56 protein-coding genes (1 of these 56 running past the window's edge) are annotated in these 55,698 nt (G+C 64.5%); 30 read left to right on the top strand and 26 right to left on the bottom strand.

Annotation, left to right across the window (positions count from 1 at the left end; genetic code table 11):
* Positions 1-143: 143 nt before the first annotated feature.
* Positions 144-911 carry an SDR family NAD(P)-dependent oxidoreductase gene (locus AC04SF_RS31265; protein ID WP_488480925.1) on the top strand — a complete coding sequence of 256 codons (768 nt, stop codon included), beginning with the start codon at positions 144-146 and terminating at the stop codon, positions 909-911.
* A gap of 230 nt (positions 912-1,141) precedes the next feature.
* Here AC04SF_RS31265 and AC04SF_RS31260 read toward each other — a convergent pair whose 3' ends face one another.
* The 7 genes from AC04SF_RS31260 to AC04SF_RS31230 all read right to left on the bottom strand — a co-directional run bounded on the left by AC04SF_RS31260 (position 1,142) and on the right by AC04SF_RS31230 (position 8,892).
* Positions 1,142-2,086: an ABC transporter permease gene (locus tag AC04SF_RS31260; protein ID WP_488480924.1), complete on the bottom strand. Its 945-nt coding sequence runs from the start codon at positions 2,084-2,086 to the stop codon at positions 1,142-1,144.
* Positions 2,083-3,138: an ABC transporter permease gene (locus tag AC04SF_RS31255; RefSeq protein ID WP_096451514.1), complete on the bottom strand. Its 1,056-nt coding sequence runs from the start codon at positions 3,136-3,138 to the stop codon at positions 2,083-2,085. The genes AC04SF_RS31260 and AC04SF_RS31255 overlap by 4 nt, the downstream gene beginning before the upstream one ends.
* On the bottom strand, positions 3,138-4,628 hold the full coding sequence (locus AC04SF_RS31250) for an ABC transporter ATP-binding protein (protein ID WP_488480960.1): 1,491 nt from the start codon (positions 4,626-4,628) through the stop codon (positions 3,138-3,140). Before AC04SF_RS31250 ends, AC04SF_RS31255 begins: the two co-directional genes overlap by 1 nt.
* Positions 4,629-4,838: 210 nt before the next feature.
* Positions 4,839-5,870, bottom strand: a complete 1,032-nt coding sequence (locus tag AC04SF_RS31245) for a BMP family protein (protein WP_096451516.1) — start codon at positions 5,868-5,870, stop codon at positions 4,839-4,841.
* 154 nt (positions 5,871-6,024) lie between these two features.
* Positions 6,025-7,230 carry a 3-oxoadipyl-CoA thiolase gene (gene pcaF / locus AC04SF_RS31240; protein ID WP_488480959.1) on the bottom strand — a complete coding sequence of 402 codons (1,206 nt, stop codon included), beginning with the start codon at positions 7,228-7,230 and terminating at the stop codon, positions 6,025-6,027.
* 1 nt (position 7,231) lies between these two features.
* Positions 7,232-8,038 (bottom strand): CoA-transferase subunit beta, encoded by an 807-nt coding sequence (locus AC04SF_RS31235; RefSeq protein ID WP_488480923.1) that lies wholly within the window; start codon positions 8,036-8,038, stop codon positions 7,232-7,234.
* A complete protein-coding gene (locus AC04SF_RS31230) occupies positions 8,035-8,892 on the bottom strand; it encodes a CoA transferase subunit A (RefSeq protein ID WP_488480922.1) in 858 nt (285 codons plus the stop codon). The genes AC04SF_RS31235 and AC04SF_RS31230 overlap by 4 nt, the downstream gene beginning before the upstream one ends.
* Positions 8,893-9,012: 120 nt before the next feature.
* On the opposite strand from AC04SF_RS31230, the gene AC04SF_RS31225 reads away from it, so the two are divergent.
* Entirely contained in the window at positions 9,013-9,783 is a 771-nt protein-coding gene (locus AC04SF_RS31225; protein WP_488480921.1) for an IclR family transcriptional regulator, read from the top strand.
* 16 nt (positions 9,784-9,799) lie between these two features.
* On the opposite strand, the gene AC04SF_RS31220 is transcribed toward AC04SF_RS31225, so the two are convergent.
* From AC04SF_RS31220 to AC04SF_RS31205, 4 genes are read right to left on the bottom strand one after another with little or no spacing between them, the layout of a single operon-like run.
* Complete coding sequence (locus AC04SF_RS31220; RefSeq protein WP_488480920.1) at positions 9,800-11,098, bottom strand: NAD(P)/FAD-dependent oxidoreductase; 1,299 nt, start codon at positions 11,096-11,098, stop codon at positions 9,800-9,802.
* Between the two features lie 2 nt (positions 11,099-11,100).
* Positions 11,101-12,471: a glutamine synthetase family protein gene (locus AC04SF_RS31215; protein ID WP_488480919.1), complete on the bottom strand. Its 1,371-nt coding sequence runs from the start codon at positions 12,469-12,471 to the stop codon at positions 11,101-11,103.
* A 5-nt stretch (positions 12,472-12,476) separates the two neighbouring features.
* Positions 12,477-13,760 carry a glycosyltransferase gene (locus tag AC04SF_RS31210; protein WP_488480918.1) on the bottom strand — a complete coding sequence of 428 codons (1,284 nt, stop codon included), beginning with the start codon at positions 13,758-13,760 and terminating at the stop codon, positions 12,477-12,479.
* Positions 13,761-13,770: 10 nt separating this feature from the next.
* Positions 13,771-14,709 carry a GntR family transcriptional regulator gene (locus tag AC04SF_RS31205; RefSeq protein ID WP_488480917.1) on the bottom strand — a complete coding sequence of 313 codons (939 nt, stop codon included), beginning with the start codon at positions 14,707-14,709 and terminating at the stop codon, positions 13,771-13,773.
* A 234-nt stretch (positions 14,710-14,943) separates the two neighbouring features.
* Between AC04SF_RS31205 and AC04SF_RS31200 the strand changes: the two genes are divergently transcribed.
* The 9 genes from AC04SF_RS31200 (at position 14,944) to AC04SF_RS31160 (ending at position 23,178) form a co-directional block, all read left to right on the top strand.
* The gene (locus AC04SF_RS31200) at positions 14,944-16,008 is read left to right on the top strand and encodes a polyamine ABC transporter substrate-binding protein (RefSeq protein WP_488480916.1); all 1,065 of its coding nucleotides are present in this window, start codon (positions 14,944-14,946) and stop codon (positions 16,006-16,008) included.
* Between the two features lie 336 nt (positions 16,009-16,344).
* Complete coding sequence (locus AC04SF_RS31195) at positions 16,345-17,187, top strand: ABC transporter permease (protein WP_488480958.1); 843 nt, start codon at positions 16,345-16,347, stop codon at positions 17,185-17,187.
* Positions 17,180-17,974 (top strand): ABC transporter permease, encoded by a 795-nt coding sequence (locus tag AC04SF_RS31190; RefSeq protein ID WP_488480915.1) that lies wholly within the window; start codon positions 17,180-17,182, stop codon positions 17,972-17,974. The genes AC04SF_RS31195 and AC04SF_RS31190 overlap by 8 nt, the downstream gene beginning before the upstream one ends.
* Complete coding sequence (locus AC04SF_RS31185) at positions 17,971-19,044, top strand: ABC transporter ATP-binding protein (RefSeq protein WP_488480914.1); 1,074 nt, start codon at positions 17,971-17,973, stop codon at positions 19,042-19,044. The genes AC04SF_RS31190 and AC04SF_RS31185 overlap by 4 nt, the downstream gene beginning before the upstream one ends.
* 13 nt (positions 19,045-19,057) lie before the next feature.
* Positions 19,058-20,332 carry a glycosyltransferase gene (locus AC04SF_RS31180; protein ID WP_488480913.1) on the top strand — a complete coding sequence of 425 codons (1,275 nt, stop codon included), beginning with the start codon at positions 19,058-19,060 and terminating at the stop codon, positions 20,330-20,332.
* A gap of 238 nt (positions 20,333-20,570) precedes the next feature.
* Complete coding sequence (locus AC04SF_RS31175; RefSeq protein ID WP_096451542.1) at positions 20,571-20,921, top strand: cupin domain-containing protein; 351 nt, start codon at positions 20,571-20,573, stop codon at positions 20,919-20,921.
* Positions 20,922-20,940: 19 nt separating this feature from the next.
* Positions 20,941-21,282, top strand: coding sequence for a cupin domain-containing protein (locus tag AC04SF_RS31170; RefSeq protein WP_488480912.1), 342 nt, complete (start codon positions 20,941-20,943; stop codon positions 21,280-21,282).
* A gap of 22 nt (positions 21,283-21,304) precedes the next feature.
* Entirely contained in the window at positions 21,305-21,649 is a 345-nt protein-coding gene (locus AC04SF_RS31165) for a cupin domain-containing protein (RefSeq protein ID WP_488480911.1), read from the top strand.
* A 20-nt stretch (positions 21,650-21,669) separates the two neighbouring features.
* Positions 21,670-23,178, top strand: a complete 1,509-nt coding sequence (locus AC04SF_RS31160) for an aldehyde dehydrogenase family protein (protein ID WP_488480910.1) — start codon at positions 21,670-21,672, stop codon at positions 23,176-23,178.
* 91 nt (positions 23,179-23,269) lie between these two features.
* Here the strand turns inward: AC04SF_RS31160 and AC04SF_RS31155 are convergent, their stop codons facing one another.
* From AC04SF_RS31155 to AC04SF_RS31135, 5 genes are all read right to left on the bottom strand, one after another.
* Positions 23,270-25,342, bottom strand: coding sequence for a 3-hydroxyacyl-CoA dehydrogenase NAD-binding domain-containing protein (locus AC04SF_RS31155; protein ID WP_488480909.1), 2,073 nt, complete (start codon positions 25,340-25,342; stop codon positions 23,270-23,272).
* 125 nt (positions 25,343-25,467) lie between these two features.
* Positions 25,468-26,415 (bottom strand): ABC transporter permease, encoded by a 948-nt coding sequence (locus tag AC04SF_RS31150; RefSeq protein ID WP_488480908.1) that lies wholly within the window; start codon positions 26,413-26,415, stop codon positions 25,468-25,470.
* A gap of 3 nt (positions 26,416-26,418) precedes the next feature.
* Entirely contained in the window at positions 26,419-27,399 is a 981-nt protein-coding gene (locus tag AC04SF_RS31145) for an ABC transporter permease (protein ID WP_096451554.1), read from the bottom strand.
* A gap of 1 nt (position 27,400) precedes the next feature.
* The gene (locus tag AC04SF_RS31140) at positions 27,401-28,921 is read right to left on the bottom strand and encodes a sugar ABC transporter ATP-binding protein (protein ID WP_488480907.1); all 1,521 of its coding nucleotides are present in this window, start codon (positions 28,919-28,921) and stop codon (positions 27,401-27,403) included.
* A gap of 50 nt (positions 28,922-28,971) precedes the next feature.
* On the bottom strand, positions 28,972-29,985 hold the full coding sequence (locus AC04SF_RS31135; protein ID WP_488480906.1) for a substrate-binding domain-containing protein: 1,014 nt from the start codon (positions 29,983-29,985) through the stop codon (positions 28,972-28,974).
* A gap of 196 nt (positions 29,986-30,181) precedes the next feature.
* Between AC04SF_RS31135 and AC04SF_RS31130 the strand changes: the two genes are divergently transcribed.
* The 9 genes from AC04SF_RS31130 (at position 30,182) to AC04SF_RS31090 (ending at position 39,931) form a co-directional block, all read left to right on the top strand.
* Positions 30,182-32,590 carry a glucan 1,4-alpha-glucosidase gene (locus AC04SF_RS31130; RefSeq protein WP_488480905.1) on the top strand — a complete coding sequence of 803 codons (2,409 nt, stop codon included), beginning with the start codon at positions 30,182-30,184 and terminating at the stop codon, positions 32,588-32,590.
* Between the two features lie 51 nt (positions 32,591-32,641).
* Positions 32,642-33,658: a phosphogluconate dehydrogenase (NAD(+)-dependent, decarboxylating) gene (gnd, locus tag AC04SF_RS31125; RefSeq protein ID WP_488480904.1), complete on the top strand. Its 1,017-nt coding sequence runs from the start codon at positions 32,642-32,644 to the stop codon at positions 33,656-33,658.
* A 22-nt stretch (positions 33,659-33,680) separates the two neighbouring features.
* Positions 33,681-35,057, top strand: coding sequence for a glucose-6-phosphate dehydrogenase (gene zwf / locus AC04SF_RS31120; RefSeq protein WP_488480903.1), 1,377 nt, complete (start codon positions 33,681-33,683; stop codon positions 35,055-35,057).
* 13 nt (positions 35,058-35,070) lie between these two features.
* A complete protein-coding gene (locus AC04SF_RS31115) occupies positions 35,071-35,769 on the top strand; it encodes an ROK family protein (protein WP_202352258.1) in 699 nt (232 codons plus the stop codon).
* 213 nt (positions 35,770-35,982) lie between these two features.
* Positions 35,983-36,441, top strand: a complete 459-nt coding sequence (locus AC04SF_RS31110; protein WP_202352257.1) for a Ros/MucR family transcriptional regulator — start codon at positions 35,983-35,985, stop codon at positions 36,439-36,441.
* Between the two features lie 77 nt (positions 36,442-36,518).
* On the top strand, positions 36,519-37,013 hold the full coding sequence (locus AC04SF_RS31105) for a hypothetical protein (RefSeq protein WP_488480902.1): 495 nt from the start codon (positions 36,519-36,521) through the stop codon (positions 37,011-37,013).
* Positions 37,014-37,083: 70 nt separating this feature from the next.
* Positions 37,084-38,184 (top strand): aminotransferase class I/II-fold pyridoxal phosphate-dependent enzyme, encoded by a 1,101-nt coding sequence (locus AC04SF_RS31100; protein WP_488480901.1) that lies wholly within the window; start codon positions 37,084-37,086, stop codon positions 38,182-38,184.
* A gap of 161 nt (positions 38,185-38,345) precedes the next feature.
* Positions 38,346-39,584, top strand: coding sequence for an MFS transporter (locus tag AC04SF_RS31095; protein WP_488480900.1), 1,239 nt, complete (start codon positions 38,346-38,348; stop codon positions 39,582-39,584).
* Positions 39,585-39,622: 38 nt separating this feature from the next.
* Positions 39,623-39,931, top strand: a complete 309-nt coding sequence (locus tag AC04SF_RS31090; protein ID WP_096451576.1) for an NIPSNAP family protein — start codon at positions 39,623-39,625, stop codon at positions 39,929-39,931.
* Between the two features lie 19 nt (positions 39,932-39,950).
* Here AC04SF_RS31090 and AC04SF_RS31085 read toward each other — a convergent pair whose 3' ends face one another.
* From AC04SF_RS31085 to hemC, 6 genes are all read right to left on the bottom strand, one after another.
* Positions 39,951-40,664, bottom strand: a complete 714-nt coding sequence (locus AC04SF_RS31085; RefSeq protein ID WP_488480899.1) for a glutamine amidotransferase — start codon at positions 40,662-40,664, stop codon at positions 39,951-39,953.
* An 18-nt stretch (positions 40,665-40,682) separates the two neighbouring features.
* A complete protein-coding gene (locus tag AC04SF_RS31080) occupies positions 40,683-41,162 on the bottom strand; it encodes a tellurite resistance TerB family protein (RefSeq protein ID WP_096451580.1) in 480 nt (159 codons plus the stop codon).
* Positions 41,163-41,199: 37 nt separating this feature from the next.
* Entirely contained in the window at positions 41,200-42,801 is a 1,602-nt protein-coding gene (locus AC04SF_RS31075; RefSeq protein WP_488480898.1) for a heme biosynthesis HemY N-terminal domain-containing protein, read from the bottom strand.
* Positions 42,802-42,811: 10 nt separating this feature from the next.
* Positions 42,812-44,287: a COG4223 family protein gene (locus AC04SF_RS31070; protein ID WP_488480897.1), complete on the bottom strand. Its 1,476-nt coding sequence runs from the start codon at positions 44,285-44,287 to the stop codon at positions 42,812-42,814.
* Positions 44,288-44,397: 110 nt separating this feature from the next.
* On the bottom strand, positions 44,398-45,114 hold the full coding sequence (locus AC04SF_RS31065) for a uroporphyrinogen-III synthase (RefSeq protein WP_488480896.1): 717 nt from the start codon (positions 45,112-45,114) through the stop codon (positions 44,398-44,400).
* A gap of 2 nt (positions 45,115-45,116) precedes the next feature.
* Entirely contained in the window at positions 45,117-46,043 is a 927-nt protein-coding gene (gene hemC, locus AC04SF_RS31060) for a hydroxymethylbilane synthase (protein WP_488480895.1), read from the bottom strand.
* Between the two features lie 158 nt (positions 46,044-46,201).
* Here hemC and tsaD point away from each other — a divergent pair, with 158 nt between their 5' ends.
* From tsaD to AC04SF_RS31025, 7 genes are all read left to right on the top strand, one after another.
* The gene (gene tsaD / locus AC04SF_RS31055; RefSeq protein WP_488480957.1) at positions 46,202-47,287 is read left to right on the top strand and encodes a tRNA (adenosine(37)-N6)-threonylcarbamoyltransferase complex transferase subunit TsaD; all 1,086 of its coding nucleotides are present in this window, start codon (positions 46,202-46,204) and stop codon (positions 47,285-47,287) included.
* On the top strand, positions 47,284-48,315 hold the full coding sequence (locus tag AC04SF_RS31050; RefSeq protein WP_488480894.1) for an NAD(P)H-dependent glycerol-3-phosphate dehydrogenase: 1,032 nt from the start codon (positions 47,284-47,286) through the stop codon (positions 48,313-48,315). Before tsaD ends, AC04SF_RS31050 begins: the two co-directional genes overlap by 4 nt.
* A 37-nt stretch (positions 48,316-48,352) precedes the next feature.
* Entirely contained in the window at positions 48,353-48,649 is a 297-nt protein-coding gene (locus AC04SF_RS31045; protein ID WP_202352247.1) for a YciI-like protein, read from the top strand.
* Between the two features lie 37 nt (positions 48,650-48,686).
* Complete coding sequence (locus AC04SF_RS31040) at positions 48,687-49,112, top strand: EVE domain-containing protein (protein ID WP_019861976.1); 426 nt, start codon at positions 48,687-48,689, stop codon at positions 49,110-49,112.
* Positions 49,067-49,765 carry a class I SAM-dependent methyltransferase gene (locus tag AC04SF_RS31035; RefSeq protein WP_488480893.1) on the top strand — a complete coding sequence of 233 codons (699 nt, stop codon included), beginning with the start codon at positions 49,067-49,069 and terminating at the stop codon, positions 49,763-49,765. The genes AC04SF_RS31040 and AC04SF_RS31035 overlap by 46 nt, the downstream gene beginning before the upstream one ends.
* A gap of 128 nt (positions 49,766-49,893) precedes the next feature.
* Positions 49,894-50,310: a DUF1761 domain-containing protein gene (locus AC04SF_RS31030; protein ID WP_488480892.1), complete on the top strand. Its 417-nt coding sequence runs from the start codon at positions 49,894-49,896 to the stop codon at positions 50,308-50,310.
* Positions 50,311-50,326: 16 nt separating this feature from the next.
* A complete protein-coding gene (locus AC04SF_RS31025; RefSeq protein ID WP_488480891.1) occupies positions 50,327-51,070 on the top strand; it encodes a glycosyltransferase family 25 protein in 744 nt (247 codons plus the stop codon).
* A gap of 28 nt (positions 51,071-51,098) precedes the next feature.
* Here the strand turns inward: AC04SF_RS31025 and gcvA are convergent, their stop codons facing one another.
* Positions 51,099-52,028 (bottom strand): transcriptional regulator GcvA, encoded by a 930-nt coding sequence (gene gcvA / locus AC04SF_RS31020; protein WP_488480890.1) that lies wholly within the window; start codon positions 52,026-52,028, stop codon positions 51,099-51,101.
* Positions 52,029-52,158: 130 nt separating this feature from the next.
* Here gcvA and AC04SF_RS31015 point away from each other — a divergent pair, with 130 nt between their 5' ends.
* Positions 52,159-52,410 (top strand): hypothetical protein, encoded by a 252-nt coding sequence (locus tag AC04SF_RS31015; RefSeq protein ID WP_488480889.1) that lies wholly within the window; start codon positions 52,159-52,161, stop codon positions 52,408-52,410.
* Positions 52,411-52,481: 71 nt separating this feature from the next.
* Here the strand turns inward: AC04SF_RS31015 and AC04SF_RS31010 are convergent, their stop codons facing one another.
* Positions 52,482-53,018 (bottom strand): L,D-transpeptidase family protein, encoded by a 537-nt coding sequence (locus AC04SF_RS31010; protein WP_488480956.1) that lies wholly within the window; start codon positions 53,016-53,018, stop codon positions 52,482-52,484.
* 144 nt (positions 53,019-53,162) lie between these two features.
* On the opposite strand from AC04SF_RS31010, the gene AC04SF_RS31005 reads away from it, so the two are divergent.
* On the top strand, positions 53,163-53,846 hold the full coding sequence (locus tag AC04SF_RS31005; RefSeq protein ID WP_010912284.1) for a response regulator transcription factor: 684 nt from the start codon (positions 53,163-53,165) through the stop codon (positions 53,844-53,846).
* Positions 53,847-53,968: 122 nt separating this feature from the next.
* Positions 53,969-54,424, top strand: a complete 456-nt coding sequence (locus AC04SF_RS31000; protein WP_488480888.1) for a cyclic nucleotide-binding domain-containing protein — start codon at positions 53,969-53,971, stop codon at positions 54,422-54,424.
* Positions 54,425-54,426: 2 nt separating this feature from the next.
* Here the strand turns inward: AC04SF_RS31000 and AC04SF_RS30995 are convergent, their stop codons facing one another.
* Both AC04SF_RS30995 and AC04SF_RS30990 read right to left on the bottom strand, forming a co-directional pair.
* A complete protein-coding gene (locus AC04SF_RS30995; RefSeq protein WP_488480887.1) occupies positions 54,427-55,044 on the bottom strand; it encodes a GNAT family N-acetyltransferase in 618 nt (205 codons plus the stop codon).
* 24 nt (positions 55,045-55,068) lie between these two features.
* On the bottom strand, positions 55,069-55,698 hold the 3' portion of the coding sequence (locus tag AC04SF_RS30990; RefSeq protein WP_488480886.1) for an exodeoxyribonuclease III. Its footprint extends 177 nt past the window's final position; the window shows 630 of its 807 coding nt (coding positions 178-807); its start codon lies beyond the right edge, outside the window — the gene reads right to left on this strand; the stop codon is at positions 55,069-55,071.

Raw genomic sequence — 55,698 nt, 5'->3', positions numbered from 1 at the left:
GCCGTTGGCATTACTCCCCGGCGCGCCCGAATGGACCTATGTCCTTGTTTCCGCTGCACCCAATTCGCCCATTGGCTGCCTGGTACGGGCGCGATAGCATCACCCAACAAGCAAAAGCGAAATGGGTCGAACAGGGGAACAAAATGGGCGAAAGACTGGCCGGCAAGGTCGCCATCATCTCGGGCGGCGCGACGGGAATGGGCGGGGCAGCCTCGGAACTGTTCGCGGCGGAAGGCGCCAAGGTAGCGATCATCGACCGCAACGGCGATGCCGCCACCGCCACCGCAGCGGCGATCCGCGCGCGCGGACACACAGCCGAGCATTTCGTCGCCGACGTATCCGACGAAGCGCAGGTTCAGGCGGCGGTGAAGGGCGCGGAGGAAAAACTCGGGCCGGTCACGGTGCTGTTCAACCATGCCGGCACCATCGTGATCAAACCGTTCCTGGAGACGACGGTGCAGGAATGGGACTGGCTGCATGCCGTCAATGTCCGCTCGATGTTCCTGATGACGCGTGCCGTGCTGCCCGGCATGATCGCGGCCGGCGGCGGCTCGATCGTCTGCACCTCGTCGATCTCGGCGGTGGCGGCGACACCGAACGAGGTGCTCTACGACACCACCAAGGGCGCCTGCCACATGTTCGCCCGCGCCATCGCGGTGGAGTTCCGCGACCGCAACATCCGCTGCAACGCCGTCTGCCCCGGCTTCATCAGGACGCCGCACGGTCTGCGCGAGGTCGCCGATTTGAGCAAGCTCGGCGTCGACGTTTCCGACGCGGCGCTGGCGGCGCAGCAGGGGCGGATCGGCGAGCCGGAAGAGGTGGCGAAGGCGGCGCTGTATTTGGCGAGCGACGAGTCCAGCTTCGTCAACGGGGCGCATCTGTTCGTGGACAATGGCTTTACGGCGATGTGAGGCGTCCAGGACAGCTCGGCGCCCTTCCTCTCCCCCGTCGATCGGGGGAGAGGTGTCGAGCGCAGCTCGACGGAGTGAGGGTCGACGCTTGGGCGGTGCAGGAAGATTCTTCGCTTTGGTCCAGGTTCGATATCTGTCGGCGGCAGTTGCCAGGTGGTTCCCCCACTCCGTCGCTGCTTCGCAGCGCCACCTCTCCCCCCTCCGGAGGGAGAGGAAAGGACACCAGTCGACTACCGCTCTTCCCTACGAAACGGCTTCAACAACGCCGACGGCGCCACCGCGTTGCGCGACATCACCGCCATCGCGACGATGGTAAAGATGAAGGGCAGCATCAGGAACGCTTCGTAAGGGATATGCCCGAGCCCGCTCGCCTGCATGCGCAGTTGCAGCGCATCGACGAAGGCGAACAGCAGCGCCGCGCCCGCCGAGCGCCATGGATCCCAGCGGCCGAACACGACCAGTGCGATCGCCACCCAGCCGCGACCGGAGACGACGCCGAAGGTGAAGGCGTTGAACTGCGCCATCGACAGGAAGGCGCCGGCCAGTCCCATCAGGGCACCGCCGAGGATGACAGCCTGGAAGCGGGTGGCAATGACGCTGACGCCGGCGGAATCCGCTGCGCGCGGGTTCTCGCCGACCATGCGCACCGACAGGCCCCAGGGCGTGCGGTAAAGCACGAAGGCGGCGAGCGGTATCGCCAGGATCGCCATGTAGACCAGCGCGAACTGGTTGAACACCGCCGGCCCGAGCACCGGAATGTCCGACAGAACCGGGATCGGCAATGTCTGAAAACCCTTGATGCTTGGCGGCACCGATTGCTGGCCGAAGATCAACCGGTAGAGGAAATAGGCAAGGCCCGACGAAAACAGCGTGACGCCGATGCCGCAGACATGCTGGCTCAACCCCAGCGCCACCGTGAACAGCGCATGCAGTGCGCCCATCAGCATGCCGGTCAGCACCGCCGCCAAGACGCCGAGCCACAGGCTGCCGCTGAGGCTGGTGGCGGTGAAGCCGGTCATGGCGCAGAGCAGCATGATGCCTTCGATGCCGAGATTGAGCACGCCGGCCCGCTCGGAAAACATCTCGCCAAGCGTGGCGAAAGCCAAAGGCGTGGCAATGCGGATGATGGCGGCCAAAAAGCCGACCTGGAAGATCTGTTCCAGCACCACGCTCATGATGCTGCTCCGACGCGGCGGATGCGATAGGCGGTGAACAGCAGCGCGACCAGCATGGCGAGCAGTGCGGTGCCCTGGATGACGTCGCTGAGGAAAGCCGGCACGCCGGTCGCCCGCGACATCGCCTCGGCGCCGGTCATCACGGCGGCAAGGAAGATAGCCGCCGGCACGACACCGAGCGGATTGAGTCGCGCCAGCATGGCGACGACGATGCCGGAATAGCCGTAGCCCGGCGAAATGTCGCTCATCACCTGGAAATGCACGCCGCCGACTTCGCCGACGCCGGCAAGCCCCGCCAGCGCGCCGGACAGCAGCGCGGTCGAGAGCAGCACACGCTCGACATGGATGCCGCCATAGCGGGCGGCTTCCGGATTTTCGCCGGTGACCCTGATCCTGAAGCCGAGCGTCGTGCGTGCGATCAGGAACCATATCAGAGGTGCGGCGATCAGCGCCACGATGACGCCGAGATGCAGCCGCGTGCCTTCGATCAGCACGGGAAAATTCGCCGAATCCTCGATCGGCGGCGAGATCGGGTAGCCGCTGAAGGAGTCTTTCCACGGTCCTTCGATCAGCGCCATCAACGCGTAGTAGATGACCGAGTTGAGCAGCAGCGAACTGACGACATCGTCGACCTTGAATTTGACCCGCAGCGTCGCCGGCACCAGCGCAACCACGGCTCCGGCGGCGGCGCCCGCCACGGCCATCAGCAGCATGGCGAGCGGCCCCGGCATCGGGATGGCGCCGACAAAGCAGCTGGCCACCGCGCCCGCCAGCAACTGCCCCTCGGCGCCGATGTTCCAGAATTTTGCGCGGAAGGCGACGGCGACCGCCAGCCCGGTGAAGATCATCGGTGCGGCGCGCACCAGCGTTTCAGTGATTGCGTAGCTGTCGCCGAGCGAAGCCGTGAACATCACGCCGTAGGATTCGAGCACGCCCGCACCCGCCAGCGCGATCAGGCCGCTGCACAGCACAAGCGTCGCCGCGATCGCCACCAACGGCAAAGCGAGATTGAACCAGGTCGGCGTCGAGGTGCGGACTTCCAGGCGAAACATCAACCGTGCCCCTCCGCCCCGGTCATCAGCAGGCCGAGCCGCGCGATCGTCGCGTCAGTGCTGTCCAGCGTGCCGACGATGCGGCCCTCATACATCACCGCGATACGGTCGCAGAGCACCAGCAGCTCTTCCAGATCCTCGCCGATGACGATGATGCCGCAGCCCTTGGCCCGCATGTCGAGGAACTTTTCATGGATGAAACGGGCGGCACCGATGTCGAGGCCGCGCGTCGGCTGCGAAACGATCAGCACCTTCGGATCGAAGGCGAGCTCGCGCGCCAAAAGCGCCTTTTGCAGGTTGCCGCCCGACAGCGCCCCGGCACGCGTCATCGGCCCGGGACATCTGATATCATAGGCCTTGATCTGTTCTTCGGCAAAGGCGCGGATCGCATCGGGCTTGAGCAGGCCTTTGCTACTGAAGGCGGCGGTGCCAATGCGCGGCAGCACCATGGAATCGGCGAGCGGCAAATTGGTCACCAGACCCGTCGTCATGCGGTCTTCCGGGATACGGCCGAGACCAAGCGCCTGCACCTCGCGCGGCGAGAACCGCGTGACCTTCTGGCCGGCGATCGTCATCCGGCCGGCATCGGGCGCACGCACGCCGGAGATAACCTCCGCCAGCGCCCGCTGGCCATTGCCCGACACGCCGGCAATGCCGAGGATTTCGCCGGCACGGACGGCAAGCGAGACGTCGCGCAGCACCATGCCCGCATGCTTTGACGTGGAAATGCCGTCGAGCGTCAGCACCGCCGCCCCTGGTGTCGATGGCCCCCTTGCCGGCGGTGCGATCTCGTGGCCGCACATCAGCTCAGCCATGGCGGCCGACGTCGTGTTGGCCGGATCGTCGACACGGCCGGCGACGCGGCCATGCCGCAGCACCGTGCAGCGATGGGTGAGCGCCCGTACCTCGTTAAGCTTGTGCGAGATGAAGATGATGCCCAGGCCCTGCGCCGCCATCGATCGCAGCGCCGAAAACAGCCCATCGACCTCGCTCGGTGCCAACACCGCCGTCGGCTCGTCGAGGATCAGGAGCTTGGCGCCGCGAAACAACGCCTTGACGATTTCAAGCCGCTGCTGCTCGCCGACCGACAGCGCCGAGACCGGAAGATCAGGGTCGAGCGTCAGCCCATGCTGGCGGCCGATTTCAGCCAGCCGCGCCAGCCCGCCGGCGCGGTCGATCCGCCCCGATTTGCCCGGGATGCCGATCAGCAGGTTTTCCAGCACGGTGAGCCGTGGCGCCAGGTGAAAATGCTGGTGCACCATGCCGATGCCGGCGGCCAGCGCATCGGCCGAACTGGTGATCCGCACCTTCTTGCCCTGGATGAGTATCTCACCGGCATCCGGCGCATAGGCGCCGAACAACACGTTCATCAGCGTCGTCTTGCCGGCGCCGTTCTCGCCCAGCAGGCCGAGGATTTCACCGGGCGCGACGCTGAGGTCAACAGCCTCGTTCGCCTTGACGGCGCCAAAGCTCTTGGTGATGCCACGCATTTCGATGAGTGGGGCGGGCGTCGGCAAGGGGGCATTTCCCGTTGAGAGGTGGCGTTGAAGCAGCTCCTCACCCTCCCCCTTGTGGGGAGGGTCGGCTCGCACTCGCAGCGAAGCGGAGATTGCGAGACGGGGTGGGGGTGCGGCGCCGAAGACCCCCACCCCGATCCGCTTCGCGGATCGACCCTCCCCACAAGGGGAAGGGTAAAGAACTCAATCCGAAACCGGCGTGTTCTCATCCACGTCGACGCGGAAATTGCCTTCCAGAATCTCGGCCTTCTTCTTCTCGACCAGATCCTTGACCTCCGCCGGCAGCGTCTTGTCGAACTTGTGGTAGGGGGCGAGATAGGAGCCACCCTTGGCCATGCGCGAGAAATCGCCGTAGTCCTGCGCGGTGTAGACGCCGGCTTTGACCAGTTTGATCGCCTGTTCGACCGTTGGGTACATGTCCCACACCGGGCCGGTGATGACCGTGTCGGGGCCGAGGCTCGACTGGTCGGACATGTTGGAGATGGCGAGGATCTTCTTCTCGACCGCCGCCTCGATAACGCCGAAGCGCTCGGCATAGATCACGTCGACGCCGGCGTCGATCTGCGCGACCGCGGCTTCCTTGGCCTTCGGCGGATCGAAGAAGGAACCGATGAAGGCGACCTTCTTCTTGACGTTCGGATTGACCTCCTTGGCGCCGGCGAAGAAGGCGTTGACCAGACGGTTCACTTCCGGAATGCCCATCGCCGCGACCGCACCAACCGTGCCCGACTTCGACATCTTGCCGGCGATCATGCCGGAGAGGTAGGCGGGCTCATGGATCCAGTTGTCGAAGACGCCGAAATTGGGTTCCGCCGGCCCAGCGCCGGAGCCGAATAGGAAGGCGGTCTTCGGGAACTGCTTGGCCGTGCGGCGCGATTCACGCTCGGCGGCGAAGGCATCGCCCAGCACCAGCTGATAGCCGCCTTGCGCATATTCGCGCATGACGCGGCTGAAGTCGGCGGTCTGCACCTTCTCGGACCATTTGTAGTCGATGCCGAGTTCCTTCTGCGCCTTCTGCAAGGCGACATGGATCTGGTTGTCCCATGGCTCCTCGATCGGCGTGGCGAAGATCGCCGCCACTTTCAGCTTCTTGTCCTTGGCGAAAGCCGCGCCCGGCAGCATCGCGGCAGCCAGGCCAAGCGCGCCGAGCTCCAGCACGTTGCGCCGCGAAATCCCTTCGCGTGTCGACGAAAATTTGTTCTTCCGGTTTTCCATTGCATTCCCCTCTGTTCGACAGCCGTGTCGAGCCGGCTGTTCCTAGAAATGTCAGACGGGGAACTATGGAACGGGTGTGGACTTTTGTCCACATGGTCAAATTTGGTGGACCTGATCAGATCTCCGATCTGGCCAACCGAGAAAGGGTCTTTGCTCAGGCCCGTTCAAGCGCGATGGCGATGCCCTGGCCGACACCGATGCACATCGTCGCCAGCGCATAGCGGCCGCCGCGCTCGCGAAGCTCCAGCGCCGCCGTGCCGGAGATACGCGCGCCCGACATGCCCAGCGGATGGCCGAGTGCGATGGCGCCGCCATTCGGGTTGACGTGCTCAGCATCCTCGGCAATGCCGAGCTGGCGCAACACGGCGATGCCTTGCGAGGCGAAGGCTTCGTTGAGCTCGATGACGTCGAACTGTTGCGGCGTCAGGCCAAGCCGCGCGCACAGTTTTTGCGTCGCCGGCGCCGGGCCGATCCCCATGATGCGCGGCGCAACGCCGGCGGCAGCGCCACCGAGAATGCGGGCGATCGGCGTCAGGCCGTATTTCTTCACGGCGGCCTCGCAAGCAACAATCAGCGCCGCGGCGCCGTCATTGACGCCGGATGCATTGCCGGCGGTCACTGTGCCACCCTGGCGGAACGGGGTCGGCAATTTGGCCAGCGCCTCCACCGTGGTGCCCGCGCGGGGATGTTCATCCTTGCTGACAACAACCGCATCGCCCTTGCGCTGCGGGATGGTCACCGGGGTGATCTCCTTGGCCAGCCGGCCGTTGGACTGTGCCACGACCGCCTTGTCCTGGCTGCGCACGGCAAAAGCGTCCTGGTCGGCGCGCGAGACGGAAAAATCCTCGGCGACGTTCTCGCCGGTCTCCGGCATCGAATCGACGCCATACTGCTTCTTCATCAGCGGGTTGACGAAGCGCCAGCCGATCGTGGTGTCGTAAATCTCGGCATTGCGCGAAAACGCGGTGTCGGCCTTGGGCATGACGAAGGGCGCCCGGCTCATCGATTCCACGCCGCCGGCAATCATCAACTCGGCTTCGCCAGCCTTGATGGCGCGCGCGGCAATGGTCAGCGCATCCATGCCCGACCCGCACAGGCGGTTGACGGTCGAGCCCGGGATTTCCTTCGGCAGGCCGGCCAGCAGCAGCGCCATGCGCGCCACGTTGCGGTTGTCCTCGCCGGCCTGGTTGGCGCAGCCATAGACGACGTCGTCGACCGCCAGCCAGTCGATGCCGGCATTGCGCTCGGCCAGCGCCTTCAGCGGTATGGCGCCGAGATCGTCGGCGCGCACCGAGGAGAGCGAGCCACCGAAGCGGCCGATCGGCGTGCGGATATAGTCGCAGATATAGGCCTCGGCCATGTCATGCAGCCTTTGCTTTTCCGGTTCCCTCATGCGCCGCCTTGGTGCGGGCCTGCAGGTCGCGCAATGTATTGAGTTCGAGTTCGCTTGGCGCCGGTGTTTCGTCAAGCGCCTCGGCGAACTTAACCACCCAGCCACAGCTCTCCTGCACCTGCTGGCGGGTGACGCCGGGATGCAGCGACACGACCGTGAATTCCTTGGTCACCGGATCCGGCTTCCAGATGGCGAGGTCGGTGATCAGCAGCGTCGGGCCAGCGGTGTCGATGCCAAGCCGCTGGCGGTGATCGCCGCCCTCGCCATGGCCGAAGGAGGTGAAGAAGTCGATCGTCTCGACCATGCCGCGCTTGGTCTGCGCCATGGTGATGTAGATCTCCTTCGACGAGGTCGCGATCTCCGGCGCGCCGCCGCCGCCGGGCAGCCTGGTCTTGGGATGGAAATAGTCGCCGATCACCGTGGTGTTGATGTTGCCGAACTTGTCGAGTTGTGCCGCGCCGAGGAAGCCGATCGAGATGCGGCCGCCCTGCAGCCAGTAGCGGAACATTTCCGGCACCGCGACGGTGGTGACGGCGGTCTCGCACAATTCGCCATCGCCGATCGACAGCGGCAGCACGTCGGGCGCCGTGCCGATCGTTCCGCTCTCATAGATCAGCGTGATGTCGGGCGCATGCGTCAGCCGCGCCACATTGCAGGCGGCGGACGGCGCGCCAATGCCGACGAAGCAGACATCGTCATTCCGCAGCGCGCGGCTGGCGGCGATGGTCATCATCTCGTTGGGGGTGAAGCCCAAAGGGTTCTGATTGTCGCTCATGCCGCTTTCCTCAGATGGTCGACCCGGGCCGCGAAATCATCGGCGTTCTTCTCAATGACGTTCGCTTGCATCCAGGCCTGGAATTTCCCACGGTCGGCGGCGATCTCGTCCCATTCGAGATAGGCGGCGTTGTCGCGCGCATAATAGCCGTGGGCGTAGGACGGATGCGAACCGCCTGGCACGACGGCAATCGCCGCGATCGTCCAGCGCGGCAGCACGGTCAGATTGGGGTGCAGATCGTCGAAATTGTCGACCACTTCCTCGACCGTCACCACGGCGCGCTTGGCCGCCAGCACGGCCTCCTTCTGGATGCCGATAATGCCCTCGACCAGCACATTGCCTTTTTTGTCGGCCTTCTGCGCATGGATGAAGGTGACATCAGGCCGGATCGAAGGCACGGCCGCCAGCACCTCGCCGGTGAACGGACATGTGACCGACTTGATGTTGGGATTGACCGTGGCAAGGCCAGCGCCGCGATAGCCGCGGAACACCGCGCAGGGCAGTCCGGCCGCGCCAGCCTCATAGGCATTGGCCATGCCGGCATGGCTGTGCTCCTCGACCTCGATCGACCGGGGAAAACCGTTCTCTATGGCATCGCGCGCGCGCCGCAGCAGGCCGACGCCGGGATTGCCGACATAGGAGAAGATGATCTTCTTCGCCATGCCCATGCCGATCATCTGGTCGTAGATCAGGTCCGGCGTCATGCGGATCAGGGTCAGGTCGCGAAACCCCTGGCGGATCGCCTCATGCGCTGCCGCCGTCGGGATCAGATGGGTGAAGCCTTCGAAAGCGACGGAGTCGCCATTGTTCAAATTCTCGGCCACGGCCTGTTTGAGCGGCAGGAACTTGACCATCGATCGGGCTCCGAATTCAAAAAGTTCGTATTGCGAACATTTGTTTTACATAGGATACTTTCTAAGCTATCCTATGGTACGGAGTCAATCCTGGCGACGATACGGTTTGGCGGAGGTGAGATGGACGAAGAGGCTGCTTCCCGTGACCATGTCGGCTCGCTGGAGCGCGGCCTTGCCGTGATGGAGATCCTCGCCCGCCACTCCTCCGGCATGACTCTGACCGAAATGGCCGAGGAAGCCGGCCTGACCCGTGCCGGCGCCCGCCGCTTCCTGCTGACGCTTGTCGCATCAGGCTATGCCACTCAGGACGGCCGTATGTTCTCGCTGTCGCCGCGCCTGCTGACCGTTGCTCGCACATGGCTCGGCGGCGGCTCGCTGTGGAGCTTCGCCGCGCCGATCATGCGGACCGTTGCGGCACAACTGAACGAGGCCTGCTCGGCGGCGATCCTGTCGGGTCAGGATGTCGTCTATGTCGCCCGCATTCCCGGCCGCCGCATCCTCAGCGTGTCGCTCGATATCGGCACCAGACTGCCGGCCTATTGCACCTCGATGGGCCGCATGCTGCTCGCCGGCCTGGCGCCAGAGAACCTCGACAAATTCCTGCGCCAGGCGACCATCGAAAGACGGACGCCGAAGACGATCACCGACATCAGGCTGCTGGCCGAGGCCATCGGCAAGGCGAAGGCGAACGGCTTTGTGATCGTCGACGAGGAACTGGAGCTTGGACTGCGCTCCATCGCCGTGCCGATCCGCGACCGCGCTGGCAGCACGGTCGCGGCGATCAATGTCTCGAGCCAGTCGGCGCGATTTTCTGTCGCGGAGATGGAACGGGAAATCCTGCCGGCGTTGCTTGAGGCCAGGCAGCGCATCGAGGATTTCTTCGTGGTCTAGGTCGCTTCTCGCGACCTCAATGCTTGATGCGATCCCGCATCGCGTACCACAGCATGCCCAGCACATAGAGCGGTCCGCGTAGCGCCGTGCCGCCGGGGAATGGCATCGGGGTCAGCGTCGAGAACAGATCGAGCCGTGAAGCATCCCCGGTAATCGCTTCGGCCAAAAGCTTGCCCGAGAGCGTCGACAGGATGACGCCCTTGCCGGAATAGCCATGCGCGAAATAGACCTCGCCATAGTGCCCGACATGCGGCAGCCTGGATGTCGTCACCGACACCAGCCCGCCCCAGGCATGATCAATGCGGCAACCCTTGAGCTGCGGGAAGGTGGCTTCCATATGCGGCCGCACGAAACCGGCAATGTCGGCCGGCGGCGATGGCGTGTAGCGCTCGCCGCCGCCGAACAGCAGCCGTCCGTCCGCCGACATGCGATAATAGTTCACGACGAAGCGCGTGTCCGACACCGCGACATTGGCCGGGATGACGTCGCGCTTGCCCTCCAGAGGCTCGGTAGCGGCGATGTAGTTGCCGACCGGCATGATGCGGCTGTTGACGCGCGGCTCCAGCCCATGCAGCAGCGCATCGCCCGCCAACACGACATGTTTGGCACGCACCGATCCCTTCGATGTCGAGACCCGGACCGAAGGCTCGCGCTCCAGCTTCACCGCCACCGAATTCTCGTGGATGACGACGCCGGCGGCCACGGCCGCGCGGGCAAGGCCGAGTGTGTAGTTCAGCGGATGCATGTGGCCGCCAAGCGGCTCGTACATCGCGCCATGATAGGGCGTGTCGACCTTGGCGCGTGCGTCCGCGGCCGACAGGATCTCGACGTCACGGAATTTCATTACGCTCTCGAGGCACTTTGCTTCGTCCTCGAGGTCTTTAAGATCGGAGCCGTTGACCGCGCCGACCAGATGGCCGGTGAGTCTCAGGTCGCAATCGATGGCATGGCGCTCGATGATGTCGAGCACCAGGCCGCGCGCCTCGAAGGCGAGGTCGAACAGCACCTTTGCCCGTTCGGGACCGTAGAGCTTGACCAGGCCCTTGGCACCCTTGCGCAGGCCGGGGATCATCTGGCCGCCATTGCGCCCCGAGGCGCCCCAGCCGATCTTGCCGCCTTCGAGCAGCACCACCTTCAGGCCGCGCTCGGCGGCGTGCAGGGCGGCGGACAGGCCGGTGCAGCCGCCGCCGACCACCACCAAATCGGCCTCGACATCGCCGTCAAGCGCCGGATGGTCCGGCGCCGGATTGGCGGTGGCGACATAGTAGGATTTGCCGATATCGAGACCGGAATTGAAACCTGTTGAAGATGCCATGATCACACCTTCAGCAGCAAATGATCGCGTTCCCAGCTCGTCACCACGCTCTGGAACAGGTCGAGCTCGACGCTCTTGACGCGCAGATAGGTCTGGAAGAAATCCTCGCCGAGCAGCTTGCGCACCGGCTCGCAAGCTGTGAAGCGGTCGAGCGCCTCCTCCATGGTTTTCGGCAGCGTGCTCTTGATCTTGTAGGCATTGCCCGTGGCTTCCGCCGAGCGCGCCAGTTTCTGCTCGACGCCGAGATAGCCGGCAAGCAGCGATCCGGCGATCGCCAGATAGGGATTGGAATCGGCGCCGGGCAAACGGTTCTCCACACGTCGCGCCGAGCGGCCACCGGCCGGCACGCGCAGGCCACAGGAGCGGTTGTCGTGCGACCATTCGATGTTGGCCGGCGCGCTGTGGTTCGGCCTTATGCGGCGGAACGAGTTCACGTTGGGCGCAAACAGCGGCATGATCTCCGGCACGTATTTCTGCAGGCCGCCGATGAAATGGCCGAACATCTCGGTGTCGGCATCATCGTCGCTGGCAAACAGCGCATTGCCTGCCTCGTCGACAACGGACATGTGCAGGTGCATCGAGCTTCCCGCCTGCGCGGCGATCGGCTTGGCCATGAAGGTGGCGTGTATACCGCATTGCTGCGCGGCCTGGCGCGTCAGCCGCTTGAACAAAAGCACCTGGTCGGCCAGAGGCAGCGCATCGCCATGCAGGAGATTGATCTCCAGCTGCGCCGTGCCCGATTCATGGATCAGCGTGTCGAGCGGCAGCCCGGCGGCCGCGGCATAATCATAGACGCGGCGGATCATCGGCTCGAATTCTTCCAGAGCCACCATGTCATAGGGATGCTGCACGCCCTCGGCGCGGCCGTTGGCCCCGACCGGTGCGGTCAGCGGCCTGTCCGGGTCGGGGTTGGGCGCGGTGAGATAGAATTCGACCTCGGGCGCCACCACCGCGCGCCACCCGCGTTTGCCGTAGAGATCGAGCACGGCGCGCAGCACATGGCGCGGCGAGGCCATCCACGGCCTGCCGTCCATGTGGAAAGCGTCGGCGAAGACATAGGCTTTGCCAGCGCCCGCGCCCGGCGCCAGGCACAGTGTCGAAACGTCAGGCACCATGCGCATGTCTGGATCGGAATAGGCAAAGCCCTCGTCGATCGAGCCGGAATAGCGGCCGTCGATGCTGACCAGGAAAGCGCTGCTCGGCAAATAGAGCGCGCGGTCTTCCAGCGCCTTGAGGAATTTCGCCGTCGGCAGCGCCTTGCCGCGCAGCACGCCGTTCATGTCGGGCACCAGGCATTCGACCTCGTTGATGCCGTGCTGGGCCAGCCAGGCTTTGGGATCGTTGGTCGCGGTGTTCGTGTTCTTATCGAGCATTTCGTTCAAGTCCGTATCAGAGAGAGTATGGCTTGCGCGGCCACGTCCGTTCCGGGTTTCAGCGCCATCCTGGCTGCATTGTCCCTCAGGCGGGCGCGCATGGCGTCGTCGGCCAGCAGGCCGAGAATGGCTCTCTCCAATACTCCTTCGGTCCAGCCGTCACGGCCGATATGGTCGCCGGTGCCGGTCTCTTCGGCGCGGCGCGCATTGTCGTGACCGTCCCAGCAATAGGGCATGATCAGCGACGGCACGCCGAAGCGCAGCGCCTCGCAAAAGCTGTTGTTGCCACCGTGATGGATGAACAGGTCGGATTTCGCCACCACCGAGGGCTGCGGAAACCAGGCGTCGAGATAGACATTGTCGGGAACCGCCCGATAGGCATCGCGCAGGCCGCCGACATTGACAATGAAGCGCGCCGGCAGCCTGTCGAAAACGGCAAGCATGCGCTCGATCAGCCCGACATCCATGGCGCCAAGGCTGCCGAAAGCGACATAGACCAGCGGCCCCTTGTTGCGCGGAAACACCGGCACCTCGAACGGCCCTTCCGAGCGCACACAACCTTCGAGATAGACGAAGCGTTCGGGGTCGAGTGGCTCGGCGCGCTCGCGCCGCACGATCGCCGGCGTCAGCAACAGGTTGAGGTCGGGCGAGCTTTCGAGGAACAGGCCCTTGGGTAATGGTGCCAGGCCGGCATCCCCGCGAAAACGGTTGAAGCGGTCATGCGCCGGCGCCGAGGCAGAGAGATAGCGGGCCTCGAACGCCGCGCGTTGCGGATCGTCGGCAGCCATCCCTGAAAGGTAGGGCGGTACTTCGGCGTCGGGCAACTCGGTCTCGGCGCAGGAGACGACGCGCACCCAGGGGCAGCCGGCGGCGGCGATCGCCGGGAACATGATGACATTGTCGAGCACCACCGCGTCCGGCTTCAGCCGCGCCAGCAATTGGCGCAGCGGCGCCTCGGCATTGACCGCCGTGTCGACGATCGCCTGCCAGGTCGGCGCGACATAGGTTTCGAGCTGGTCGATCGGGCTGAGCCTAAAATGCGGCAGGTGCCGGCGCACGAAGGCCTGCCAGTAGCTCTGGCGCTCGCTGTCGCTCAGCGGCTCGTCGGTCGGCAGCTGGTATTCCTGGAAACCGTAGTCGGCAAAGACGCCGGAGAAACCGGCATGGCAGATGAAGACGGGCCGGGCGCCCCGCGCCCGCAAGGCCTGCGCGATGCCGACGCAATTCAACGCGGCGCCGAAGCTGGCTTCGGGAAACAGCGCGATGGTCGGGCTGGCTTTGCGCGTCAATTAATCCTCTTCATTCCGGCCGGCTGATCATGCCGAACAGGGCGGGCGCCCCGCGGCTGGCCGCTTGCGGTCGCTGGTTGCGGGAAAGCCGCAGGTGGATGCGAAGCAGATCGGCAGCCACCTCATACTGCCGGCTTTCGAGATGGTCGAGTATGTTCAGGTGTTCCAGCAAGGATTGCCGCAGCCGGAAGACGTTGACGCCAGCATAGATGCCCGGCAGCCGGCGCAGACGGAGATGATCGGCCAGCGCGTCGGCGACGAAGCGGTTGGCGCACCCCTCGGCGATCATGCCGTGGAAATCCATGTCCAGCCGCTGGAACTCGCGCGTGTCGAACGCGGCATCCGGCAGTGCCGACAAAGCGTCCATGCCTTGGCGCAACGCGGCCGCCCGCGCGCCGTCCAGCCGGAAGCCCGGCGTCAGGATCGCCGCCGGCTCCAGCAGCAAGCGGAATTCATAGCTTTCGCCTTGCGCCTCGGGATCATCGGGCGTGCGCCGGAAAAGCCAGGACTGGCCCGGCGCGCGGTCCAGCAGATTCTCTTCGGTCAGTTTATTAAGTGCTTTTAGTACCGTCTTGCGCTCGGCACTGTACCGCCGCATCAGCCCGGCGGCGGTCACCGTCTGGTCCAGCCTGCGCGCCGAGCGGTCGCGCAGGATCGCCTCGGCGAGTTCGTCTTCCTCCGCGCTGGGAAGCTCGGTGGCAATGGCCGGCTGCGCGGCGAGGTCGACCGCCAGGTGATAACCGGTATCGGCCTCCCAGCGCACGACGCCGCGCTCCGCCAGCAGGCTGAGCGCGGCCCGCACCGGCGTGCGCGAGACATTGCACAGCGAGGCGATCTGCTGTTCCGGCAGCCGCGCGCCTGGCTCGAAGCCGCGCTGGCGCGCCACATCCAGGATGCGCTGCGCCAGATCGAGATGGTTGGTGCGAGGTCGTCGGGCTGCGGCTTGCATATGTGGTCTCGGTGGGCGGACGTGGCCGTTAAGGTTTGACCGATCGGCCTCGCAGACGCAATCGGCCAGATTCCTCGGTCGCTTGACAAATTATGGATTGACGTACTTTTTTCTGCAATAGTACTGTCTGCGCAATCGGCGATAAAAAGACCGAGGGAACAGGATCGAAGGCAGCGGCATCAGTCGCGCCGGTCCAGCACAGAATTCGACGATCAACCGGAATGGGAGTCTGCCATGACCGCTACCAGCCCGCGGCGCCGTGCGCTCAAGCTATCTTCAATCGCTCTCGGCCTTGCCCTGACGATGTCTGCGCCGGCGATGGCCGCCGGCCTCGTCATTTCCAACTGGGACGGCTACATGGCGCCCGATGCCATGGCCACGTTCAAGACCGCGACCGGCGTCTCCGGCGAAGTGGTGGTGCACGCCACCAATGAGGAGATCATGGGCAAGCTGATTGCCGCCGGCGGCAAGGGCTATGACGTTGTCTTCGTCTCCTCGCCCTTCGCCGAGGTGCTGAACAAGCTCGGCCTGACCGAGCCGGTGGACCACGCCAAGATCCCCAATCTCGCCAACCTCTACCCGGAAGCGACCAAGCTGCCGCACGATGTCGGCAACAACTTCTCCGTGCCCTACACCTGGGGCACGACCGGCCTCTGCTACCGCTCGGACCTCGTCAAGACGGCGCCGACGAGCTGGAGCGATCTGCTCGCGCCTTCAGACGCGCTGAAGGGCAAGACCACCATGCTGGCGACCGATCGCTGGCTGCTGGCCGCCGGCCAGCTCGACAAGGGCTTTTCGGTCAACGAGACCGACCCGGCCAAGATGGCCGAAGTCAAGGACCTGCTGATTTCGGCCAAGAAAACCTTGCTCGCCTATGACGACACCACCTTCTATTCCAAGCTGGTTTCGGGCGAGGCGCTGATGGTGCAGGCCTGGGACGGCTGGTGCAATTACGGCATCGCCGAAAAACCCGAGATCAAATACGTCATCCCGAAGGAGGGCTCGGACCTCTGGGTCGACACGATGGTGGTGATGAAGGCATCCGAGCACAAGGACGACGCATTCAAGTTCATCAACTTCATGCTCGACGCCAAGAACCACGCCTGGGCGGCGCAGAACATCGACTACAAGGTGCCGAACAAGCCGGCGATGGAAAGCCTGCCGGCCGATTTCCTGGCCAAATTCCCCAACATGGCGATGCCTGTGGCCGACCTCGTCAAGTTCGAACAGCTGCGTGACGTCGGCGAAGCCCAGCGCGACTATTCCAAGATCGTCAGCGAGATCAAGGCCGCGCAGTAAGGACTGTTCCAACGGCATCCTGGAATTAAGCTTGCGTTCCGTGTCGCCCCCCTCTGGCCTGCCGGCCATCTCCCCCTCAAGGGGGGAGATTGGCTGGTTTGTAGGCCTTCGCCAATTGCCAGCGCCGCGCCCCCTCATCCGGCCGCTTCGCGGCCACCTTCTCCCCGTGGGGGAGAAGAGAAAGGCGCCAGCGTCTGCCACCTCCTCTCCCCTCGGGGAGAGGTCGGATTGCCCCGAATTGCCCTTTGCAATTCGGTTGGCAATCCGGGTGAGGGGGAGCCTGCTAGGCACCGGCGAGGGCACGGCGTGACGCGCCCCTCCCGTTCCTCCCTGCTCATGGCGCCCGCGCTGGTCTGGCTGACCGCGCTGATGGTGATTCCCTGCGCGCTGGTGCTGGCGCTCGCCTTCTTCCGGCGCGGCATCTATGGCGGCATCGACTACACCTTCACGCTGGAGAATTTCGGGCTGGTCCTCGACCCGCTCTACGCCGGCATTTTCCTGAAGTCCGCGCGCATCGCCGGCACCGCAACGCTGATCGCGGTGGTGATCGGCTATGCCGCCGCCTATGCGATTGCTGCCGCACCGCGCCGTTGGCAGCCGATGTTTCTTTTCTTCGCCGTGCTGCCGTTCTGGTCGAACTATCTGATCCGCACCTATGCCTGGATCGTGCTGCTCAACCGCGAAGGCCTGATCACCCAGTTGATGCGCTGGTTCGGTTACACCGGCGAACCGCCGTCGATGCTCTACACCGAAGGCGCGGTCATCGCCGGCCTCGTCTACAACTATCTGCCCTTCGTCATCCTCGCCTGCTACGCGCCGCTGTCGCGCCTCAACCCGGAACTCGCCGAAGCCTCGCGCGATCTCGGCGCTTCCGCCGCCACCACCTTCCGCCGTGTCATCCTGCCGCTGACCGTACCCGGCATCGCCGCCGGCGCGGTCTTCGTCTTCGTGCTGTCGATCGGCAATTTCGTCACCCCGGCGTTGCTCGGCGGCGGCCGCTTCCAGATGATCGGCAATCTCGTCTACGACCAGTTCCTCACCGCCAATGACTGGCCGTTCGGCGCCGCGCTCGCCATGGCGCTGATCGCCATCATGCTGCTGGTGCTGATGGCGCAAGCGATGGCAGCCAATCGCGCCTCGGGGCGGGCGGCGCAGGCTGCGGGAGGCACAGATGGCTGAGCGCTCTCCCACGACGCGACGCACGCTCTGGCTCGTGCTCACCCTCGTCTTCGCCTTCCTCTACATCCCGATCGCCGTTCTGGTGGCGCTCTCCTTCAACGAAGGTGGATTGCCGACGGCATGGTCTGGCTTTTCGCTGAAATGGTACGCCTCGCTGGCCCACAATGCCGCGATCCTGTCCGCAGCGCTCAACACGCTGATCGTGGCGCTGATCTCCACGGCAATCGCCACGCTGCTCGGCACGCTGCTGGCGATCGGGGTCGAGATGCGCCGGCAATATGGCAGAGGGCTGGAAGCGCTGATCTTCGCGCCGATGATCATTCCCGACATCGTGCTGGCGATCGCATTGCTGTCGTTCTTTTCGATGCTCAACCTGACCATGGGCCTGCACACCATCATCCTTGCCCATGTCGTCTTCAACCTCGCCTTCGTCTGTTCGGTGGTGCGCGCCCGGCTGAAGAGTTTCGACTGGTCGATCGTCGAGGCCTCCGCCGATCTCGGCGCCTCCGCGCTCACCACCTTCCGGCGCGTGACCTTGCCGGTCATCGCGCCGGCGGTGATCGCCGGCGCCCTGCTTGCCTTCACGCTCTCGGTCGACGAATTCATCATCGCCTTCTTCACGTCAGGCGCCGGCCGCGCCTCGACCACGCTGCCGATGCAGATCTACGCCATGATCCGCTTCGGCATCACGCCGGAGATCAACGCGCTGGCGACCATCGTCATGGCGGTCTCGATCACCGCGCTGACCCTGTCGCAGCGGCTTAATCGGGGAATGATAGGCCAATGAGCGAACCGCGCACGCTGCTCGCCATCGATCATGTGTCGAAGAATTTCGGCCGGGTCACCGCCGTCGGCGGCATCTCGCTGGATATCCGCGAAAACGAGTTCTTCGCGCTGCTCGGCCCCTCCGGCTGCGGCAAGACCACGCTCTTGCGCATGCTGGCCGGCTTCGAGACCCCGACCGACGGACGCATCCTGCTCGACGGCAAGGACATCGCGAAAACCCCGCCCAACAAGCGGCCGGTCAATCTGATGTTCCAGTCCTACGCCCTGTTCCCACATATGAGCGTGCGCGCCAATGTCTCCTACGGGCTGGAGATGGAGCGCTTGCCGGCTAAAGAAATCCGCTCCCGCGTCGACGCCATCCTGACGACCACCGAACTGGTCCCGTTCGCCGACCGCAAGCCGGAGCAATTGTCGGGCGGCCAGAAGCAGCGCGTCGCACTCGCCCGAGCGCTGGTCAAACGGCCAAGGCTGCTGCTGCTCGACGAGCCGCTCGGCGCGCTCGACAAGAAGCTGCGCGGCGCTATGCAACTGGAACTGAAACGCCTGCAGCACGAGGTCGGCATCACCTTCGTCATCGTCACCCACGACCAGGAAGAATCGCTTGTCATGGCCGACCGCATGGCGGTGTTGAAAGACGGCAGGCTGCTGCAATGCGACACGCCGCATGCTGTCTATGAGCATCCGGCCGACCGTTTCGTCGCCGACTTCATCGGCGTCATGAATTTCATCCCGGGCAAGGCGTCAGCCGATGGTGTGGTGGCCGCGAATGGCGCGCGCATTACCGGCAAGGTCCCTGCAGCGCTCCCACCTGGCGCATCCGCGGTCGCCTCGGTGCGGCCCGAGCGCATCCGGCTGTTCCCGTCGCCCGAGACAGCCAACCGCACCAACGGCACGGTCGAGGCATTTGCGTACCACGGGCTCGACCTGCAGCTGCATGTCCGCACGTCCCTGTCGCCCAAACCGTTCCTGGTGCGCGTCACTGCGGATGCAGCCGACCAGAGGCCGGTTTCGTCAGGCGACCAGGTCGAACTCGGCTGGGACGCCGCCGATGTCAGAATTTTCGCAGAATGAGAGGAGCAGCCTGATGGCGCAGAAGACGATCGCCTTTTTCCCGGAAGCCGCCTACGGCCCGGCGCTCAATTCCGTCGGCATCGCGCAAGCGGTCGAGGCGCGCGGCCACAAGGCCGTGTTCCTGTCCGATCCCGGCTTCGTCGAGGTTTATAGAGGCTACGGTTTCGAGGCGCATCCGGTGAACCTCTCCGAACCGATGCCGCCCGAACAGATGGCGAAATTCTGGGAGGATTTCATCAACGGCCACATCTCGAACTTCCGTAAATCGCCCTATGACCAGGTCGACAATTACGTGAAGGATTGCTGGACGGCGATCGTCGACAGCGCCAAATGGGCGCAGAAGGACCTGCCGGGCGTGCTGGCCGCCATCAAGCCTGATGTCATCTGCGTCGACAACGTCATCCTGTTTCCGGCCATCAAACAATTCGGCAAGCCGTGGGTGCGCGTTATCTCCTGCTCGGAAAACGAGATCGAGGACGAGGACATCCCGCCGCATCTCTCCGGCTGCGGCGAGAACGACCATGCCGGGCATCAGCGCTATCGCGATCATTTCAACGAGGTGATCAAGCCGATCCATGACGACTTCAACGCCTTCCTCACCGCCAACAACGAGGCGCCCTATCCGATCGGCCAGTTCTTCGAGGCCTCGCCCTATCTGAACCTGTTGCTTTATCCCGAGGCGGCGAAATTCAAGCGCCGCCATCCGCTCGACCCGGCGAAATTCCAGTATCTCGAAGGCTGCGTGCGGCAAGAGAAGCCTTATGCGGTACCGACCTTCGCGAAAAACAATGATGGCCCGCTGCTCTATGTCTCCTTCGGCAGCCTCGGCGCCGGCGATGTCGAGCTGCTGAAGCGCATCATCGCCACGCTGGGCCAGACGCGCTACCGCGCGCTGGTCAATGTCGGCGGCTACAAGGACCAGTACACCGACGTGCCCGGCAACGTCATCGTCGAGAGCTGGTTCCCGCAGCCTTCGGTGATCCCACAGGTCGATGCGGTGATCCACCATGGCGGCAACAACTCGTTCACCGAGTGCCTCTATTTCGGCAAGCCGGCCATCATCATGCCCTATGTCTGGGACGGTCACGACAACGCTACCCGCGTCGAGGAAACCGGCCACGGCTTCGGCATGCCGCGCTACGACTGGACCGATGCCGAGCTGGTCGCCAAGATCGAGACCTGCCTGACCGACCCGAAGATGAAGGCGAAGCTGGCGCAGACCTCGGCACAGATGCACGCGCAGAACGGGCCTGAGAAGGCTGCGGGTTTGCTGGAGGCGTTGCTGTGAGCACGATGTTTGAGATGTCGAGCCAAGGCACCCCCCTCTGGCCTGCCGGCCAGCTCCCCCTCAAGGGGGGAGATTGGATGTCGCGACCGCTTTCGCCGATTTCCAACGCTGAAAAAGGGGCGCCGAAACCAAAGCTGCCAATCTCCCCCCTTGAGGGGGAGATGTCCGGCAGGACAGAGGGGGGCCTCGTAGGGCGGCAACAGATCGCAGTTGAGCATCATGATCATGGAGCACGTCCATGACCTCGTCTGCCCCGCACCTCCACCAGGCTTCCATCCGCACCGATCTCGTCGACTGGGGCGCCCAGCCTGACGCGCTCGATGGCGCCTCACACTCCACCGGCAGGCTCGTGCACAAGGGGCCGAACAACCAGCCGGAATCCGGTATCTGGGTGTGCACGCCGGGCCGCTGGCGGCTCTCGATCCCGCGTGACGAATTGTGCCATTTCGTCGCCGGCCGCGCGACCTACCGGTCGGATGTCGGCGAAGTGATAGAAGTGTCGGCTGGGACCGTGGTCATGTTCCCCGCCGGCTGGACGGGCGAATGCACGGTGCATGAGACCATGCGCAACGTCTACATGCTGGCCTGAAAGCAACGGAGCTAACCACATGTCGACACCGCACTGGCCGAAGGCCGCGAACGTGGAACTGGAGGATTGGGGCGCGGGCAGCAACACGCTTGCCGGCGCGCCGCGCGCCTCCGGCAAGATCCTGTCGCAAAACCCGGATGGGTCGAGCGAATGCGGCCTGTGGTCGTGCACGCCGGGCACCCGCAAGGTCACCTTCGCCGCCGACGAGTTCTGCCACTTCCTGTCGGGGCAAGGCAGCTACTTCCGCGACGACGGCGAGGAGATCCCGGTCGCGGCCGGCACGCTCGTTTTCTTTCCCGCCGGCTGGACCGGCATCTCCATCATCACGCAAACCCTCACCAAGGCCTTCATGTGCCGGTGAGCACTTTTTCAAGGAATTCGATATGACCACGCCGATCATGCAATCGCCGCTCACCATCACCGATCTCGTCGACTGGGGCGTTATCCCGACCATGATCGAGGGCCAGTCCCACACCTCCGGCAAGCTACTCCACAAGGGGCCGGAGGGCCGTTCCGAGTGCGGCCTGTGGGTCTGCACCCCCGGCAAATGGCACTGCCACGTCACCCGCGACGAATTCTGCCACTTTCTCGAAGGGCGCTGCACCTATGTCCATGAATCCGGCGAGGTGATCGAGATCGAGCCCGACACGGCGGCCTTCTTCCCACAGGACTGGAAAGGCGTCTGCACCGTCCATGAGACCATCAAGAAGGTCTACATGATCCGCTGAGCGGACCTGAAAGGACGACCATGGATTTCGCCCCTGACCAGCCGACCTTCTTCGTCAACCCGGACTACCGGCCGATGGCCGGCACGACCAAGCCGGTGATCGACCCGGCGACGCTGGAAACCGTCGGCGCTATCTCCGCTGCGACAGATGGAGAGATCGACACCGTGCTCACCGCCGCAACCAGGGCGCAGGCCGCCTGGAAAAAGCTCGACGCCAAGAGCCGGGCCAAGCATCTGCACGCCGTCGCCAACGCCATCGAGGCGGCCGATTTCACGCGCTGCGCCGAACTGATGGTGCGCGAGATGGGCAAGCCCTATCCCGAAGCCATCGGCGAGATCGCCAATTGCGCGCCGATCTTCCGCTACTATGCCGAGATGGCACGCGACGACGCCGGCAAGATCGCCGGCACGACGCAGGCCGGCTCGTTCCAGTATGCGCGCTACGAGCCGTACGGCGTCTCCGTCCACATCATGCCCTACAACTTCCCGATCCTGCTGATGTGCTGGACCGTTGCGGCGTCGCTTGCCACGGGGAATGCCTGCGTCATCAAGCCGGCCGAGGCGACGACGCTGTCGACGCTCGAATACATGACCGTGTTCCGCTCGTTGCCGGAAGGGCTGGTTTCCTGCCTGCCCGGAGGCGCGGCCACCGCCCAGGCGCTGATCACATCCGACCGCACCCACGCCGTCGCCTTCACCGGCTCGGTCGCCGCCGGCAAGGCGGTTGCGGTGGCTTGCGCCAAACGCATGAAGCCTTGCGTCATCGAGGCCGGCGGCAGCGATCCTCTGATCATCAGCAAGCACGCCCCGCTCGACGTCGCGGCGGCCGGCAGCGTCACCGCGGCCTTCCACCTCACCGGCCAGGTCTGCACCTCGGCCGAGCGCTTTTTCGTCGTCGACGCCGTGCATGACCGCTTCGTCGAATTGTTCGCTGAAAGGACGCGCACGCTGCGCATCGGCAACGGCATGGACAAGACCGAGATCGGGCCGCTGGTCAGCGAGGCCGCGCGGACAAAAGTGATGCGCCTCGTGGACGATGCCATTGCGCACGGCGCCAAGGCCGTCACCGGCGGGCGCATCCCGCCGGCGCACAACACCGGCTGGTTCTACGAGCCGACGATCCTGACCGGCGTCACCCCCGACATGGCGATCGTGCGCGAAGAGTGCTTTGGGCCGGTCGCCGCTATCTGCCGTGTCAAGGATTTCGACGAGGCGATCCGGCTTGCCAATGACAGCCCGTTCGGCCTCGGCGCCTCGGTGTTCACCACGGACCTCGCCGAAGCGCATGAGGCGGCCGAGCGGCTGGAGGCCGGCATGGTCTGGGTCAACAACCCGCTGATCGACAATGACGCCCTGCCCTTCGGCGGCTGGAAAGCCTCAGGCCTCGGCCGCGAACTCGGACGCCAGGGGCTCGATGCCTTCCGCCGTTCCAAGATGGTGATCATCGACCACAGACCGGCGATCCAGGACTGGTGGTATCCCTACCCCGACAGCTGGTTCCGCGAGACCGGCGGCCGCAAGCATGTGTGAAAGATGCAGCGCGGTCCAGCCGCGCTGCCCGACAAGGTTTGCGCCTCGACGCGTGGATTTGTAGCCGCCACCGCGTTCGGCGGTCGTCTGATCAGGCTGTTGCCTCTGCCTCCCAGGAACCGGTCTCGGCCATCCGTTTCAGCAGCGGCGTCGGCTTGAACACATCCTTGCCGGTCTGTTGGTGCCAATGCTCAAGCCGCTCGACGATCCTGGCCGCCCCTTCCAGACTGGCCCAGAACATCGGGCCGCCCTTGCCGATGGGAAAGCCGTAGCCATTGACCCAGACGACATCGATGTCGGAGGCGCGGGCCGCGATCTTCTCCTCGAGGATTTTCGCCCCCTCATTGACCAGGGGATAGAGCGTGCGCTCTATGATTTCGTCAGCGCTGATCGCACGCGGCGCGATGCCGCGCTCGGCGGCCTTTTCACGGATCAGCGCGTCGACCTCGGGATCGGGAACGCCCGCCCGTGCGCCAGCCTCATAGAGATAGAAGCCACGGCCGGTCTTCTGGCCGAAACGGCCCTGTTCGCACAGCGTGTCGGCGATGACGGCCGTCAGGCCGCGCGCCTTGCGGTTGCGCCAGCCAATGTCGAGGCCGGCCAGATCGCCCATCTGGAACGGCCCCATCGGCCAGCCGAAATCGGTGAAGGCCTTGTCGATCTGGCCGGGTGTCGCGCCCTCCAGCAGCAGCGCTTCCGATTCCGAACCGCGCGCTGCCAGCATGCGGTTGCCGACGAAGCCGTGGCAGACCCCGACGACGACCGCCACCTTGCCGATCCGCCGCGCGAGATCGACCACGGTCGCCAGAGCATCCGGCGCGGTCTTGTCGGCCCGCACGATCTCCAGCAGCTTCATGACATTGGCCGGCGAGAAGAAATGCAGGCCGAGCACATCCTGCGGCCGCGAGATCGAGCCGGCGATTTCGTTGACGTCGAGATAGGAGGTGTTGGTGGCCAGGATGGCGCCCGGCTTGGCCACGGCGTCGAGCTTGCCGAACACCTCCTTCTTGACCGCCATGTCCTCGAACACCGCCTCGATGATCAGGTCGCACTCGGCGAGATCGGCATAGTCGGTCGAGCCCTTGAACTGGGCGAGCCGCTGACGCTTGGCATCTTCGGTCAGGGAGCCGCGCGAAACGGAGACGGCATAGTTCTTCTCGATCGTGCCCAGCCCGCGCTGCAGCGCTTTCGCGCTGGTTTCCAGCAAGGTGACCGAAAAACCGCCATTGGCGAAGGCCATGGCGATGCCGCCGCCCATCGTGCCGGCGCCGATCACACCGACGCGTGCGATCCTGCGCTTAAGCGTATCCTTGCCGGGAAGTTTTGCCGCCTCACGTTCGGCGAAGAACAGATGGCGCTGCGCGCGCGACTGGTCGCTGGCGACCAGTTTGACGAATAGCGCGCGCTCCGCCGCCAGCGCTTCGTCAAAGGGCAGTGTGACGGCGTTGCGCACGGCTTGCGCACAGGCGACTGGCGCTTCCAGCCCGCGAGCCTTCTTGGCGAGATCCGCCACCTCTGCGTCGAAAGCCGCGAGGTCCGTTTCGCCAAGCAAGTCATCGCGATCACGCACCGGCGTGAAAGGACCACCCTTGCGGGCGATTTCGCGGGCAAAGTTCACGGCGTGCGTGGTCAGATCACCTTCGAAAACGGCATCGACCAGACCGGCGGCATGCGCTTCGGTCGCGCCGATCGGCGTGCCGGAAACGATCATCCTCAGCGCCTTCAGCGCGCCGACAAGACGCGGCAGCCGCACCGTGCCGCCGCCGCCCGGCAGCAGGCCAAGTTTCACCTCCGGCAGGCCGAGCTTGGCGCCGGCATCGGCAACGCGGAAATGACAGCCGAGCGCCAGTTCCAGCCCGCCGCCGAGCGCCGTGCCGTGGATGGCGGCGACTGTCGGCTTGGCCATGGTCTCGAGCGTCACGATCAGGGCGCGCAGGTCCGGCTGCTGCACCGGCTTGCCGAATTCCGTGATGTCGGCGCCGGCGACAAAGGTCCGGCCGGCACAAGCGATGATGATGGCCGTGACCGAGGCATCGTCGCGCAAGGCAACCAGCGCCTGCATCAGCGGCTCGCGGACATGGAAGCTCAGCGCGTTGACCGGCGGGTTGTCGATGGTGACGATGGCGACGCCATTCTCGTTCACGACACTAACGGAACTGGACAAGCGGAACCCTCCCGAGGCGAACTGAGATCGCGGAAGGGTTTACTAGGGCGCGCCGCGAATGGGAACCCGCTGTTAGGCTGGCCTAACGATTGTCCGGGAACTCGGCGTCGACGTGATCCTTCACGCTACCGCACCGCCTTCTCGCCACCCGCCGCCGTTATCACCCCGACGATAATCAGTCCCGTCAGCAGCAGCCGCACGCCGGCGCTGACGCCGAACGTGTTGAGCATGGTCAAAAGCAGCACCAGGAACAGCGCCGCGCCCCAGACGCCGGGCACGTTGGCCTTGCCGCCGGCGACCGACGTGCCGCCGATGACCACAACGGCGATCGAGGCGAGCAGATATTCATTGCCGATATCGACATTGGCGCCCCTGAAATAGCCGGCGAGCAGCGCGCCATCGATGCCGCCGAGCGCGCCCGACAGCGTGTAGGTGAGGAAGCGGATGCGGCCGACATTGACGCCGGCGAGCCAGGCGGCGCGGATGTTCTGGCCGATCGCCAGCACCGAGCGGCCATAGATCATGCGCTGCAGGGCGATGGCCGCGCCGATTGTGAACAGCACGGTGAGGATCGCCAGCACCGGAATGCCGAGAATCTGCCAATTGGTGAAATCGGCAAAGCCCGGCGGCGGCTTGATCTGCAGTCCACGGCCATAGCTGATGTCGATCGACTGGATGATGAAGCTCGCCGACAAAGTGGCGATGATCGGTGGAATGCGCAGCGCCCAGATCAACAGGTAATTGACTGCGCCGATCGCCGCACCGCAGGCAAGCGCGGCCAGCAGCCCGACCACGATCATGGAATCGCTGCCGGCCATCACCTTCATGGCCACCGCACTGGCGAGCCCGATATTGGCCGGCAGCGACAGGTCGACATTGCCCGGGCCAAGCGTGACGACGAACATCTGGCCAACACCGACGATGACGGTGAACACGGCAAGCGACAACGCCGCCGTGACCATACCGCCGGCGCCATAGCCGCCGGTGAAGGCGATCGTCGCCAGCCACACGACAAGCGCGCCGAGGAACGACCATATCCAGGGTTTGCCGGCCAGCGATCTAACCAGAATCATCGCTCACCTCTCCCTGCGGCTGATCAGCACCCGCGCCGCCAGAACGATGATGAGGATGGCGCCATTGGCGGCCACCTGCCAGTCGGGCGGAATGTGCATGAAGGTGAGCAGCGGCGACGCGGCCAGCGCCAGTGTCAGCGCGCCGATCACCGCGCCGATCGGCGACACCCGGCCGCCGACGAATTCGCCGCCGCCGAGGATGACGCCGGCGATCGAAAGCAGCGTATAGCCATTGCCGATATTGGCATCGGCCGAGGTGGTGATGCCGATCAGCGCCATGCCCGACAGCACGCCGAACAGCCCGGCCAGCGCGAACAGCACGATCTTGGTCTTCAGCAGCGACCAGCCGGCGCGCTTGAGTGCGGCCGGATTGCCGCCGGAGCCGCGCAGGATCACGCCATAGGAGGTGCGCATCAGGCCGAAATGGACGACGAGCCCGATCAGCAGCGCCGCTATGATCGGGAAGGGAATGAGAGGTGGCTTGAAGGACATGATCGCCAGCAGCCAGTCCGGCGCCTTGCCGCCGGGCTTGGGCAGGACGAGGATCGCCAGCCCCTGCCAGACGAAACTCATGCCGAGCGTGACGACGATCGACGGCAGATTGCGCAGATGGATCAGCGCGCCAAGCAGCGCATAGATGCCGATCGATCCGAGCAGGATGGCGACGCCGATGAGCGGCGCGTCCTTCAGCCAGGTCGCGGTGACGCAGCCAACGAAACCGACGAAGGTGCCGATCGACAGGTCGAGCTCATTGCCTGCAATGACGAACATCTGCGCGATCGTCGCCAGCGCGATGGGGATCGCCAGGTTCAGCATCAGGCTGAAGCCGAAATAGCTGATGGCGCGCGGGTTGAGCCAGGCGATGGCGGCGAGCACCAATGCCAGCGACAGCGCCGGCAGCAGCCCGCGCAGCAGGCGGGCACGGGCCAGCGCGCCACGCTCGGCGGAACTCCTGGCAGTGGTGTCGAGACTGGCGGCGGTCATGTCAGGCCGCGTCGCCGAACGAGGACTGGATGATCTTCTCTTCGGTCAATTCGTCGCGGCCCAGATTGGCGACGATGCGGCCGTTCTTGAAGACATAGACATGGTCGCAATTGTCGAGCTCTTCGGTTTCCGTCGTGTACCAGAGGAAGGTGCGGCCGCGGCCAGCCTCCTCGCGCACGAGGTCGTAGACTTCCAGCTTGGTGCCGATATCGACGCCGCGCATCGGATCGTCCATCAACACGATCTGGGCATCGGAGCCGAGCGCGCGGGCAAACAGCGCCTTCTGCTGGTTGCCGCCCGACAGCGAAAAAATGTTGTTGTTCATATCGGGCGTGCGGATGCCGATTTTCTTCTGCCAGGTCTCAGCAAGTTCGGCCTCGCGCCGCGGCGAAATCAACAGCCCGTTGCGCAGGCGCGCCAGCGAACGGATGCCGATATTTTGCGCGATCGACCATTGCGGGAAGATGCCATCCGACTGGCGGTCGCCGGCCACCAGCGCCACCGGCGCGGTCACCTCGATGCCGGTCCTGGCGCGCGAGGCGGCAGCGAAGATCGCCAGCAACAGGTCGGTCTGGCCGTGTCCCGCCAGCCCGGCAAGGCCGATGATCTCGCCGGTGCGGGCGACAAGGTCAGCGCCGTCCTTCTGCGCGGCGGGACGCGCCCGCACCCGCAACGGGCCGGCTGCCGGCTTGGCGGCGGCAATCTCGGCGGCGATCTTCTGGCGCGCTTCCGCGCCGCCCATCGCCGTCACCAGCCGGTCGCGGTCGAAGGCATTTGCCGCATCGGCAACGACCACCTTGCCGTCGCGCATCACCACGATGCGGTCGGCGTTTTTCAGCACCTCGCCCAGCACATGCGAGATCAGGATGCAGCTTTTGCCGCCGGCAATGAAACGGCGCACGAAGGCCAGCAACTGGCCTGATGTATGCGCGTCAAGCGACGAGGTCGGCTCGTCGAGAATGACGAGGTCGAGCCGGTCCTGCGTCACCGTAAAGGCGCGCGCCACCTCGACCATCTGGCGCCGGCCGATGGAGAGATCGCCGACAATGTCCCAGGCCGAGATGCCATGATCCGGAAAGATCTCGTCCAGCTTGGCGGTGATCAGTGCTGCCGCCTTGCGCCGCCAGCCGAAGCCCGAGAGCGAGGCGTGGTTGATGCGGGTGTTTTCGGCGACGCTGAGATTGGGGCACAGCGACAGTTCCTGGAACACGCAGCGTATGCCGAGTTTCTGCGCCCGCGACACCGAGTAGTTGTCCTCGCTGCCGCCATGCACGCCGATCTTGCCGCTGTCGGGCGTGAGGGTGCCCGCCACCATGTGCATCAGCGTCGATTTGCCGGCGCCATTGTGGCCGACCAGGCCGACGCATTCGCCGGGCCGGACATGGAAATCCACCCCGCCCAGCGCCCTGACGGCGCCGAAATGTTTTTCAGCACCGTCAAGTCTTACGATATCAACATCGGCGGCGCCGAAATGTTTTTCGGCGCCGTTCAGTCTGATGATGTCAGCGTTCCCTTCAGGCATGCCTTAGAGATATCCGCGCGATGGTACGAAGGGCAACACTGGCGCGACATTCACTTGATATTGGCCTTGATCGCCGCGAGGGCGTCTTCCTGCGTGTATTCGTGCGTGGCGACGCCGCCTTCCTTGATCTTCGGCAGGGCCGCCTCGAAATCGTCCTGGGTGAAGGCCAGATACGGCACCAGCAGGTCGTGCGGAATGTCCTTGCGGCCATCGAGCACCTGCTGCGCCACCCAGAAGGCGAGCGACGATACGCCGGGCGCGATCGAAGCCGACCAGGTCTTGTAGCCGTCCTTGTCCTTCTGTTCCTTCCACCACTTCAGCTCGTCCTGGCGGTTGCCCATGATGATGGTCGGGCGCGGCTTGCCGGCGGCGGCGAAAGCCTGTGCGGCGCCATAGCCGTCACCGCCCTGGTCGACGATGCCGACGACATCGGGCAATGAGGGCAGGATGGTCGCGACCGCTTTCTGCGCCGTCGTCTGGTCCCAGTCGCCGGTCACCGAGCCGACGATCTTGAATTCGGGATGGGCGGCGACGCCTTCGAGGATGCCGGCATGGATGGCATCGTCGATCGACGTGCCGGCCAGGCCGCGGATTTCCAGAAGGTTCCCGCCCTTCGGCTGGAATTTGGCCATCTGCTCGACTTCCTGCTTGCCCATATCCTTGAAGTCGACGACGACGCGGTAGGCGCAGGGCTCGGTGACGGTGCCGTCGAAGGAGACGACGGTGATGCCGGCATCGCAGGCCTGCTTGATGGCGCCGTTGAGCGCATCCGGCGAGGCGGCGTTGATGACGATGGCGTCATAGCCCTGCAGGATCAGGTTCTGCACCTGCGCCGCCTGCGTCGGCACTTCCTTGTCGGCGGTGGTGAAGATGTCGGCCGCGCCGACGATCTTGTCTTCAACCGCCTTCTTGGTGACGATGCCGTAGCTGTCGAGCATCGCCTGCCGCCACGAATTGCCGGCGTAATTGTTGGAGAATGCGATCTTCTTGCCGCTGGTGTCGGCAAGGGCCGTGCCTGAGGCGAGCATAGCCGCCAGCGCACCCAGAACGAGCAGTTTCTTCATATGATTTCCTCCCAAAGTTGCTAGTTTTGCCTGATGATGGTTACGCGCAGTTCCTGTTTTTTATCTATTGTCAGACAAATTCAGACGAACCGCAAGCTGTCAACTGCAAAGGCTGGCATGCCTTCGATCAACTTGCGGTGCGATGATTGAAAAAGCCGCCGGCACATGGTCTAGGAGCACGACAGGAGGCCAATTGATGGCAGGAACGCCGACCGTAGCGAAAGGCGCACCCGGAATACCGGCCCGCTGGACATCAAGCGCCAAGAGTGGCGTCGGCACGGCGTTTTCAGCCAAGAGCCCGCTCTGGTTCACGATCAGTCACGGCATCTTGAACGAGATCTACTTTCCGCGTCTCGACAGCGCCTGCACGCGCGACATGGAGCTGATCGTCACCGGCGCCGGTGGCTATTTCTCGGAAGAAAAGCGCGACGCCGCGCACGCAGTAGCGCCCTTCGAGGACGGAGTGCCGGGCTACAGGCTGACCAACACCGCGACAGACGGCGCCTACCGTGTCGAAAAGCGCATCATTACGGATCCGAAACGGCCTGTCCTGCTTCAGGAGATCGCATTCGTGCCGCTGAAAGGTCCGGCGGCGGACTACCATGTCTATGCGCTGCTTGCGCCGCACCTCGTCAACGCCGGCATGGGCAACACGGCCTGGGCTGGCGAACACAAGGGCCAGCGCATGCTCTTCGCCACGGGGCGCGGCGTCTCCCTGGCGCTGGCCTCCTCGCTGCCATGGAATAGTTGTTCGGCCGGCTATGTCGGCTTCTCCGACGGATGGCAGCAATTGCAGAACGGCGGTGCGCTCGATCCCTCCTGCCAGCGGGCGGAAGACGGCAATGTCGCGCTGACCGGCGAGATCGGCTTCTCGGCAGACAAAACCAAGGCCTTGCTGGCGCTTGGCTTCGGCGCGTCGCCGCAAGCAGCCGCCGACCTGGCGCTGGCCAGTCTCAAGCAGGGTTTCGACGCCGCCGCCGCGACCTATGTCGAAAACTGGCGCACATTCCAGGCCGGGCTTGAGAGGCTCGACCGCCACACCGCCTCCGGGTTGAACACCTATCGCGTCAGCACAGCGGTTCTGGCCTCGCATCTCTCGGTCGCGCGACCGGGTGCTGCCGTTGCCAGCCTGTCGATCCCATGGGGCTTCAATAAGGGCGACGACGATCTCGGCGGCTACCATCTGGTCTGGCCGCGCGACCTGGTCGAGACCGCGGGCGGTTTCCTTGCCGCCGGCGACGGCAAGCAGGCGCTGCAGATCCTGACCTATCTGCGCACGATCCAGCAGCCGGACGGTCACTGGCCGCAAAATGTCTGGTCGGACGGCACCGCCTACTGGCCCGGCATCCAGATGGATGAATGCGCCTTTCCGCTGCTTCTGGCCGACGCCTTGCGTCGCGCCGGCCATATGCCGGACGCCAGGCTCGCCGATTTCCTGGCCATGATCGAAAGCGCGGCCTCCTATGTCGTGCGCAACGGCCCCGTCACCGGCGAGGACCGCTGGGAGGAAGACGCCGGATACAGCCCGTTCACGCTGGCCGTCGAGATCGCCGCGCTGCTTGCCGCCGCCGACATGCTGGATGTCTTCGGAAAGAGTGAGCCGGCAAACTACCTCCGCGAAACCGCTGATTGCTGGAACGACCAGATCGAACGCTGGACCTATGTCACCGGCACTCAACTCTGCATCGACGCAGGCCTCAGAGGCTATTATGTCCGCATCGCGCCGCCGGACGATGCGGGCGCCGCTTCGCCCAAGGATGGCTTCGTGCCGATCAAGAACCGGCCGCCGGCCGACACCGATAAACCAGCGGAAGCCATAATCAGCCCGGACGCTCTGGCCCTGGTTCGCTTTGGCCTCAGGGCAGCCGACGATCCACGCATCGTCGATACCGTCAAGGTTATCGACACCCTTTTGCGTTGCGATCTGCCGCAAGGCCAGGTCTGGTACCGTTATACCGACGACGGCTATGGCGAGCACGAGGATGGCACGCCTTTCGACGGCACCGGCCGGGGACGCGCCTGGCCCCTGCTCACCGGCGAGCGGGCGCATTACGAACTTGCCGCCGACCGCAAGGACAGGGCCTCGGAGCTGCTCGATACCTTCGAGCGCTCGGCGGGTATAGGCGGGCTGCTGCCGGAACAGGTCTGGGACAGCCCGGATGTACCGGATCGCGAGCTGTGGCTGGGCAAACCGTCCGGCAGCGCCATGCCGCTGGTCTGGGCGCATGCCGAGCACATCAAGCTGTTGCGATCGCTGCGCGACGGCGCGGTCTTCGACATGCCGCCGCAAGGCGTCGAGCGCTACATCAAGGGCAAGACAAGCTCGCCGCTCAGAATATGGCGCTTCAACAACAAGATCCGCTCCATCCCCGCCGGCAAGGTTTTGCGCGTCGAACTTTCGGCGCCCGGCGTTGTCCATTGGAGCAGTGACAATTGGCTGACGATCCAGGACCACAAGACCGGGGAAAGCGCTTTTGGCGTCCATCTGGTCGACCTGCCGGTCGACGGACTGGTAGCGGGAAGCACCCTCGTCTTCACATTTTTCTGGCCCGATGCGATGCGTTGGGAGAATGTCGACTTCAGCGTGGGCATTGACGCATCATGATTAAGCGGGGCCGATAGATTTGTTCTTTCCTCAAGCAATCGGGACGAAACCATGCAGATCGGAATGATGGGACTGGGCCGGATGGGCGCCAACATGGTGCGCCGCCTGATGCGCGACGGCCATGAATGCGTCGTCTACGACATCAACCCCGCAAGCGTCGCGGCCCTGGTGACCGACGGCGCCCTGGGGGCGGCATCCCTGACGGAATTCGTCGGCAAGCTCGCCAAGCCGCGCTGTGTGTGGCTGATGCTGCCGGCGGCGATCACCGGCAAGATCATCGATCAGGTCGCGGACTTGATGGAGCCTGGCGACATCGTCATCGACGGCGGCAATTCCTACTATCACGACGCCGTCGACCAGGCCGCGAAACTGGCCAGCAAGGGTATCCATCTCGTCGATGTCGGCACCAGCGGTGGTGTCTGGGGCCTGGAGCGCGGCTACTGCCTGATGATCGGCGGCCCCGACGTGGCGGTGCAGCACCTCGATTCGGTCTTCGCCACGCTGGCGCCGGGCGCCGATGCCGGCGCGCCAACCCCCGACAAGGCCGCCGGCACCGCGCCCTTCGGCTATCTGCATTGCGGACCGAGCGGCGCCGGCCACTTCGTCAAGATGGTGCACAACGGCATCGAATATGGCGTCATGGCCGCCTATGCCGAGGGCATGAACATCCTGAAATCGGCCAATGCCGGCAAGCGGCAACGCACGGCGGACGCCGAGACCAGCCCGCTGGAAAACCCGCAATACTACCAGTTCGACATCGACCTTCCCCAAGTGGCCGAGGTCTGGCGCCATGGCAGCGTCATTGGCTCGTGGCTGCTCGATCTCACCGCCGGCGCGCTGAAGAGCGATCCGGGCCTGGCGCAGTTTGGCGGCCGGGTCTCGGATTCGGGCGAAGGCCGCTGGACGCTGAAAGCGGCGATCGACACCGGCGTGCCGGCGCCGGTGCTTTCCTCGGCGCTGTTCGACCGCTTCTCCTCGCAAGGCGAATCCGAATTCGCCGACAAGCTGTTGTCCGCCATGCGCTATGCCTTCGGCGGGCATGTCGAGAAGCCGAAGGCCGGCAAGTGACGCCGAAGCGGGAGACGCACGCATGAGCCAGGAACGATCCGACACGCTGGTGCTCTTCGGGGCCACCGGCGACCTCGCCCACAAGAAGATATTTCCAGCGCTGTACCAGATGGTCGCCAAGGGCACGCTCACCGAACCGGTGATCGGCGTCGCCTTCGACGCTTGGGACATCAAGCAATTGCAGGACCGCGCCCGCGACGGCATCGTCAATGCGCTGGGCAAGATCGACGAGAAGGTGTTCGCCAAATTCGCCTCGCTGCTGCGCTATGCCAGCGGCGACTATCGCGATCCGGCCACGTTCGAGAAGCTGAAGACCGCGCTCGGCAGTGCCCGGCGGCCGCTGCACTACATGGCGGTGCCGCCGACCATGTTCGAGACGGTCGTGCAAGGGTTGGAACAGTCGGGCACCGCGCATGGCGCGCGGCTGATGGTGGAAAAGCCCTTCGGCCACGATCTGCAATCGGCACGCTGGCTGAACCGGGTGCTGCATCTGGTGTTCGACGAACAGTCGATCTTCCGCATCGACCACTATCTCGGCAAGGAAGCGATCCAGAACCTGCTCTATTTCCGCTTCGCCAATTCCTTCCTCGAACCGATCTGGAACCGCAATTACGTCGAGAGCGTGCAGATCACCATGGCCGAGGATTTCGGCATCGAGGGTCGCGGCAAGTTCTATGACGATGTCGGCTGCATCCGGGACGTCATCGAGAACCATCTGCTCAACATCCTGTTGCTACTGGCCATGGAGCCACCGGTCGGCCGCTCCGCCGACGATTTGATCGACGAGAAGGTCCAGGTGCTGAGGGCGATCCGGACGCTGACGAAAGACGATGTCGTGCGCGGCCAGTTCACCGGCTATCTCGCCGAGCCCGGCGTCAAGCCGAACTCGCCGGTTGAGACCTTCGCGGCGGTGCGCTTCTTCGTCGACACCTGGCGCTGGCAGGACGTGCCGTTCTTCATCCGCGCCGGCAAGAACATGCCGGTGCATGTCACCGAGGTGGTGGTGCGGCTGAAGCGCCCGCCGCTCGACGTCTTCGACCCGATCAAGCCCGCCGACCAGAATTACGTGCGCTTCCGCATCGACCCGCAGGTGGTGATCGCCATCGGCGCGCAGCGCAAAGCGCCGGGCGACGACATGGTCGGCGAGCAGGTGGAACTGACGGCGCTTGACGACAGCAAGGCCGACATGCCGCCTTATGAAAGGCTGATCGGCGACGCCATGAACGGCAATGGCCAGCTCTTCACCCGCCAGGACGCGGCGGAGCTCGCCTGGCGCATTGTCGGGCCGGTGCTCGGCGACACCACGCCGCCGCATCTCTACGAGCCGAAGACATGGGGACCGGCGGACGCCATGGCCGGCTTCGGACCGCCCAATGGCTGGATCGACCCGGTGGCGTGAGGGAGGGGACGCGATGGCCAAGGCAGTGAAGCCAACAGCTCCCGAGCCGGTCGTGCTGGCGATCGACATTGGCGGCTCGCACGTCAAGATCCTGACCAGTGCCGGCGGCGCCGAGCGCCGGGACGATTCCGGCCCGGATCTGACGCCGCAGCAGATGATCGACAAGGTGAAGAAGCTCGCCGAGGGCCTGTCCTACGACGTCATCTCGATGGGCTATCCCGGCCCGGTGCGTCACAACAAGCCAGTGCTCGACCCGATGAACCTCGGCAAGGGTTGGGCCGGCTTCGACTTCGCCGCGCAGTTCGGCAAGCCGGTCAAGGTGGTCAATGATGCATTGATGCAGGCCATCGGCAGTTATGAAGGCGGGCGCATGCTGTTCCTCGGCCTCGGAACCGGCCTCGGCGCGGCGATGATCGCCGACCATGTAGGCCTGCCCATGGAACTCGCCCACCTGCCTTACAAGAAGACCAAGAGCTTCGAGGATTATGTCGGTGAGCGCGGCCTGGAAAGGCGCGGCAAGAAGAAATGGCGCGAATCTGTCTTCGACATCGTCAACCGGCTGCGCGCCGCCCTGCAGCCAGACTATGTCGTCATTGGCGGCGGCAATGTCGACAAGCTTGACGAGTTACCGGCCGACTCCAGGCGCGGTGACAACACACGCGCCTTCGAAGGCGGATTTCGTCTGTGGCGAGACAAAGCCCTGATCGTCTGATATTATTACAGTTTAGTATAGTTGTTCAAAATAACGTGTGTCGCCGCGCTTATTCATTGCGTTGCGCAGATTTGCCGACTAGGAATTTTGCGCACTGTCCGGCGTGCTCCGCGGAACACGCCAAAGACGCTTCAGCATTTTTTGTTTTTTGTGCCTCGTCCTTTCGAAAACGCTCCCGATTTTCGAGGCCGTGCACCATAGACGGAGGAAACATTGACCGACGATAGCAACGACGCTCGTATCGACCTTCTCGAACTGACCGCCCACATCGTGTCCGCTTACGTTGAGAAGAACCGCCTGCCCGCCTCCGGTCTGGCCGACCTTATCGCCAGCGTCGCCACCTCGATCGCCGGGCTCGGCAAGCCGGCCGTGCCGGTGGCGGCACCCCTGGTTCCCGCCGTCAACCCGAAGAAGTCGGTGACGCCGGATTTCATCATCTGTCTCGAGGACGGCAAGAAGTTCAAATCGCTGAAGCGCCATCTGGGCGTGCATTTCGGCCTGACGCCGGACGCCTACCGCGCCAAATGGGGCCTGCCGGCGGACTATCCGATGGTTGCCCCCAACTACGCGGCCTCGCGCTCGCAACTGGCGAAGTCGATCGGCCTCGGCCGCAAGGCCGTCGAAGTGGCGCCTGTCAAGGCCAAGGGCCGCAAGGCCAAGGTCGCGGCCTGAGGCCAACTGTTTGGCTGAATGCCCTGTCAGAGCTACACGTCTTGCAATCAATCTCATGACAAGCGCTCTGACAGGCCATGCACTTCATAAACGAGACCGACGATTATTTCGAGCATGGGCTTGATATGTACGACTCGCGCTATGAGATCGTGCGCGAGCCGGCACTTGGCCGACTATACGCCAGTCTTTTGGCGAAATACGGAAAGGCATTTGATCTTAAGCCGGTGAGAAGCCGGCCCCTGGATGGCATCGACGTGGAAGCCTACAGGACGAGAGGACCTGCCTTCTTCCTTTTGTTCTATGCGACGATGAAGGACCAGATCGGCGGACCTCTCTATGTGATAACGGAGTTGCACGGCCGAGTTTCCCGTCCGGACGCCATTTTTGAACTCGAAAGCTCTGTCCCACTTTCCTTGACTCATGGCGACAAGGGCGGAGTAGACCACATATGCTTCAAGGCGGATCTCGAATTCCTGCTGGTTCGAGATCAGAACGATATCGTCGCCGGCTACGGAAAAGCTGCCGCCTGGGTAAGAGCTTTCCGAATGTTTTATCCCGAATTTGTGGTTTGAAGGTCAGATCGTTGACAACAGGCCTTCGCTGCTGAGATGGAGCTTAGAGCTAACGTCTCCGGGGGAAGCCATGAACTACACCAGGATGGTGATCGAGAAGGAAGCGCCGGAGGAATACGGCTACGACCGTATCCGCTACAATCTCTCCGAAAGCTCGATCGCCGACCAGAAGCTCTCCGACATCGGCCTGTCACTGCCTGATCTAACGCTGTTCTATGGCGAGCATCGCGGCGACAAGGACTTGCGCGCGCTGATCGCGGCGCAGGATGCCGGCGTCTCGCCTGACGATGTGCTGGTCACCGCCGGTGCCGCCGGCGCGCTGTTCATCATCTCGACATCGCTTTTGTCGGCGAGCGACCACCTCGTCGTCATCAGGCCCAACTACGCCACCAACATCGAAACCCCGCGCGCGATCGGCTGCGCCATCAGCTTCGTCGACCTCGCCTTCGAGGACGGCTTTGCCATCGACGTCGAGGCCGTCAAGGCGGCGATGCAGCCGAACACTCGGCTGATCAGCGTCACGTGTCCGCACAACCCGACCGGCACGATGATGGGCCAAGCCGATCTCGACGCGCTGGTGGCGCTCGCGGAGAGCCGCAACTGCCATTTGCTGGTCGACGAGACCTATCGCGACCTCTCCTATGGCAGGCGCCTGCCATCGGCTGCCTCACTCAGCAAGAAGGCGATCAGCGTCTCGTCGCTGTCGAAGGCCTTCGGCATTCCCGGCATCCGCATCGGCTGGCTGATCACCCGGGATGTCGAGCTTCAGGAGACGTTCCTTGCCGCCAAGGAGCAGATCGGCATCTGTGGCAGCGTCATCGACGAAGGCATTGCGCGTGGCATGCTGGAGCGCCGCGGCGCCTTCCTGGGAGCCCTGCTGCCCGAAATGGCCAAGCGCCGCGACATCGTCCAGGCCTGGATCGACCGCGAGCCGCTGGTCGACTGGATCAGGCCCGAAGGCGGTGTCGTCGGCTTCCCGCGCCTCAATGTCGAACCCGGCTTCGATCTCGACCGGTTCTATGTGAACCTGCTGGAAAACCACGGCACCTATGTCGGGCCCGGCCACTGGTTCGAAATGGAAAAGCGCTTCTTCCGTGTCGGCTTCGGCTGGCCGACGGAAGCCGAATTGAGCGGCGGCCTCGACGCCATATCGGCCGCGCTGCGACGGTAACTTCCCTGTGCGATCGAGAGAGCAGGCTGAAAATCCCTTGATCCAGGCCTGATTTTAACGCACATCCCGCCGCGAACTTTGTTAGACGTTCCATTGGTCGGACCAGCGCCCATCCGGGAAGTGCCCCGCCGGCCGATGCCATCGCAACGGGGCCCCATTTCATGACTGCCGCACAGATTTCGCCGGACCAGCGCTATGCCGCGTTTCGCCACCGCTCCTTCCTGAGCTATTGGGCGGCGCGCTTCCTCACCACCTTCGCCACCATGATCGTGTCCGTCGCGGTCGGCTGGCAGATGTACGACCTGACCCGCGACCCGCTCGATCTCGGCCTGGTCGGCATCGTCCAGTTCCTGCCGTCACTGCTCTTAGTGCTGGTCACCGGCGTCGTCGCCGACCGCTTCGGCCGCCGCCTGATCATGGCGCTGGCGGTGGTGGTGGAGGCGATCTGCGCCCTGGCGCTGCTCGCCCTGACGCTGCATGGCATCAGCGGACCGCTGCCGATCTTCTGCGTGCTCGCCATGTTCGGCGTGGCGCGCGCCTTCTTCGGCCCGGCCTCGGCCTCGCTGTTTGCCAATCTGGTGCCGGCCGAGGATTTCGCCAACGCCATCGCCTGGAACTCGTCGGCCTGGCAGACGGCGACCATCGTCGGCCCGGTCGCTGGCGGCCTGCTCTACGGCGTGTCGGCCGAGGCGGCCTACGGCACCGCCGCCGTGCTGATGCTTGCGTCCGGGCTGCTGATCTTCACCATCCCGAAGCCTGCGCAACGCACCGAGACCGAGAAGCCGACGTTGCAGAACCTGTTTGGCGGGTTCAGCTATATCTGGAGCGAGAAGATCGTGCTTGGCGCCATCTCGCTCGATCTGTTCGCCGTGCTTTTGTCCGGCGCCTCCGCGCTGCTGCCGGTCTATGCGCGCGACATCCTGCAGCTCGGCCCCTGGGGGCTCGGCCTGCTGCGCTCGGCGCCCAGCATCGGCGCCATTTGCGTCGCAATCTGGCTGGCCGGCCATCCACTCCGCAACCATGCCGGCATGATCATGCTGGGCGCCGCCGCGTCGTTCGGTGCCTTCACCGTGCTGTTCGGCCTGTCGACCATCACCTGGCTGTCGATCGCGGCACTCGTCTTCCTCGGCGCCACCGACATGTTCAGCGTCTACATCAGGGAAACCTTGATCCAGCTGTGGACCCCCGACCATGTCCGCGGCCGCGTCAACGCCGTCAACCAGGTCTTCGTCGGCGCCTCCAACGAAGTCGGCGAATTCCGCGCCGGCATCATGGCAGCGCTGATCGGCACGGTTCCGGCCGTGGTGATCGGCGGCATCGGCGCCGTCGCGGTGGCGGGACTGTGGGCGTACCTGTTCCCGCAATTGCGCCGGGTTCGCCATCTCAACGGGCGCAACTAAGGGTCAGCAAGATACACCACCCTGTCACAGGAACTCCCATGATCACCTGTCACCTGAAATATGTCATTGACCCGTACAAGCTTGCCGAGTTTGAAGAATATGGCCGCCGCTGGATCGGTCTGGTCAATCGTCTCGGCGGAAACCATCATGGCTATTTCCTTCCGAGCGAAGGAGCGAACAATATCGCCTATGCCATGTTCAGCTTTCCGAGCCTTGCCGACTACGAGGACTATCGCAAGCGGATGGCTGCCGACCCGGAATGCCAGGAAGTATTTGAGACGGAAAAGCGCAATCGCAGCATTCTCAGCTATGAGCGCAGCTTCATGCGGCCGGTGCTCGAACCCTAGGGAAATTGCAGGATAGGGGCTACCGCACCAGCCTGCCGAACACCATGCGCAAAAACTCGTCCAGCCAGCGCTTCAGATGCATGTCCCAGATCAGCCGGCCGCCGAGGTGATCGCGGCCGGGCTGCGCGCCCGGCAATTCGAAGCGGTGCGCGCCGCGCACCACCCAGCGCTGCATCATTACCCGGGTCAGTTCGCCGTGGAACTGGATACCCCAGGCATTGTCACCATAGCGGAAGGCCTGGTTGGGATAGGTATCGGCCGTCGCCAGCAGCGTCGCGTCCTTCGGCAGCGAAAACCCCTCGCGGTGGAACTGGTAGACCATTTCGGGCCAGTGCATGAGTTTCCGGCCGGCCTCGGTCGCCTTGAGCGGATACCAGCCGATCTCGACCAGCCCTTCGCCGTGACCCTCGACCTTGCCGCCGAGATGGTTGACCAGCATCTGCGCGCCGAGGCAGATGCCGAGGCATGGCCGGTTCTCCCGGAGCGGGACTTCCAGCCAGTTGGTCTCGCGGCGGACGAACTCGTCCTCGTCATTGGCGCTCATCGGCCCGCCGAACACCACCGTGCCGGCATGGCCGTCCAGCGTCTCCGGCAAGGCGTCACCAAGCGGCGGCCGGCGGATGTCGAGCTCGAAACCCTCTTCGATGAGCATGTGGCCGACGCGTCCTGGGCTCGAATTCTCCTGATGCAGCACGATCAGGATTTTTGGCTTCGAGCTCATTGCGCGCGGCATCGTCAGGCGAGATCCCGTCTATTCGTCGCTGGATGTTCCACGGGCGCCCGGCGCGTGCGCCGCCGCCTTGCGGCGCGCCTCGACCCGGTCGTGACGCTCGACGCCGATCAGTTCGGCGACACGCCACACCGTATTGTCCTCGAGCTCGTGCAGTTCGCCATCGGCATAGACGATCTCCCACATCAGGCCGATGAAGGCCTTGCGCCCGTCCGCGTCGAGATGGCGCTTGAGCACGCTGGTGAAGGCATAGAGATCGATCGCCTCATTGTCGGCCCGCTCGCCAGCGGCGACCAGCGCTTCGAGTTCGGCGCCGCTGATCGAGTAGCTCTCGGAGAGCACCGCCTTGAACCGTTCCCACTCGACATCCTGGCGTACCCCGTCGGCGTTCATCACATGGTAGAGCAGCGCTGAAGCCGCGACGCGCGGATCGTCCGTGCTGGCCTGCGCGCCGGGTCCGGCGGGCAAATCCCTGAGAAACGACAGAACGCGTTCGAACATCAATCCATTCCCCAACGGCCCAAGGGCCGGCCCAATATCAAAACAGCCGGAACCGGCGCGGCGACTTTTCCGCTTCCTCGTCCGGATCGACGCCCGGATCGTCCGGCAGCCGCGCCAGTTCTTCCGCCGGCTCAACCGCCTCGGCATCGGCCGGCACCGCGGCGAACGCAGCCGCCGTGACCGGCGTGACCTGGTCCTCGCTTCTATCGGTGCCCTTGCCCGTCGTCTCGCTGCCCGCCGTGGCCGGCTCGACCGCGTCGATCGGCTTTTCACTGGCCGGCTTCGCCAGCGCCTCGATGACCGGCACCGTGGTCTCAGGCGCATCGTCACGGCTGTCGATCAACTGGCCAAGCCGCTCCATCGGCGCGCGCCATTCGAAGGCGTCGAGCCGTCCGGTGACCGGCGACACCGGCGCCCAGCGCTCCGACACGACGCCGTCGGCGACCCAGGCCGGATCGCGCGGCGCCCGCACCGCCTTGGACAGCAGCTGCCGCACCTTGCCCTGGTCGCCGGTCTCGGCTTCCTCGATGTCGGCCAGCAGCAGATAGGCGCCTTCGCGGCGGTCCATCCGGATCGCCGCCTCGGCCTCGCGGCGGGCGGTCGAAAAGTCCTGCGCGTCGAGCGCGGCACGCGCCACCGTCATCGACGATTCGGCATGGTTCTTCTTCATCTCCTGCAGCTTTTTCGCCCGGTTGAGGCGGTCGAGCACCGCGTCGCCCGGCCTTGCATGGGTGTAGAGCTCGGCGATCTCCGGATGCGGCTCGGCCCTCCACGCCGTCTCCAGAACCTTGGAGCCCTTGCGCACATCGTTCTGCTTGAACAGCGCCGCAGCGGCGGCAACGGCGGCCGGGGCGAAATCCGGCCGCAGCTTGTTGGCCTCGAGTGCCGCTGTCCTGGCAGCGGTGGGATCGCTATCGGCGAGCGATTGCGCCTTGGCGGTCAACAGCACGGCGCGGCGGCGATTGGCGGCGTCGCGCTCGATCTGCCGTGTCGATTTCTGCGCATCGACCAGCTTCAAGGCGCCGTCCCAGTCGCCGCGCGCGGTGAGCTCTTCCAGCGTCGATTCGGCCGCCCAGGCCAGTTGCGGCGCAACGGCGGCGGCACGGCCGGCATAGTGGCGGGCGGCATTGCGGTCGCCCAGCCGTTCGGCTTCCAGATAAAGCCCGCGCAGGCCGAGCAGCCGCATTTCGGGATCGTCGAGCATGCTCTCGAACTTCTGCCGCGCGCCTTCATGATCGCCTTCGAGCAGCGACGCCTGCGCTTCGAGCAGATGGATCAGCGGTTCCTGGTCGGAGCGGATCAGCTTGGCCGCTTCCTTGGTCTTCTTGCGGGCCAGCGCGCCGTCGCCGGCGCCGGCGGCGATCATGCCGGTCGACAGCGCCTGATAGCCACGGTCGCGGCGGCGCACGCGGAAATAGCGCGAGATGGTGTAGGGGCTGTTCCACAGCGACCTGATCAGCCACCACAGGATCATCACGGCGGCGACGACGGCAACGACCGCAACCGCCGCCACCATCAGGCTGACCTGATACTGGTAGCCATTGAAGGTGACGACCATGTCGCCCGGCCGGTCGGCCAGCCAGGCAAAGCCGAGCCCAAGCGCGAAGACGACGATGAGGAAGGCGAGCAGGCGGATCATCGTGTTGCCCTCATGCCTTCATCGCGCCGGAGATCAGCGCGTCGACCTGGGTTTCGACCTCGATGCGCGCCTTGAGTTTGCCGGCAAAGTCGGCGCCGGCGGCCTTCACGGCCTCAGGTAGCGAATTATATTCGCCGAGCGCCTTGGCATAGTCGCCCTGGGTGACCGCCACCTCCATGCGCGCCACGGTTTCCGGCGCGCCGGGACCCTCGACGGCGCCGATCGGCCGGACCTTGACCAGCGATTCGGCGCTCGACATCAGGTTCTGCAGAAAGCCGGCATTCTCATCGATCGGCGTTGCAGCGGCGACCATGGCATTGGCGGCGGCGTCCATCTGCGCGGCGATCTCGGTACGGGTCGAAACGCCCTTTTCGGCATAGGGCCGCAAGGTCGCAATCTCCGGCGCGTTGGGTGAGATCGCGGCCAGCGTATCGAGTTCGGCCGAGAATGGCGCACCGCGTTCGAGCGCCGACTTTAGGGCGGACGCGGCAATGGCGAGCGCGATCTTCGGCTGTCCTGCCGCTGCCTCGACCTTGCCCGAAAGCTGCGACACCGACTGTTCCAGCGCGGTCAGCCGGCCGTCCTGCGCTTTCGCCGCCTCGCCCGCCGATTTCACCAGCGCGTCGAGATCCGCCAGTTTTGCGTTGAGCGGGCCAAGATCGACCGGCGCCGCGCTGCCGGCCTTGCCGAGGGCGGCGACCGCGGTCTCGATCTGCTTGACCTTGTCACCGAGGGCGGCAAGTCCGGCATTGTCGCCAGCGCCGCCCTGTTCGACCGCCGATTTCAGCGCCGCGATATCCGCCTTTACCTGCTCCAGTCCCGAGGAAAGCCCGACCACCTTGGCCGCTGCGTCGTTGTTGCCACCGGCTTCCCTGAGGCCGGCGATTTCGCTCTTCAGCGAAGCGATCTCGCTGTTGACGCCGTCGAGCGAGACACCGGAACCCGAACCCGGCGCACCGAGCAGGCCGGCAAATTGCAGGCCGCCGGCGCCGGCGAGCGCAATGACGCCACCGATAATGCCGGCGGCGATGCCGTTGAGGCCGCCACGCTTTGCCACAGCCGGTGTCGACGCCATCTTTTCGTCCCGTGTCTGGGTTTTTGTCTTGCCGTCTACGGTGCGCTTGGCCGTCGCATCCTCGAAATTGTAGTCAGAGGCGGCAGTGCGATCGGCTGGCGTATCCGAGCCGGGATAGGGCAGCTCGGGCTCAACGGCCTTGGCCTCCGCGGACGGCTCGGTCCCGGCCTGCCCAGGGGCAGCATCGGCATGCTCCCAGGGTTCGAGATCGGTCTGGTCGGCATGCACCGGCTCTTCGGGAACCTCCGGCTGCGAGGCATCAGCGGTTTCCTCGGCCTTCGCCTCATCGGTCTGGGCCGCATCCTTGGCGGCATCCTCGTCGACGATTCGGGAGACGGCACCAGGTTCGAGATCGATGGTCACCGGCTCGCGGCGGCTTTTCGAGTGTCGCATCTTCGGCGTCTTGACCATGCCTGGGCTCCGCAAAATTCGCTTCGTCTCAACGCCTGCCGGCGCGTGATGGTTCAGAAAGGGTCTAGCACATCACCAAGCGGTGAAAAGGGGCGGTGTGATGACGCGGCTCAGGGCATCACCCGCAAAAGCGCCAGCAGCGCCTCCTCGTCGGGCTGCGGCGCAACGTGGATTGCTTTGCCGGGGCTGTCGCCGAAAGCAGCGGCTATGCGCGCGGAAAGCGCGAAAACCTGTGTCTTTTCAAAGGCCCCTTGCAGGACAGGCTGTTTGGCCAGGAGCTGCATGGCAGCGGCGGCCTTGGCCGAATAGAGCAGCACCGCATCGACCGGCTGGCTGGACAGCAGCGCAAGGATGGTCTCGTCGGAATACGGCACGGGCAACGTGTCATACGTCTCCACGGCCCGGACCTGGACTCCGGCAGCTTCCAGCCTCTGCTCGAACACTGGAAACCGCACGCGTCCGCAGAGATAGGTGATTGCCTTGCCGGGAAGCGCCATCGCGATGCTGTCGGCCAGCGCCTCGGCATCGCCCGAACCTTCAAGGACCGAAGAGAACCCCTTTTTGCGCGCCGCTTCGGCGGTCCTGGCGCCCACGGCATGGCAAGGTAGGGCGGCAAGCGCCGCGATGACCTCGTTTGAGGCATGACGCACGGCACTGGCGCTGGTGACGGCAACCGCGATGGCATCGCCGGTGACGAACTCCGCGTCGACAGGCAAAGCCACCGTTTCGGTCAGCGGCAGAACGATTGGCTGAAAGCCTGCCTGCTGAAGCCGCCGCGCCGTGCGCGAGGCGCCCGGTTCCGGTCTGGTCACCAGGACGCGAAGCATGTTCAGAGCCAGCCGTCGAAGAATTTTTCACCGGCCTTGGCCCGCACCGACCGTGCGGCTTCATCGCCGATGCGGGTGGCATCCTGCGCCGGTCCCTGCAGCTCGACCGTGTGCGACTGCCTGCCGTCGGGCGAGATGATCAGCCCGGCGAAGGAGAGCTTTCCGGCCTCGACCGAGGCATAGCCGGCGATAGGCGTGCGGCAGGAGCCGTCGAGCGCCGCCAGGAAGGCGCGTTCGCAGGCGAGCGCATGTCCGGTCGGCACATCGTGGATGGCTGCAAGCATCTTTTCAGCAGCGCGGTCGCCGATCCGGGTCTCGATGCCGATCGCGCCCTGGCCGGGTGCGGGCGGAAAGATGTCGAGCGGCATCAGATCGGTGGCGACATGCTCCAGACCCAGCCGCTTCAGCCCGGCATAGGCGAGGATGGTGCCGGCGGCAACGCCTTCGTCAAGCCTGCGCAGCCGCGTCTGCACATTGCCGCGGAACATCACCACGTCGAGATCCGGCCGCATGCGGCGGATCAGCGCTTGCCGCCTGAGCGACGACGAGCCGACCTTCGCCCCGCGCGGCAGTTCGGCGATGGTCTTGGCCGCCTTGCCGACAAAAGCATCGCGCGCATCCTCGCGCGGCAGGAAGGCCGAGAGTTCCAGGCCGTCCGGCAGTTGCGTCGGCATATCCTTCGACGAATGCACGGCGATGTCGATCGCGCCCGCCAGCAGTGCTTCCTCGATCTCCTTGGTGAACAGGCCCTTGCCGCCGGCTTCCGACAGCGGCCGGTCCTGGATGCGGTCGCCGCTGGTCGAGATGACGACGACCTCGAACGCTTCCGCCGGCAGGCCATGCGCGGCCATCAGCCGCGCCTGTGTCTCATGCGCTTGCGCCAAGGCCAGCGGGCTGCCGCGTGTTCCGATTTTCAAGGTTGTTTGCATGGCGCGCCGTCCGTGATAACCCCCGGCCGGAGCATTTTGCAGCCAAGTGGAGCCACTTGGCTTCGCAGAAATGCGGCTGAAATAACCGAGGCCTTTTCCGGGCTTTCTCCTAACGGGGAAAGGCCCGATAAACAATCTCTTGGGATAGCGACGAATTGATCCGTGTTCTGGGCATTGAGACGAGTTGCGACGAGACCGCCGCCAGTGTCGTGGCGCTCGAAGGCGATGCCGCGCCGAAAATCCTGTCCAATATCGTGCTTTCCCAGATCGAGGAGCATGCCGCCTTCGGCGGGGTCGTGCCCGAGATCGCCGCGCGCGCCCATGTCGAGGCGCTGGACGGCATAGTCGAGGCCGCTCTTGCCGATTCGGGCACGGCCCTTGCCGATATCGATGCGATCGCCGCCACAGCCGGCCCCGGCCTGGTCGGCGGCCTGATCGTCGGGCTGATGACGGCCAAGGCGATCGCCGCGGCAGCCGGCAAGCCGCTGATCGCCGTCAACCACCTCGAAGGCCATGCGTTGACGGCGCGGCTGACCGACGGGCTCGAATTCCCCTATCTGCTGCTGCTGGTCTCCGGCGGTCACACGCAGATCCTGGCCGTGCGCGGCGTCGGCGACTATCAGCGCTGGGCCACCACCATCGACGACGCGCTCGGCGAAGCCTTCGACAAGACCGCCAAGATGCTCGGCCTGCCCTATCCCGGCGGCCCGAATGTCGAGAAGGCGGCACAGAAGGGCGACGACAAGCGCTTCGCCTTTCCTCGCCCGATGAAGGGCTCGGCGCAGCCCGACTTCTCCTTCTCCGGCCTGAAGACCGCGGTACGTCAGGCAGCGACAGCGATCGAGCCCTTGAGCGACCAGGACGTCGCCGACATCTGCGCCTCATTCCAGGCCGCGGTCGCCGATGCGCTGGCTGACCGCGTCTCCCGCGCGCTGGCACGATTCAGCCAGACATTCCCCGGCACGAAGAACCCGGCTCTGGTCGTTGCCGGCGGCGTCGCCGCCAACCGCACCATCAAGGCGACGCTGGAACGCCTCTGCACTGACGTCGGCTTCACCTTCGTCGCGCCGCCGCTCAAACTGTGCACCGACAACGCCGCGATGATCGCCTGGGCCGGCATCGAACGGCTGCGCGAAGGCATGGCGCAGGAGAACGGCTTCGATTTCGTGCCGCGCTCGCGCTGGCCGCTCGACAGCATCTCGGCACCGATGGTTGGTTCCGGCCGGCGCGGAGCCAAGGCATGACTGATGAAGCCATGAGCGGCCAAGACGTCGGCAATCCCGGGAAAGGCAGCTGGCGCGTCACCGTGCTCGGCGGCGGCGCCTGGGGCACAGCGCTGGCCCTGGCCATGCTGCGCGCCGGCCATTCGGTACGCCTGTTTGCGCGCGACCCGGAAACCGTGGCCGCGATCGGCCGCGGCGAGAATCCGCGCTACCTGCCCGGCATCGCCATTGCACCCGGCATCGAGGCGACATCCGACATTGCGGCAGCGCTCACCGGGGCCGATTGCGTGCTGGCGGTGACGCCGGCGCAGTCGCTGCGTGCGACACTGGCGGTAGCGAAGGATCATATGCCTGATGGCATCCCGCTCGTTCTCTGCGCCAAGGGCATCGAGCGCGACACCGGCGCCTTGCTGTCGGCCATCGCTAGCGAAATCCTGCCGCGAAACCCGGTCGCCGCGCTCTCCGGCCCAAGTTTTGCCACCGATGTCGCCCGCGGCCTGCCGACGGCGGTGGTGGTCGCCGCCGGCGACGAGACCCTGGCGGCGGACCTTGCCGCCCGCTTTTCCGCCGAAAACCTGCGCTGCTATTCCAGCGACGACCTGATCGGCGTGGAGATCGGCGGCGCCTTGAAGAATGTCTTTGCCATTGCCGCCGGTGCCGTCACTGGCGCCGGGCTCGGCGCCAGTGCTCAGGCCGCCATGGTGACGCGCGGCTTCGTCGAACTGCGCCGCATCGGTGCCGCCTTCGGCGCCAGGCCCGAGACCTTGATGGGGCTTTCCGGCCTTGGCGACCTTTTGCTGACCTGCTCGTCGGTGCAATCGCGCAATTTCGCCTACGGGCTGGCGCTCGGGCAAGGCAAGGCGCTTGCCGGACTGCCGCTGGCCGAGGGCGTGCCGACGGCGGCGATCGCCGCCCGCATCGCCGCCGAACGTGGCATCGACGCACCGATCATCACCGCCGTCGCGGCCATACTGGACGGCACCATCACCATCCGCCAGGCCGTGACGGCCCTGATGACCCGGCCACTGAAGACCGAAACCAACGATTGATCCCCTCGACCTCGATCCCAAGAACCAGGAGAAGACCATGCTGTTTGCTTTTGTTTGCAAGGACAAGCCGGGAAGCCTGCAGATACGCCTCGACACGCGGCCCGTGCATGTCGCCTTTCTCGAGGAGCTGAATGCGCAGAAGAAACTGGCCTTTGCCGGTCCATTCCTCGATGCCGATGGCAAGCCCAATGGCAGCCTCGTGGTCGTCGAGGCGCCGGATCTGGCCGCCGCCCAGGCCTTGTCGGCCGCAGACCCCTATGCCAAGGCCGGACTGTTCGAAAGCGTCGAAATCCGCCAGTGGAACTGGACGTTCAACAAGCCGGCGGCTAGTTAATCCAGTCGCCGCACCTGGATCGCAAGGAGGAGAAAACATGAACTACTGGCTGTTCAAATCCGAACCCTCGGTTTTCTCCTTCGAGGCGTTGAAGGCCAAGGGCAAGGCCGGCACGCAATGGGACGGCGTGCGCAACTACGCCGCCCGCAACAATATGAAGGCCATGCAGATCGGCGATCTCGGTTTTTTCTACCATTCCAATGAGGGGCTCAACATCGTCGGCATCGCCGAGGTCTGCGCGCTGGCCCACCCCGACACCACCTCCGACGATCCGCGCTGGGAATGCGTCGACATCCGCGCGGTTCGCGATGTGCCGAACCCGCCGACGCTGGAACAGGTAAAAGCCAATCCGAAGCTTGCCGAGATGGCGCTGGTGCGGCTTGGGCGGCTTTCCGTGCAGCCGGTCACCCCGGCCGAATGGAAGGAAGTCTGCCGCATGGGCGGCCTGACGCCTGCTCCGTGACGGCGCTCACTCCACACAGCGCCAAGCAGTTCATCCTCGACAACACGGCGCTTATGGCGCCGCCGCACGTGCCTGAGATTCTGCTGCGCCTTGCCGATGAAGCCCACGATCTTTGGCAGCGGACCGAGGACGAACTGGTCGAGATCGGCCTGCCGCCGCCCTTCTGGGCCTTTGCCTGGGCCGGCGGCCAGGGCCTCGCCCGCTATGTCCTGGACAATCCCGACACGGTGCGGGGCAAGCGCGTGCTCGACTTTGCCTCGGGTTCCGGCCTCGTCGCCATCGCTGCCGCCAAGGCTGGTGCGGCCGGGGTGATCGCCGCCGACATCGACCCGTTCTGCGCCACCGCGATCCGCCTCAACAGCGAGGCCAATGGCGTTGGGGTCGACTTCCTCGGCAGCGACTGCATCGGCACCGATGCGGGCTGGGACGTGGTGCTCGCCGGTGATGTTTTCTACGACAAATCCTTCGCCGATAGCCTGATGCCATGGTTCGCGACGCTCAAGGCGCGTGGCGCCGAGATCTTCGTCGGCGATCCCGGCCGGTCCTATATGCCGAAATCGGGGCTGGAGCCGCTTGCGGTCTATGAGGTGGAAGTCACGCGGGCGCTGGAAGATTCCCTGGTCAAGCGCACCACCGTCTGGCGCTTTGCTTGACGCCATCGCCGAAGCGCTTGATACAACGTGCATCGAGCAATTCCAGGAAAAGTGCTTAGCGGTTTTTCGTCCGGAATTGCGTCAAAACAAAAAGATGTCACATGGCCTGCGTCAGGAGGGGGAAGCTCATGGATTTTTCAGCAGTGAACTGGCTGGCGGTCATCGCCGCCGCCGTCGTGGCTTGGCTGTTCGGCGCCGCCTGGTACATGGGGTTGAGCAAGCCGTGGCTGAAAGCCGCCAAGCTCGATCCGGCGACGGTGAAGAAATCGCCGCTGCCTTTCGTCATCAGCTTCATCGCCGAACTGGTCATGGCTTACATCATGGCGCTGGTTGTCGGCGCGATGACCGGTGGTGAGCCGACATTGCTTGCCGGGCTTGTCTTCGGCTTCGTGCTTTGGCTGGGTTTCGTCGCCACGACGCTGTCGGTCAATCATCGCTACGAGAATTTCGGCTGGGACCTGACCCTCATCGATGGCGGCCATTGGCTCGGCGTCTTGCTGATCATCGGTGCGGTGATCGGCTGGTTCGGCGCCGCGGCAAGCTGAGACGGGCGCGTTGACGATGGCGGATGAGCAGGGATTTCCACGCGACCTGGTGTTCACCCGGATCTGTCACGTCAAGCAGGGCTATGACGACCGGCGCCGCCATATTGTCCGCGAATTCGAGCGGCGCGGCGTGCCGGTTTATTTTTACACGGACTGGGACCGGCCCGATATCACCCCGGAGATCCGCAACGAGCTGGTCGCGCCCGCCTTTACCCACCCGCCAGCCGTCTCGCTGGCGCTGAAACATGTCGGCATCTGGCGTGATTTCCTCGAGACCGACCTGCCCTATTGCCTGGTCTTCGAGGATGACGTCTTCCTCGCCCGCGACTTCGTCGCCAAGTTCCGGCAGGGGCTTGCCGAACTCGGCAGCCCTGCGCGCAAGGCCGTCATCTATCTCGGCAATGGCAGCAACTACTACACACCGAGCTGGAAATTGCGGAAGGGCCAGAGGCTTTACCCGGCACTGCATGCCAGATGCACCGATTCCTATCTCATCACCCGCCCGGTCGCCGAAGCCCGCTGCGCCTGGATCGAGCAGAACAAGATATACACCTCGATCGACCACCAGGTCGAACAGATGGACGAGAAGCTCGGCATTGAGATGCTGTGGTTCGAACGTCCGATTGTCGAACAGGGCAGCGAGAACGGGGCGTTTCAGACGTCCATTTCCGCGAAAAACTATCCGCGTTTGTACAAAAGCCTGAAATGGAAATGGAAGAAATACACCCGCATGATCTTCGGCCACAACGCCCGGTCATGACCGGAAGATCGGACCTGGCGCAGCCGGCTCATGCCTCCGTGCCGTGGGTCTTTGCCGCCTCCTCGAGAAGCCATTCGCGAAACGCGACGATGCGGGCGTCGTCCTTCGCGGTTTCCGGATAGACCAGGAAATAGGCGAACTCCGGCGCGACCTTGATGCCGAGTTCGAAGGGACGGACGAGGCGCCCTTGCGACAAATCGTTGGCCACCATGGCGAAGTCGGCCAGCGCCACGGCATTGCCGTCCAGAGCCGCCTGCGTGGCGTCAGTCGAGGAGCCGAAGACGAGGGTGCGGCTGTCGTCGAAATCGTCGACGCCGGCCGCCTGCATCCACATGCGCCAGTTCGGCCAGGTGACGCCTTGCCGCGACCATTCGATATGCGCGAGCGTGTGCCGGAAAAGGTCGCGCGGTTCATTGAGCGGCGGGCCAGAAGCAAGTAGGGCCGGGCTGCACACCGGAATGATGATATTGTCGAACAGCCGGTGCGCGCAAAGCCCCGGATATTTGCCGGTGCCGAAGCGGATGCCGATATCGACATCGTCGCGCTCGAAATCCCTGACATCGTAGGTGATGTCGAAGCGCAGCTCGATGCCCGGCCTTTGATGGCGGAAATCGTCGATGCGCCGCATCAGCCATTTTGTCGCGAACTGCGCGTCGAGCGTCACTTTCAAGAGCGCCGTGCCGCGCGTCATCTTGCGAGCCCGCGACACCGCCCGATTGAGCAGGTCGAGCGCGTCGATCGAGGCTTCTAACAGCACGTTTCCGGCTTCCGTCAGCCGCATGGTGCGGCTGGTGCGCGTGAACAGCACCAGGTCGAGCTGGTCTTCGATCTCCTTGACCTGGTGGCTGACCGCCGCGGGCGTCAGCCCAAGCTCGTCGGCGGCGCGGGTGAAATTGAGGTGTCGCGCCGCCGCCTCGAAGGTCCTCAATGCGCGCGTTCCGGGCAGGAGGCGGGACATCCGATCTCCAAATAAAACTTGATGATTTGAAAAGAACTACTCGTTTCCCGTTTATTTTTCAATCCGGCATGATTGCAGCATCGAGATACCTTCAAACCAGATTTGACATCTGGAGAAACCGGACAAAGCCATGACCGACATCGCTCTGAAATCCCACACTGCCCTGAAATCGCACTCCGGCATCGCAGCCTGGCTGCACGCTACAATCGATTGGCTGCGCCAGGCGCGGGTCGCCGCCCGGCTTCCGTACGAGTCCGTTGAGGGCCTCTCCGAGAGCCAGTTGCGCGACATCGGCGCCGAACGCAGGGACGTCGCACAAGTGATGGACCGGGAACTCCGCGAAATCGGCCTGCTGGGGACGGGTTGGCAGAAGCGGAATTAGGGGAATAGGCATTAGGGGTAAGAGAGTATCTTGCCCTACTGCCTATTGCCTATTGCCTACTGCCTACTTCCCTACCTCACCACCCTCATCACCGTCCTATCCGACAGCAGCGGTAAGAGCCGCGCCATTGTGCGCGCGGTCACCGCGACGCAGCCTTGCGTCGGCGTGAAGCCTGGGCGGGCCAGGTGGAAGAAGATGGCGCTGCCGCGCCCGCGGCGGCGCGGCGAAATGTTCCAGTCGAGCACCAGGCAGGCGTCGTAGAGCCGGTCGTCGCGCCGCATGCGTTCGTGGCTGGCGCCATAGGGGATCTTGACCGGCCTGTTGTAGTTGCGGTCGTCCGGCACCTCGCACCAGCCGAGATCGGGCCCGATCGGCGTCATCGCCAGCCGGGTCCTGCGGCCACCGGCAAACTGATCCCCCCGAAAGTAACCCGACAGGATCCGCATCGAGCCAAGCGGCGTCGCGCCGTCGCCCTCGTGCTTGTCCGCCGAGATGCCGCCGCGTCCCAGCGCGCAGGCAAACACCGTTTTTCCGGCCTGCAGCAGACCCTGGGTTGGATGACCGGGCCTTGTCCGCACGGTCAGGACACGCAGCCCTTTTGCCAAAATTGCGCCGGCTGCATTGCGATCGCATTTTTTCTTGTATGATCGTGCCACGGAACAAATCACTGTGATCGGCTATTGTGTCGGCCAGCTTCCGCATAAATACGCAGCGGTCAACTGAATTTCATTTTCAAAACAACGGATTGATCCATGACTTCACGCACCATCCTAATCGTCGACGACGACGACGACCTGCGCGGCACACTGGTCGAGCAACTCGCCCTCTACGAGGAATTCGACGTCCTGCAGGAAGCGACTGCGGCAAAAGGCGTCACCGCGGCGCGCGGCGGCCTCATCGACCTGCTCATCATGGATGTCGGCCTGCCCGACATGGATGGCCGCGAGGCCGTCAAGATCCTGCGCAAGGGCGGCTACAAGGCCCCGATCATCATGCTGACCGGCCACGACACCGATTCGGACACGATTCTGGGTCTCGAGGCCGGCGCCAACGACTATGTCACCAAGCCGTTCCGCTTCGCGGTGCTGTTGGCGCGCATCCGTGCCCAGCTGCGCCAGCATGAGCAGAGCGAGGACGCCACCTTCTCGGTCGGCCCCTACACGTTCAAGCCCAGCCAGAAGCTGCTCATCGACCCGCGCGGCGGCAAGGTGCGGCTGACGGAGAAGGAAGCCTCGATCATCAAATATCTCTACCGCGCCGACCAGAAGGTGGTGACGCGCGACGTGCTGCTCGAGGAGGTCTGGGGCTACAATTCCGGCGTCACCACGCACACGCTGGAAACCCATGTCTACCGGCTGCGCCAGAAGATCGAGCGCGATCCTTCCAATGCAGAAATTCTTGTGACAGAAAGCGGTGGCTACAAGCTGGTTCCTTAAACATTTCATTATCCAATGAGCGGTCTGGGCGGGACCGCTTTCGGGTGCGATCCTGTTGGAGGGGATTAAGGATCGACTCGTGAAGGAGGGATTGGACTGACCGTTCGGGGACGCAGCTAGAGATGGCGTTGGATGACGACATCCGCATCCTGTCCGCCGTGAGGCTCTTTGAGGGTTTCACGCAGGAACAGCTGCGCCTGCTCGCCTTCGGCGCCGAGAACACCTTGCTGCAGGCCAACCACAAGCTTTACCGCGAGGACGACGAGGCCGATTCGGCCTATGTCGTGGTCAGCGGACGCATCGTGCTCTATCGCGAGCAGAGCGGCGAACGCATCCCGATCGGCACCGCCGGCCCCGGCACCATCCTGAGCGAACTGGCATTGATCGCCGACACCAACCGGCTGACCAGCGCGTCGGCCGAAATCGACTCGGAGGTGATCCGGCTCAGCCGCAAGATGTTCCGCCGCATCCTGGAGGAATATCCCGACGTGGCGGTGAAGCTGCACCAGCGCATCCTCGACGATTTCCAGGCCATGATCGCCCGCATCGAGAAACTGGCGCCGCGGTTTGGCGGGTAGGTTTAACCACCGTCTCGAACGGGTTTTGCCCTGAACAGGCACCAGAATGGCTTCCCGGGCGCAAGTTCACCTTGGCCGAGGAGTTGAAACCCGCAGTGCTTATAGAAAGCCAAATTCTTGCGTTGTGCGGTTTCGAGAAACGTCCCTGCCGAGACAGGATCTCTATCGGCAAGATCGCAATAAGCCTTGATGAGCGCGCCGCCAGCCCCCTTTCCCTGCATCGAGGGGTGAACACCCAGGACCCCAAGGTAGAAATGCGGTTCCTGCGGCTTGTATTCTTCACTTATGGCATCTGCCCTCTCGAAGCGCGAAGCCATCGATGCCTGCCTTTGCTGAAGCAAAGCCCATCTGCGCTGGTGCGCCAGAGGCCATTCAAGCCGCTGCGTATCATAGCCCATCGCCGCGCCAAGGATGCGACCCTCGCTCTTTAGCAGCAGCACAGGCATTCCAAGCGCCAGGCGCGCCGCCATCAGGATCGAGAAGAACTCCGTCACCAGTTCCTGACGCTGCGCAGGATCGCCCGAGAAGAAAAAAGCCATTTGCGGATCATCGGCAAAGGCAGCCGCCAGACAGGCGGCCGCCGATGTCACATCCGGCTCTCGTGCTGCCACTATCTCCATTCGACTTCCACTTTGGCCTCCGGCCTAATCCAGATCGAACCGCGCAATCACCGGCACATGGTCCGACGGCCGGTCCCAGCCGCGTGCGGCGCGCAGGATCTCGTAGCCGGCAAAACTGGGCACCAGGTTTGGCGACGACCAGACATGGTCGAGCCGTCGGCCTCGGTTCGACGCTTCCCAATCCTGCGCTCGATAACTCCACCAAGTGTAGAGCTTCTCGTCTAGCGGCACGTTAAGCCGCATCAGGTCGACCCAGTCGCCCGCCAACCGCATCGCCTCGAAATTTTCGGTCTCGACCGGCGTGTGGCTGACCACGTTCAGCAATTGCTTGTGCGACCAGACATCGTGCTCGAGCGGCGCGATGTTGAGGTCGCCGACCAGCACCGAGGCGGACACCTCGCTATGCTCGGCGCGGATGGCGTTCATCTCGGCGACGAAATCGAGCTTGTGCTTGAATTTCTTGTTGATCTCGGGATCGGGTTCGTCGCCGCCAGCCGGCACGTAGAAATTGTGCAGCAGGATCGTCTTGCCGCCGGCCCGTACCGTCACCGACAGATGCCGGCTGTCCTCGATCTCGCAGAAGCGTCGCTTTTCGACCACCTCGATCGGCCGCCGCGCCACCGTCGCGACGCCGTGATAGCCCTTCTGGCCATG

It is taken from the genome of Mesorhizobium sp. CNPSo 4671, assembly GCF_057784245.1.
This window is presented reverse-complemented; position numbering and strand designations above follow the sequence as displayed.

Coding starts and splice junctions, on each gene's coding strand:
- AC04SF_RS31265 (WP_488480925.1), top strand. CDS start 144: ATGGGCGAAAGACTGGCCGGCAAGGTCGCCATCATCTCGGGCGGCGCG.
- AC04SF_RS31260 (WP_488480924.1), bottom strand. CDS start 2,086: ATGAGCGTGGTGCTGGAACAGATCTTCCAGGTCGGCTTTTTGGCCGCC.
- AC04SF_RS31255 (WP_096451514.1), bottom strand. CDS start 3,138: ATGTTTCGCCTGGAAGTCCGCACCTCGACGCCGACCTGGTTCAATCTC.
- AC04SF_RS31250 (WP_488480960.1), bottom strand. CDS start 4,628: ATGCGTGGCATCACCAAGAGCTTTGGCGCCGTCAAGGCGAACGAGGCT.
- AC04SF_RS31245 (WP_096451516.1), bottom strand. CDS start 5,870: ATGGAAAACCGGAAGAACAAATTTTCGTCGACACGCGAAGGGATTTCG.
- pcaF (WP_488480959.1), bottom strand. CDS start 7,230: ATGGCCGAGGCCTATATCTGCGACTATATCCGCACGCCGATCGGCCGC.
- AC04SF_RS31235 (WP_488480923.1), bottom strand. CDS start 8,038: ATGAGCGACAATCAGAACCCTTTGGGCTTCACCCCCAACGAGATGATG.
- AC04SF_RS31230 (WP_488480922.1), bottom strand. CDS start 8,892: ATGGTCAAGTTCCTGCCGCTCAAACAGGCCGTGGCCGAGAATTTGAAC.
- AC04SF_RS31225 (WP_488480921.1), top strand. CDS start 9,013: ATGGACGAAGAGGCTGCTTCCCGTGACCATGTCGGCTCGCTGGAGCGC.
- AC04SF_RS31220 (WP_488480920.1), bottom strand. CDS start 11,098: ATGGCATCTTCAACAGGTTTCAATTCCGGTCTCGATATCGGCAAATCC.
- AC04SF_RS31215 (WP_488480919.1), bottom strand. CDS start 12,471: ATGCTCGATAAGAACACGAACACCGCGACCAACGATCCCAAAGCCTGG.
- AC04SF_RS31205 (WP_488480917.1), bottom strand. CDS start 14,709: ATGCAAGCCGCAGCCCGACGACCTCGCACCAACCATCTCGATCTGGCG.
- AC04SF_RS31200 (WP_488480916.1), top strand. CDS start 14,944: ATGACCGCTACCAGCCCGCGGCGCCGTGCGCTCAAGCTATCTTCAATC.
- AC04SF_RS31195 (WP_488480958.1), top strand. CDS start 16,345: ATGGCGCCCGCGCTGGTCTGGCTGACCGCGCTGATGGTGATTCCCTGC.
- AC04SF_RS31190 (WP_488480915.1), top strand. CDS start 17,180: ATGGCTGAGCGCTCTCCCACGACGCGACGCACGCTCTGGCTCGTGCTC.
- AC04SF_RS31185 (WP_488480914.1), top strand. CDS start 17,971: ATGAGCGAACCGCGCACGCTGCTCGCCATCGATCATGTGTCGAAGAAT.
- AC04SF_RS31180 (WP_488480913.1), top strand. CDS start 19,058: ATGGCGCAGAAGACGATCGCCTTTTTCCCGGAAGCCGCCTACGGCCCG.
- AC04SF_RS31175 (WP_096451542.1), top strand. CDS start 20,571: ATGACCTCGTCTGCCCCGCACCTCCACCAGGCTTCCATCCGCACCGAT.
- AC04SF_RS31170 (WP_488480912.1), top strand. CDS start 20,941: ATGTCGACACCGCACTGGCCGAAGGCCGCGAACGTGGAACTGGAGGAT.
- AC04SF_RS31165 (WP_488480911.1), top strand. CDS start 21,305: ATGACCACGCCGATCATGCAATCGCCGCTCACCATCACCGATCTCGTC.
- AC04SF_RS31160 (WP_488480910.1), top strand. CDS start 21,670: ATGGATTTCGCCCCTGACCAGCCGACCTTCTTCGTCAACCCGGACTAC.
- AC04SF_RS31150 (WP_488480908.1), bottom strand. CDS start 26,415: ATGATTCTGGTTAGATCGCTGGCCGGCAAACCCTGGATATGGTCGTTC.
- AC04SF_RS31145 (WP_096451554.1), bottom strand. CDS start 27,399: ATGACCGCCGCCAGTCTCGACACCACTGCCAGGAGTTCCGCCGAGCGT.
- AC04SF_RS31140 (WP_488480907.1), bottom strand. CDS start 28,921: ATGCCTGAAGGGAACGCTGACATCATCAGACTGAACGGCGCCGAAAAA.
- AC04SF_RS31135 (WP_488480906.1), bottom strand. CDS start 29,985: ATGAAGAAACTGCTCGTTCTGGGTGCGCTGGCGGCTATGCTCGCCTCA.
- AC04SF_RS31130 (WP_488480905.1), top strand. CDS start 30,182: ATGGCAGGAACGCCGACCGTAGCGAAAGGCGCACCCGGAATACCGGCC.
- gnd (WP_488480904.1), top strand. CDS start 32,642: ATGCAGATCGGAATGATGGGACTGGGCCGGATGGGCGCCAACATGGTG.
- zwf (WP_488480903.1), top strand. CDS start 33,681: ATGAGCCAGGAACGATCCGACACGCTGGTGCTCTTCGGGGCCACCGGC.
- AC04SF_RS31115 (WP_202352258.1), top strand. CDS start 35,071: ATGGCCAAGGCAGTGAAGCCAACAGCTCCCGAGCCGGTCGTGCTGGCG.
- AC04SF_RS31105 (WP_488480902.1), top strand. CDS start 36,519: ATGCACTTCATAAACGAGACCGACGATTATTTCGAGCATGGGCTTGAT.
- AC04SF_RS31100 (WP_488480901.1), top strand. CDS start 37,084: ATGAACTACACCAGGATGGTGATCGAGAAGGAAGCGCCGGAGGAATAC.
- AC04SF_RS31095 (WP_488480900.1), top strand. CDS start 38,346: ATGACTGCCGCACAGATTTCGCCGGACCAGCGCTATGCCGCGTTTCGC.
- AC04SF_RS31090 (WP_096451576.1), top strand. CDS start 39,623: ATGATCACCTGTCACCTGAAATATGTCATTGACCCGTACAAGCTTGCC.
- AC04SF_RS31085 (WP_488480899.1), bottom strand. CDS start 40,664: ATGCCGCGCGCAATGAGCTCGAAGCCAAAAATCCTGATCGTGCTGCAT.
- AC04SF_RS31080 (WP_096451580.1), bottom strand. CDS start 41,162: ATGTTCGAACGCGTTCTGTCGTTTCTCAGGGATTTGCCCGCCGGACCC.
- AC04SF_RS31075 (WP_488480898.1), bottom strand. CDS start 42,801: ATGATCCGCCTGCTCGCCTTCCTCATCGTCGTCTTCGCGCTTGGGCTC.
- AC04SF_RS31070 (WP_488480897.1), bottom strand. CDS start 44,287: ATGGTCAAGACGCCGAAGATGCGACACTCGAAAAGCCGCCGCGAGCCG.
- AC04SF_RS31065 (WP_488480896.1), bottom strand. CDS start 45,114: ATGCTTCGCGTCCTGGTGACCAGACCGGAACCGGGCGCCTCGCGCACG.
- hemC (WP_488480895.1), bottom strand. CDS start 46,043: ATGCAAACAACCTTGAAAATCGGAACACGCGGCAGCCCGCTGGCCTTG.
- AC04SF_RS31050 (WP_488480894.1), top strand. CDS start 47,284: ATGACTGATGAAGCCATGAGCGGCCAAGACGTCGGCAATCCCGGGAAA.
- AC04SF_RS31045 (WP_202352247.1), top strand. CDS start 48,353: ATGCTGTTTGCTTTTGTTTGCAAGGACAAGCCGGGAAGCCTGCAGATA.
- AC04SF_RS31040 (WP_019861976.1), top strand. CDS start 48,687: ATGAACTACTGGCTGTTCAAATCCGAACCCTCGGTTTTCTCCTTCGAG.
- AC04SF_RS31035 (WP_488480893.1), top strand. CDS start 49,067: ATGGAAGGAAGTCTGCCGCATGGGCGGCCTGACGCCTGCTCCGTGACG.
- AC04SF_RS31030 (WP_488480892.1), top strand. CDS start 49,894: ATGGATTTTTCAGCAGTGAACTGGCTGGCGGTCATCGCCGCCGCCGTC.
- AC04SF_RS31025 (WP_488480891.1), top strand. CDS start 50,327: ATGGCGGATGAGCAGGGATTTCCACGCGACCTGGTGTTCACCCGGATC.
- gcvA (WP_488480890.1), bottom strand. CDS start 52,028: ATGTCCCGCCTCCTGCCCGGAACGCGCGCATTGAGGACCTTCGAGGCG.
- AC04SF_RS31015 (WP_488480889.1), top strand. CDS start 52,159: ATGACCGACATCGCTCTGAAATCCCACACTGCCCTGAAATCGCACTCC.
- AC04SF_RS31005 (WP_010912284.1), top strand. CDS start 53,163: ATGACTTCACGCACCATCCTAATCGTCGACGACGACGACGACCTGCGC.
- AC04SF_RS31000 (WP_488480888.1), top strand. CDS start 53,969: ATGGCGTTGGATGACGACATCCGCATCCTGTCCGCCGTGAGGCTCTTT.
- AC04SF_RS30995 (WP_488480887.1), bottom strand. CDS start 55,044: ATGGAGATAGTGGCAGCACGAGAGCCGGATGTGACATCGGCGGCCGCC.